General features: G+C 50.4%; 52 protein-coding genes, 1 tRNA gene and 1 other annotated feature (2 of these 54 only partly in view). Of the genes, 36 read left to right on the top strand and 17 right to left on the bottom strand.

Features of this window, described 5'->3' with window-relative positions:
* Window positions 1-1,099, top strand: the 3' portion of a protein-coding gene (locus tag QOS46_RS08570) for a DegT/DnrJ/EryC1/StrS family aminotransferase (RefSeq protein WP_283608896.1). Its footprint begins 80 nt before the window's first position; the window shows 1,099 of its 1,179 coding nt (coding positions 81-1,179); its start codon lies off the left edge, out of view; it ends in the stop codon at window positions 1,097-1,099.
* 121 nt (window positions 1,100-1,220) lie between these two features.
* Here QOS46_RS08570 and QOS46_RS08565 read toward each other — a convergent pair whose 3' ends face one another.
* Genes QOS46_RS08565 through QOS46_RS08550 form a run of 4 tightly spaced genes read right to left on the bottom strand, consistent with a single transcriptional unit; the run spans window position 1,221 to window position 4,363 of the window.
* On the bottom strand, window positions 1,221-2,006 hold the full coding sequence (locus QOS46_RS08565) for a TetR/AcrR family transcriptional regulator (RefSeq protein ID WP_283608894.1): 786 nt from the start codon (window positions 2,004-2,006) through the stop codon (window positions 1,221-1,223).
* A gap of 10 nt (window positions 2,007-2,016) precedes the next feature.
* The gene (locus QOS46_RS08560) at window positions 2,017-3,348 is read right to left on the bottom strand and encodes a glycosyltransferase (protein ID WP_283608892.1); all 1,332 of its coding nucleotides are present in this window, start codon (window positions 3,346-3,348) and stop codon (window positions 2,017-2,019) included.
* A 38-nt stretch (window positions 3,349-3,386) separates the two neighbouring features.
* Window positions 3,387-3,755, bottom strand: a complete 369-nt coding sequence (locus tag QOS46_RS08555; protein WP_283608890.1) for a hypothetical protein — start codon at window positions 3,753-3,755, stop codon at window positions 3,387-3,389.
* A 44-nt stretch (window positions 3,756-3,799) separates the two neighbouring features.
* Window positions 3,800-4,363 carry a ferritin-like domain-containing protein gene (locus QOS46_RS08550; protein WP_283608888.1) on the bottom strand — a complete coding sequence of 188 codons (564 nt, stop codon included), beginning with the start codon at window positions 4,361-4,363 and terminating at the stop codon, window positions 3,800-3,802.
* Between the two features lie 312 nt (window positions 4,364-4,675).
* Here QOS46_RS08550 and QOS46_RS08545 point away from each other — a divergent pair, with 312 nt between their 5' ends.
* Window positions 4,676-4,888 (top strand): cold-shock protein, encoded by a 213-nt coding sequence (locus QOS46_RS08545; protein ID WP_283608886.1) that lies wholly within the window; start codon window positions 4,676-4,678, stop codon window positions 4,886-4,888.
* A gap of 138 nt (window positions 4,889-5,026) precedes the next feature.
* On the opposite strand, the gene QOS46_RS08540 is transcribed toward QOS46_RS08545, so the two are convergent.
* Window positions 5,027-5,941: a sensor domain-containing diguanylate cyclase gene (locus tag QOS46_RS08540; RefSeq protein ID WP_283608885.1), complete on the bottom strand. Its 915-nt coding sequence runs from the start codon at window positions 5,939-5,941 to the stop codon at window positions 5,027-5,029.
* A gap of 412 nt (window positions 5,942-6,353) precedes the next feature.
* Between QOS46_RS08540 and QOS46_RS08535 the strand changes: the two genes are divergently transcribed.
* The 9 genes from QOS46_RS08535 (at window position 6,354) to QOS46_RS08495 (ending at window position 18,497) form a co-directional block, all read left to right on the top strand.
* Window positions 6,354-7,952 (top strand): peptidoglycan D,D-transpeptidase FtsI family protein, encoded by a 1,599-nt coding sequence (locus QOS46_RS08535; RefSeq protein ID WP_283608883.1) that lies wholly within the window; start codon window positions 6,354-6,356, stop codon window positions 7,950-7,952.
* Between the two features lie 435 nt (window positions 7,953-8,387).
* Window positions 8,388-11,018 (top strand): alanine--tRNA ligase, encoded by a 2,631-nt coding sequence (gene alaS / locus QOS46_RS08530; protein ID WP_283608880.1) that lies wholly within the window; start codon window positions 8,388-8,390, stop codon window positions 11,016-11,018.
* A gap of 133 nt (window positions 11,019-11,151) precedes the next feature.
* Window positions 11,152-11,490 (top strand): histidine triad nucleotide-binding protein, encoded by a 339-nt coding sequence (locus QOS46_RS08525; protein ID WP_283608879.1) that lies wholly within the window; start codon window positions 11,152-11,154, stop codon window positions 11,488-11,490.
* Window positions 11,491-11,538: 48 nt separating this feature from the next.
* On the top strand, window positions 11,539-12,078 hold the full coding sequence (locus tag QOS46_RS08520; protein ID WP_283608877.1) for a phosphoribosyltransferase family protein: 540 nt from the start codon (window positions 11,539-11,541) through the stop codon (window positions 12,076-12,078).
* Between the two features lie 27 nt (window positions 12,079-12,105).
* The gene (locus QOS46_RS08515) at window positions 12,106-14,334 is read left to right on the top strand and encodes a ComEC/Rec2 family competence protein (RefSeq protein WP_283608875.1); all 2,229 of its coding nucleotides are present in this window, start codon (window positions 12,106-12,108) and stop codon (window positions 14,332-14,334) included.
* Complete coding sequence (holA, locus tag QOS46_RS08510; RefSeq protein WP_283608873.1) at window positions 14,334-15,386, top strand: DNA polymerase III subunit delta; 1,053 nt, start codon at window positions 14,334-14,336, stop codon at window positions 15,384-15,386. Before QOS46_RS08515 ends, holA begins: the two co-directional genes overlap by 1 nt.
* Window positions 15,383-15,991 (top strand): toprim domain-containing protein, encoded by a 609-nt coding sequence (locus QOS46_RS08505; protein ID WP_283608871.1) that lies wholly within the window; start codon window positions 15,383-15,385, stop codon window positions 15,989-15,991. The genes holA and QOS46_RS08505 overlap by 4 nt, the downstream gene beginning before the upstream one ends.
* 94 nt (window positions 15,992-16,085) lie before the next feature.
* Window positions 16,086-16,170 (top strand) — tRNA-Leu (locus QOS46_RS08500).
* A gap of 251 nt (window positions 16,171-16,421) precedes the next feature.
* On the top strand, window positions 16,422-18,497 hold the full coding sequence (locus QOS46_RS08495) for a methyl-accepting chemotaxis protein (protein ID WP_283608870.1): 2,076 nt from the start codon (window positions 16,422-16,424) through the stop codon (window positions 18,495-18,497).
* A gap of 244 nt (window positions 18,498-18,741) precedes the next feature.
* Here QOS46_RS08495 and QOS46_RS08490 read toward each other — a convergent pair whose 3' ends face one another.
* Window positions 18,742-19,677 (bottom strand): zinc-ribbon domain-containing protein, encoded by a 936-nt coding sequence (locus tag QOS46_RS08490; RefSeq protein WP_283608868.1) that lies wholly within the window; start codon window positions 19,675-19,677, stop codon window positions 18,742-18,744.
* 181 nt (window positions 19,678-19,858) lie between these two features.
* Here QOS46_RS08490 and QOS46_RS08485 point away from each other — a divergent pair, with 181 nt between their 5' ends.
* From QOS46_RS08485 to QOS46_RS08475, 3 genes are all read left to right on the top strand, one after another.
* Window positions 19,859-20,038, top strand: a complete 180-nt coding sequence (locus QOS46_RS08485; protein ID WP_283608867.1) for a CopG family transcriptional regulator — start codon at window positions 19,859-19,861, stop codon at window positions 20,036-20,038.
* A gap of 146 nt (window positions 20,039-20,184) precedes the next feature.
* A complete protein-coding gene (locus tag QOS46_RS08480) occupies window positions 20,185-20,400 on the top strand; it encodes an LbetaH domain-containing protein (protein ID WP_283608866.1) in 216 nt (71 codons plus the stop codon).
* Window positions 20,397-20,663 (top strand): hypothetical protein, encoded by a 267-nt coding sequence (locus QOS46_RS08475; RefSeq protein ID WP_283608864.1) that lies wholly within the window; start codon window positions 20,397-20,399, stop codon window positions 20,661-20,663. The genes QOS46_RS08480 and QOS46_RS08475 overlap by 4 nt, the downstream gene beginning before the upstream one ends.
* 55 nt (window positions 20,664-20,718) lie before the next feature.
* On the opposite strand, the gene QOS46_RS08470 is transcribed toward QOS46_RS08475, so the two are convergent.
* Complete coding sequence (locus QOS46_RS08470) at window positions 20,719-22,032, bottom strand: hypothetical protein (RefSeq protein ID WP_283608863.1); 1,314 nt, start codon at window positions 22,030-22,032, stop codon at window positions 20,719-20,721.
* A gap of 529 nt (window positions 22,033-22,561) precedes the next feature.
* Here QOS46_RS08470 and QOS46_RS08465 point away from each other — a divergent pair.
* From QOS46_RS08465 to QOS46_RS08445, 5 genes are all read left to right on the top strand, one after another.
* On the top strand, window positions 22,562-23,974 hold the full coding sequence (locus tag QOS46_RS08465) for a sodium/glutamate symporter family protein (protein WP_283608862.1): 1,413 nt from the start codon (window positions 22,562-22,564) through the stop codon (window positions 23,972-23,974).
* 37 nt (window positions 23,975-24,011) lie between these two features.
* The gene (locus QOS46_RS08460; protein WP_283608860.1) at window positions 24,012-25,472 is read left to right on the top strand and encodes a M20 family metallopeptidase; all 1,461 of its coding nucleotides are present in this window, start codon (window positions 24,012-24,014) and stop codon (window positions 25,470-25,472) included.
* 393 nt (window positions 25,473-25,865) lie between these two features.
* On the top strand, window positions 25,866-27,701 hold the full coding sequence (locus QOS46_RS08455) for an NAD(P)-binding protein (RefSeq protein WP_283608858.1): 1,836 nt from the start codon (window positions 25,866-25,868) through the stop codon (window positions 27,699-27,701).
* Window positions 27,695-29,461 (top strand): NADH-dependent [FeFe] hydrogenase, group A6, encoded by a 1,767-nt coding sequence (locus QOS46_RS08450; RefSeq protein ID WP_283608856.1) that lies wholly within the window; start codon window positions 27,695-27,697, stop codon window positions 29,459-29,461. Before QOS46_RS08455 ends, QOS46_RS08450 begins: the two co-directional genes overlap by 7 nt.
* 191 nt (window positions 29,462-29,652) lie before the next feature.
* Window positions 29,653-29,908 (top strand) — a binding site (T-box leader).
* A 66-nt stretch (window positions 29,909-29,974) separates the two neighbouring features.
* Window positions 29,975-31,099, top strand: a complete 1,125-nt coding sequence (locus QOS46_RS08445; protein WP_283608854.1) for an iron-containing alcohol dehydrogenase family protein — start codon at window positions 29,975-29,977, stop codon at window positions 31,097-31,099.
* Window positions 31,100-31,238: 139 nt separating this feature from the next.
* Here QOS46_RS08445 and QOS46_RS08440 read toward each other — a convergent pair whose 3' ends face one another.
* Window positions 31,239-32,924 carry a helix-turn-helix domain-containing protein gene (locus QOS46_RS08440; protein WP_283608852.1) on the bottom strand — a complete coding sequence of 562 codons (1,686 nt, stop codon included), beginning with the start codon at window positions 32,922-32,924 and terminating at the stop codon, window positions 31,239-31,241.
* A 233-nt stretch (window positions 32,925-33,157) separates the two neighbouring features.
* Between QOS46_RS08440 and QOS46_RS08435 the strand changes: the two genes are divergently transcribed.
* The 8 genes from QOS46_RS08435 to QOS46_RS08400 all read left to right on the top strand — a co-directional run bounded on the left by QOS46_RS08435 (window position 33,158) and on the right by QOS46_RS08400 (window position 45,607).
* Window positions 33,158-36,259 (top strand): EAL domain-containing protein, encoded by a 3,102-nt coding sequence (locus QOS46_RS08435; RefSeq protein ID WP_283608850.1) that lies wholly within the window; start codon window positions 33,158-33,160, stop codon window positions 36,257-36,259.
* A gap of 57 nt (window positions 36,260-36,316) precedes the next feature.
* A complete protein-coding gene (locus tag QOS46_RS08430) occupies window positions 36,317-39,454 on the top strand; it encodes an EAL domain-containing protein (RefSeq protein WP_283608849.1) in 3,138 nt (1,045 codons plus the stop codon).
* A gap of 75 nt (window positions 39,455-39,529) precedes the next feature.
* The gene (locus QOS46_RS08425) at window positions 39,530-39,931 is read left to right on the top strand and encodes a VOC family protein (protein WP_283608848.1); all 402 of its coding nucleotides are present in this window, start codon (window positions 39,530-39,532) and stop codon (window positions 39,929-39,931) included.
* Between the two features lie 279 nt (window positions 39,932-40,210).
* On the top strand, window positions 40,211-41,002 hold the full coding sequence (locus tag QOS46_RS08420) for an NlpC/P60 family protein (protein WP_283608847.1): 792 nt from the start codon (window positions 40,211-40,213) through the stop codon (window positions 41,000-41,002).
* A 639-nt stretch (window positions 41,003-41,641) separates the two neighbouring features.
* Window positions 41,642-42,775 carry a spermidine/putrescine ABC transporter ATP-binding protein gene (gene potA / locus QOS46_RS08415; protein WP_283608846.1) on the top strand — a complete coding sequence of 378 codons (1,134 nt, stop codon included), beginning with the start codon at window positions 41,642-41,644 and terminating at the stop codon, window positions 42,773-42,775.
* Window positions 42,776-43,600, top strand: coding sequence for an ABC transporter permease (locus QOS46_RS08410; RefSeq protein ID WP_283608844.1), 825 nt, complete (start codon window positions 42,776-42,778; stop codon window positions 43,598-43,600). It abuts the gene before it with no gap.
* Window positions 43,597-44,409: an ABC transporter permease gene (locus QOS46_RS08405; RefSeq protein WP_283608843.1), complete on the top strand. Its 813-nt coding sequence runs from the start codon at window positions 43,597-43,599 to the stop codon at window positions 44,407-44,409. Before QOS46_RS08410 ends, QOS46_RS08405 begins: the two co-directional genes overlap by 4 nt.
* Window positions 44,410-44,413: 4 nt before the next feature.
* Entirely contained in the window at window positions 44,414-45,607 is a 1,194-nt protein-coding gene (locus QOS46_RS08400; protein ID WP_283608842.1) for an ABC transporter substrate-binding protein, read from the top strand.
* 135 nt (window positions 45,608-45,742) lie between these two features.
* Here QOS46_RS08400 and QOS46_RS08395 read toward each other — a convergent pair whose 3' ends face one another.
* The gene (locus QOS46_RS08395; protein WP_283608841.1) at window positions 45,743-45,976 is read right to left on the bottom strand and encodes a hypothetical protein; all 234 of its coding nucleotides are present in this window, start codon (window positions 45,974-45,976) and stop codon (window positions 45,743-45,745) included.
* Between the two features lie 503 nt (window positions 45,977-46,479).
* On the opposite strand from QOS46_RS08395, the gene QOS46_RS08390 reads away from it, so the two are divergent.
* Together QOS46_RS08390 and QOS46_RS08385 are read left to right on the top strand one after the other, a co-directional pair.
* On the top strand, window positions 46,480-47,337 hold the full coding sequence (locus tag QOS46_RS08390) for a YitT family protein (protein ID WP_283608840.1): 858 nt from the start codon (window positions 46,480-46,482) through the stop codon (window positions 47,335-47,337).
* A gap of 368 nt (window positions 47,338-47,705) precedes the next feature.
* Complete coding sequence (locus tag QOS46_RS08385; RefSeq protein ID WP_283608839.1) at window positions 47,706-47,873, top strand: DUF6774 domain-containing protein; 168 nt, start codon at window positions 47,706-47,708, stop codon at window positions 47,871-47,873.
* Between the two features lie 169 nt (window positions 47,874-48,042).
* Here QOS46_RS08385 and QOS46_RS08380 read toward each other — a convergent pair whose 3' ends face one another.
* Window positions 48,043-48,318 (bottom strand): late competence development ComFB family protein, encoded by a 276-nt coding sequence (locus tag QOS46_RS08380; protein WP_283608838.1) that lies wholly within the window; start codon window positions 48,316-48,318, stop codon window positions 48,043-48,045.
* Between the two features lie 259 nt (window positions 48,319-48,577).
* Here QOS46_RS08380 and QOS46_RS08375 point away from each other — a divergent pair, with 259 nt between their 5' ends.
* The gene (locus tag QOS46_RS08375) at window positions 48,578-49,729 is read left to right on the top strand and encodes a cation diffusion facilitator family transporter (RefSeq protein WP_283608837.1); all 1,152 of its coding nucleotides are present in this window, start codon (window positions 48,578-48,580) and stop codon (window positions 49,727-49,729) included.
* Between the two features lie 146 nt (window positions 49,730-49,875).
* Window positions 49,876-50,010: a hypothetical protein gene (locus tag QOS46_RS08370; RefSeq protein ID WP_283608836.1), complete on the top strand. Its 135-nt coding sequence runs from the start codon at window positions 49,876-49,878 to the stop codon at window positions 50,008-50,010.
* Window positions 50,011-50,080: 70 nt separating this feature from the next.
* Here QOS46_RS08370 and QOS46_RS08365 read toward each other — a convergent pair whose 3' ends face one another.
* Window positions 50,081-50,449: an HsmA family protein gene (locus QOS46_RS08365; protein ID WP_283608835.1), complete on the bottom strand. Its 369-nt coding sequence runs from the start codon at window positions 50,447-50,449 to the stop codon at window positions 50,081-50,083.
* 230 nt (window positions 50,450-50,679) lie between these two features.
* On the opposite strand from QOS46_RS08365, the gene QOS46_RS08360 reads away from it, so the two are divergent.
* Window positions 50,680-50,826 (top strand): hypothetical protein, encoded by a 147-nt coding sequence (locus tag QOS46_RS08360; RefSeq protein WP_283608834.1) that lies wholly within the window; start codon window positions 50,680-50,682, stop codon window positions 50,824-50,826.
* A 137-nt stretch (window positions 50,827-50,963) separates the two neighbouring features.
* Here QOS46_RS08360 and QOS46_RS08355 read toward each other — a convergent pair whose 3' ends face one another.
* Window positions 50,964-51,470: a hypothetical protein gene (locus QOS46_RS08355; protein WP_283608833.1), complete on the bottom strand. Its 507-nt coding sequence runs from the start codon at window positions 51,468-51,470 to the stop codon at window positions 50,964-50,966.
* Window positions 51,471-51,971: 501 nt separating this feature from the next.
* Here QOS46_RS08355 and QOS46_RS08350 point away from each other — a divergent pair.
* Window positions 51,972-52,160, top strand: coding sequence for a hypothetical protein (locus QOS46_RS08350; RefSeq protein WP_283608832.1), 189 nt, complete (start codon window positions 51,972-51,974; stop codon window positions 52,158-52,160).
* A 133-nt stretch (window positions 52,161-52,293) separates the two neighbouring features.
* On the opposite strand, the gene QOS46_RS08345 is transcribed toward QOS46_RS08350, so the two are convergent.
* On the bottom strand, window positions 52,294-52,557 hold the full coding sequence (locus QOS46_RS08345) for a hypothetical protein (protein ID WP_283608831.1): 264 nt from the start codon (window positions 52,555-52,557) through the stop codon (window positions 52,294-52,296).
* 128 nt (window positions 52,558-52,685) lie between these two features.
* On the opposite strand from QOS46_RS08345, the gene QOS46_RS08340 reads away from it, so the two are divergent.
* The 3 genes from QOS46_RS08340 to QOS46_RS08330 all read left to right on the top strand — a co-directional run bounded on the left by QOS46_RS08340 (window position 52,686) and on the right by QOS46_RS08330 (window position 55,399).
* Window positions 52,686-53,240, top strand: a complete 555-nt coding sequence (locus tag QOS46_RS08340; protein WP_283608830.1) for an NADPH-dependent FMN reductase — start codon at window positions 52,686-52,688, stop codon at window positions 53,238-53,240.
* 140 nt (window positions 53,241-53,380) lie between these two features.
* A complete protein-coding gene (locus QOS46_RS08335; RefSeq protein WP_283608829.1) occupies window positions 53,381-54,259 on the top strand; it encodes a hypothetical protein in 879 nt (292 codons plus the stop codon).
* Window positions 54,260-54,364: 105 nt separating this feature from the next.
* Window positions 54,365-55,399 (top strand): zinc ribbon domain-containing protein, encoded by a 1,035-nt coding sequence (locus QOS46_RS08330; RefSeq protein ID WP_283608828.1) that lies wholly within the window; start codon window positions 54,365-54,367, stop codon window positions 55,397-55,399.
* Between the two features lie 180 nt (window positions 55,400-55,579).
* On the opposite strand, the gene QOS46_RS08325 is transcribed toward QOS46_RS08330, so the two are convergent.
* The 4 genes in view from QOS46_RS08325 to QOS46_RS08310 are tightly spaced (at most 14 nt apart) and all read right to left on the bottom strand, a layout consistent with a single transcriptional unit that may run on beyond the window.
* The gene (locus QOS46_RS08325; protein WP_283608827.1) at window positions 55,580-55,969 is read right to left on the bottom strand and encodes a hypothetical protein; all 390 of its coding nucleotides are present in this window, start codon (window positions 55,967-55,969) and stop codon (window positions 55,580-55,582) included.
* A gap of 12 nt (window positions 55,970-55,981) precedes the next feature.
* Window positions 55,982-56,422 (bottom strand): phage tail tube protein, encoded by a 441-nt coding sequence (locus QOS46_RS08320; protein WP_283608826.1) that lies wholly within the window; start codon window positions 56,420-56,422, stop codon window positions 55,982-55,984.
* A 14-nt stretch (window positions 56,423-56,436) separates the two neighbouring features.
* A complete protein-coding gene (locus QOS46_RS08315; protein WP_283608825.1) occupies window positions 56,437-56,811 on the bottom strand; it encodes a phage tail sheath C-terminal domain-containing protein in 375 nt (124 codons plus the stop codon).
* On the bottom strand, window positions 56,763-57,671 hold the 3' portion of the coding sequence (locus QOS46_RS08310) for a phage tail sheath subtilisin-like domain-containing protein (protein WP_283608824.1). The gene runs 27 nt beyond the window's last position; the window shows 909 of its 936 coding nt (coding positions 28-936); its start codon lies beyond the right edge, outside the window — the gene reads right to left on this strand; the stop codon is at window positions 56,763-56,765. The genes QOS46_RS08315 and QOS46_RS08310 overlap by 49 nt, the downstream gene beginning before the upstream one ends.

Raw genomic sequence — 57,671 nt, 5'->3', positions numbered from 1 at the left:
TGCCACCCTGAGGTCCGGCTGGCTTGCCAAGGGCCCCCGCACCATGCAGTTTGAAAAGCAGTTCGCCGAATATCTGGGTGCAAAATATGCTGTTGCAATGAACTCCTGCACGGCGGCCCTGCACATGGCGTTAATCTCTCAGGGCATCGGCCCCGGGGATGAAGTCATCACCACCCCGATGACCTATGTGGCCACCGCAAACACGATTGTCCAACTGGGCGCTACCCCGGTTCTGGCAGATATTGACTACCGCACGACCTGCATCGACCCGGATGAAATTGAAAAGAAGATTACGCCGAAAACAAAGGCGATCGTGCCCGTCCATTACAGCGGTCAGGTGTGCGATCTGGATCGAATCTACGACATTGCGGACAAGCATAATCTGTTTGTGTCCGAAGACGCGGCCCACGCGCTTTGGAGCCGATACAAGGGCAGACTGGTCGGCAATTCGCTCAAGGGCGCCGCGTGCTACAGCTTTTACGCGACAAAGAACCTTTGCACCGGCGACGGCGGCATGCTTGTCACCGACGACGAAGAAACCGCGGTCAAGGCCCGCATGTTCTCAAACAGCGGCATGAGCCAGAACGCGTGGAACCGTTACGCTAAGGGCGGCACGTGGAAATACGATATTGCCGAGTTCGGTTACAAATACAATATGTTTGATATTCAGGCCGCTTTGGGTCTTGTTCAGCTCCGCCGACTGGAGGAAATGCAGGAAGCCCGCCTGAAAATTGCCGCCCGCTATCAGGAGGCGTTCGGCGCGATGGATGCCATTGAGGAGCCGTTTGTTCCTGAGTACACCACTCATTGCTGGCACCTATATGTGATCCGCATTGTGCCAGAGGTGCTCACGATTGACCGCGACCAGTTCATCACGGAGCTGAACGAGCGCAACATCGGCACCAGCGTACACTTTATCCCGGTGCATAACATGTCGGCATATACCAAACGTTTCGGTTACCAGCCCGGGGACTTCCCGAAAACGCAGAAGCATTTTGAGCGCTGCCTTTCTCTGCCGCTGTACCCCGGCCTTTCCGACGAGAAGGTACAGTATATCATCGATGCGGTAGCGGATATTGCGAAAAAGTACCACAAATAAGCTCTGGTTTATTTTACGTAAAATACTGCATTTCAAGAAAACCGCCCGTTATGCTCTTTTAAAGAGGATAACGGGCGGTTTTGAAGGTAATCCTTTTTAATATGTCTGCCATGTCTGGCGATTATTTTGTCAGCCCTTTTTCAAACAGTTCAGCGGCAAATGCAACAATTTGTTCTTTTGTAAACTGGTTTGCCGACGGACACAGAATTTTATCGGTGAAAACAAAGGAATAAAGCATACCAAGATAAGAACGAGCCGCCAGCTTGTAGTCCGCTTCTATCATATTCTGTGATTCGGCAAAGCCTGCCAGTTGCCGGGCCGCTTCGTTTGCTGCCCGGTCAACGGTGCTCCGGTACATAATTTCACCAATTTGCGGGAAAGTGTGAGTTTCGCTCATAACGATCCGCATCAGATTAAGCCGATCCGGGTCGTCAAAGAGCTTCAGAAAATACAGGCCGGTAATTTCCAGAAAACGGCGCAGGGTAAATTGCTGTGATTCCCACAGGGGTTCTGTCTGTACCTGAAATAAATCTATTTTTGAATAGAATATAGCGGCAAAAAGCTCTTCCTTGCTGTTGAAATATTGGTAAAGGACGGTCTTACTGTAAGAGGACAAAGCGGCAATCTCATCCATTGTCGTCGCGGTGTATCCTTTACGCGAGAAGAGGGACAAAGCCGATTTTAAAATTTGATTTTTTCGGGTGTCGTCTTCCGGATGAAACTTTTTTAATTCCGGGCGTCCGATTTTTTCAAACAACTGCTCTTTGCTTTGAAAGAAGCTGTACAGGGTTCGAATCGAAATGCCGGCTTCTTTTGCAATCTCTACCATAGTAGCGCCCTGATAACCCTTGTTCTGAAACACCGTTTTGGCAGCGTTTAAAATCTCTTCCGATGTTTTTTTTGCCATCGCTGTCTCCTTAGTCTTTCGCGTGATTTGCTGCGATGAATTTCCATATGGCTTGGGCGGCACACGATTTACCGTTTGCCTGTCTCATGGTTTTCCCCAACCGCGCCGCATTTTTTCGAACAGAGCTGTCTGCCACAATACTCTCCAGCGCTGAAATGATATTCTTTTTGTTCCAGCGCGTGATCGGGATTCGGATGCCTGCACCCTGAGACACAATGTGGTCAAGGTTGATCTGCTGTTCCGGCTGCATGGCTACTCCTATAATAGGCGATTCGCTTACCATGGCGGTTTGTATCGTTCCCTGACCGCCGTGGCAGAGCGTAACGTCCGCCGTTGCATTGACGCAGGCTGCGGGGACAAATTGGTCTGTGACATAGATGTTTGCGTGATCTTTTACGATGGGGAGGATGTCATCCAGGGGGCAGATTGCGTTTGGCACTAAAATTACAGCGTGGTATTTTTGTTCCGGCAAAGCTGCGATGGCCTTTGCGGCCTCGATCAAAAGCCCCTTTTTGGCAGAGCTTCCCATGCTGCAGAAAATGTTAATCTGCTGCTCGTTGCTTTTTTCAAATACGCTTTTAGTTTGAAAATCCTGCTTCTGGGCGATAATAGATTGCGCATACACCGGCCCTGTGATTTCATAGTTTGCGGGGATTGACACGTCAGTGTAAAATTCCGCTAGATCATTCACGATTGTGAAATCCGCCCGCAGCAAATCAAACAGATTGGTGAGCGGTGCGCCGTTCCACCCGCACTGGCTGGCTGCGTGCAAAAGATTTGGCTGCTTTAGAATCGGGAGCTTCAGAATCAGAGATTTTGGAATGGCGGCCATGATTTTTCTTCGAGCTTTCAAAGGGAGAAAGGTCAGCGGTTTGATCTGGTCCGGAATATCCTTCATCAGAAATGCGTAGGTGGGGGAAGCCAGCGGTAGAGGAACAAAGCAAATCCCCGGGATGGCGGGAGAAACCATTCTGCGTGCCAGAGCGGCGATCGGCCAGAACCCATGCAGAACGAAATCGGGTCTGCACGCTTGCAATGCGCTGACTTCTCCCCGCAGCAGTTCAGCGGCAAGCTGAGAATCGCCAATAAAATTTGTTGCGGTGGGCTTTAAATCGTTTAGGTACCCTTGCCCCTCCATTGCTGGAGCAACGTGATACAGCTCAAATCCGTTCTCTTCTACGACTGGGTCAAATTTGCTTCCATGTGTAAAAAAGATACCTCGCACGGTATAACCAGTGGGGGTCATTGCACGCACTTCTTTCATCAACTCCAAAGAGCGTGTGGCTTCCCCCGCATCCTGCAAAAGAACAGAAACCGCAATGGTAATCAGGCGATCAGACATTTTCGCTCACCAACCTTTTGAGTATAATATAATAAAACTTAATAGTTTAAATTAATTATACTCACTTCTGATCTGAAATCAATACCAAAGGCTACGATTTCAGATTTGGGTGGAAATTGCATATGTGTGTGCCTTTGAAGGTTGTGGGACTGATTGCGCTGATAAGAAACGCCCGACAGCCTCCTTGAACAGGAGATGCCGGGCGAAAAAGAACCCTTCTCAGACGCATCAGCGAAAGAGGAAGGCTCTGAAAATTCACTTACCAGCACGCGCGACGGCAGAGTGTCCATGTTCTGTTTGGCCTGTGCGTGCAGCTGGTAGGCGGCAAAAAAACACAGCAGGGAAATCACGGCCAGCACAGCCGCCAGCACACCGAGCAGCGTGTCCGTTCGTTTCTTTTGCGGCATGACACCATTCCTTCCTGCGGAACAAGCCCCGCAATGGATATGGATCAAGTTTTACCGGAATCCGTAAAATCATACGGCAGCGGAGCGGGTTTGCCCAGGTCTGACAAAAAGCTGGTCAGAATCTGAATGTGCCGCTGCTCGTCGAGTATGATGCGGGCAAACAGCTGCTGAATCTGGTCATCGGTAATTTGGCAGATCAGGAGCTTGTAATGGGAGATTGCGTCAAGCTCGCCCTGAATATCCGACTGCAATATGACCTCTGGCGTACACTGGTAATTGGGGAACATTCCGCTCCAATAGTGGTTTGTCACACAGGACTGCAAAAACGGCCGGCTCCCCAGATCGTAAATCAGCTTGCCCAAAATCTGAAGATGAATTTGCTCTACCTGAACAATTTTTTCATATGCAAGGTATATTGGCGGATATTTTTCCAAATAATAGCGATGTACCCAGTACTGGTTCACGGCGGTCATTTCAGACCCCCGGCCGGCGTAGCCGTCTGAAATCAGCGTGGCATACCGTCGGTTTGGCTCCTGAACTTCTACCTGCGGATACGGCAGGTTCACCTGGTAAGGAAAAAGCGTTGCCTGAAGCACATTGTATGGCATGGTGATCCCCTTCCTGCTTTGGTGGTTCCTTGTTGTTACATGGTATGAGGAGAGGGAAGATTCTAGAGCAGTCTGAACAAGTTTTTCGGGAGAAGAAATCAACCCGGAAGCCGTGTCCGAAGAAAAGCAAACATGGGAAACTGTTTGACAAAACAAGAATTTCGTGATATACTGATCTTGCATTCTAAATGATGTACGAAAATGAGCTCACATCTTGATGTAAGTCATTGTCCGTTAATGATTTATGCAAGATGCGGGCTTTTTCTTTTTACAGTTTTGGATACAACATTTTTAAAAGGAGGTGCTTTTCTTATGGAGAAAGGTACAGTCAAATGGTTCAACGCAGAAAAGGGTTATGGTTTTATCGCTAACGACAACGGCGGGGACGACGTGTTCGTTCATTTTTCCGCTATTGCTGGTCAAGGATATAAATCACTGACTGAAGGCCAGAAGGTCAATTTTGAAGTCGAAACCGACGCTCGCAACGGCAAGCTGAAGGCTGCCAATGTTGAGATCGCTGAGTAATTTTTCTGATACGAACGAAAAGAGCCGCCCTGTTTGGGGCGGCTTTTTGTTTTGCCCGGAAAAGCGTGCGCAAGAGCCGGCTTTTGGGCGGAATGTGAGAATATGGCCGCGTGGTGCGGTGGCCTTTTCAGAACCGGATCATTCAGGTTCCTCCGAATCTTCGCTGCACACACAGTTCCGTTTCAGCTTGGCCTGGTACAGGTAGTCGTCTGCCTTAGCCAGGTAGCGGTCTGTATCTACCCCAAACTCCCTGCGGTACACCACTACCCCAAAGCTTGCTGTCAGTTCGATTTGGAGTGAGTTATGGTAAACCTCCAACTGCTCTACCTGCCGGCGAAGATGCTCCGAATGAGTCAGGGCATCAGTAAGGTTTGTATTGGGGAAGCAGATGACAAATTCGTCACCGCCAAACCGTCCCAAAAAATCATGGGCGTGCAGATTCGACGAGATACACTCCGTAAACTTTTTTAGAACAAGGTCGCCGCCGATGTGGCCATAGGTATCGTTAATGTTTTTAAAATAGTCAATGTCTGCGATCAAAAGCGTCAGTGGCTGGTTTTCCCATCGGGCCCTGTTCATTTCGGCACTCAGCAGTTCCATAAAGCTTCTGCGGTTGAGCGACCCGGTCAGGTAATCGTGCATCGCGAGGAATTCGCTTTCTTCCTGGCTTCTGCGCAGGCTTGCCTCATTCTGCTTGTACGTTGTCATATCGTGAATTGAAATGAGGGCAAGCTGCACACCGTCTTTATCGAGAAACAGTGTGGAGCTGTAATCGGCAATGAATTTACTGCCGTCATTTTTGATAAAGGTCAGTTCATTTCTGGTTTCCCCCACCCGTTCGCGATCCTGAATCTCCAGCGCCAGCTTGGGGTCGCCCAGGTCCACAATACCGGCTCGTCCCGAGCTGCACAGTTCTTCCTCTGTTTTTTGAAACAGGCGACAGGCTGCCGGATTCGCCCGGTATGTTTTGCCTTTTGGGTTCATAATTAGAATTGCATCCTGACTGTTTTCAAAAATTAATCGATAATGCTCCTCGTTGATTTGAAATCCCATCTTGTATCTCTCCTTCGAATCTCTGAAGGCGGGCTGGGTCTGCATCAGAATTCCTAAAACTGGCTTCGCTGTGGCCGGGTTTGAAATTCGATTGGCATATAGGGTGGGGACGTTCCACGCTTTATGCGAAGTTTTGAAACTGCCATTCAGTTCTAATAGTAATAATATATCTTATTTAATCAATGGTGTAAAGCTATGTGTTTACATAATAAATCTGGTGAAAAGAATTCTTTTCACTTTCTGGCGTTGCGGTTTTTCGGAGCGCTTTTTTTGCTTTTCTCACAGGTCTGCATTGATGAAAAGAAGAACCCGAAAAATGGCTTTTTAAGCGGGATGCGGCCTTTTTTGTGCCTCCGCGCGCTGATTAAAGCTTCCTGTTTCTGGATATGCTATGAAGCGGGAGTGATTTGAAATGAGCAAGCGCGTGGCCGCGTTTTTTTCTGTTTTTATGATCTGCATGTTTTTGCTGCTGATGAACCTGTACCGCATTGCTACGGGCAGTCAGCTGGCCGAAACCGCCGACCGCCAAAGCAGCTACCGGCTGACGGTGGCCTCGGGCCGCGGCACCATATACGACACAAAGCTGAACCCGCTCACGGGGACAGAGAAAGGATACACGGCTGTGGTCAACCCCACGCCGGAGTCGGCCTCCGCACTGGCCGATGTTTTGACCCGTGAGCGGATGGAAGAGGTCTATTCGCTTTTGACCAAAGGAAAACCGTTTCTGCTGGGGCTGCCAAAGGCTGTTTCAGCGGAGGGGATCGATACCTTTGAAACGAACCGCCGCTATGCCGCAAATGGGCAAACGGCCGTCAACGTGATTGGCTATCTGGATGGGAGCGGCGCGGGTGTGGCGGGAATCGAAAAGGCGTATCAAGAATTTCTGTCTGGTGATCCGGGAGAGATTACGGTCAGCTACCGGGTGGACGCGGTCAACCGGATTCTGCCGGGAGAAAACAAAGAAGTGACCGATACCTCAAATAAAAATAAAAAAGGCGTCGTGCTGACGTTGGATGCTGAGATACAGGCTCTGGCGGAGCGGTCGGCGAAGAAATACCTTAAAAAAGGAGCCGTGGTCGTCACGGAGGTTCCGAGTGGGAAAATCCGCGCGATGGTGAGCCTGCCGGATTTTTCGCCGAATGATTTGCAGACGGCGCTGGATAACCCGGATTCCCCTCTGCTGAACCGTGCGATTTCCGCTTACAGCGTTGGCTCGGTGTTTAAGGTGGTTTCCGCGGCGGCGGCGCTCGAGAGCGGCGTTTCACCAACCACCACCTTTACCTGTACGGGCGGAATCGAGGTAGGCGGGGGCGTGTTCCATTGCTATAACGGCAAGTCGCACGGTACACTGGATATGCAGGGCGCGATTGCGCAGTCGTGCAACACGTATTTTGTGCGGCTGATGCAGCAGGTGCTGAATGAAACCTTTCTCAATATGGCAAAGTCGCTTGGCTTTGGTCAGAGCCTGACCTTAGCACCGGGGTATGTGTCCGCGGCGGGAAGCCTGCCAGAGAAGGAAGAGCTTCTGACGCCGCGTGCGCTGGCGAATTTTTCGTTTGGTCAAGGCGTTCTGACCGCAACGCCGGTGCAGATCGCAGGGTTGATGAACGCGGTGGCCTCGGGTGGGCTGTATACGCCGCCCAGCCTGGTGCAGGGGTTGGTGGATGAAAATTTGCAGTATGTAGAGGCGGCGAAACAGGCAGAATCCGTACGGGTGATGTCGCAGGATACAGCGGCGCAGCTGCGCCAGTTTATGGGAACGGCGGTAGAGGACGGCACAGCGAAAAAGGGCAAGCCGGTGCTCGGCGGGGCCGGAGTGAAAACGGGAACAGCCCAGACCGGGCAGTTTGAGGGCCAAAAAGAGATTGTACAGGGCTGGTACACGGGCTTCTTTCCGCTCGAAAGTCCGCGATACAGTATTGTAGTGCTTTCAGAGAACGCGCAGGGCGCCAGCGACGGAGCCCCCGTTTTTCAAGAAATTGCGAATGCACTGCTCTCAAAAACCAATTGACAACGATTGGAATCCGGGAGTATAATAAAAACGATTTTGATAGAAAAAAGGCGTATATGGGAAAGAAGCTGTTTTGTATTTCGCAGCAGAGAGAGGGTTCCGCCGGCGGATTGCCGGTTTGGCTGAAAGACCCTTGCGAGCAGCGGCAGCAGGCCCCTCCCGCAGCTGCCGGGTGAAGAATCCGGACGTTCCCCCGCGTTAAGGGGCTTGAGTGGCGCGGTTTGCGCAATTTGGGTGGTACCACGGGCTTTCTCCGTCCCATTTCGGGCGGTGGGGGTCTGTTTTTTTGTGCTTCCGCAGTTTGCCGGGCGTCGATTCATCCATACACTTGAAAAGTGATTTTATGGAACACAGTGATTTTTTTCCGCCGCAGGCGGAAAAGAAATCAACAGCTTATTAAAGTTGCATTACTATCAGACAGGAGAGTTAAGAATCATGCAGTGGACAGGATTAAACGAGATTCGCGAAAAGTATCTGTCTTTTTTTGAATCAAAGGGACATTTGCGGCTAAAAAGCTTTTCTTTGGTTCCGAGCGGCGACAACAGCCTTTTGCTGATCAACTCCGGCATGGCGCCGATGAAAAAGTATTTTACGGGTGAGGTTACACCCCCCAGAAAGCGCGTGACAACCTGCCAGAAGTGCATCCGCACGCCGGACATCGAGCGCGTGGGCATCACCGCGCGCCACGGCACGTATTTTGAGATGCTCGGCAATTTCTCATTCGGCGATTACTTTAAGCACGAGGCCACGGCCTGGGCGTGGGAGTTTTGCACCAAGGTGATGGCTCTGCCGGAGGACCGTGTATGGATCACGATTTACCAGGATGACGACGAAGCGTTCGACATCTGGACGAAAGAGATCGGCGTTTCTCCCGACCGCATTGTGCGCCTCGGCAAGGAGGATAACTTTTGGGAGCATGGCTCCGGCCCCTGCGGCCCTTGCTCAGAGCTGCATTTTGACCGCGGAGAGCAGTACGGCTGTGGTTCGCCCACCTGCGGCCCCGGCTGCGACTGCGACCGCTACGTCGAGTTTTGGAACCTTGTGTTCACTCAGTTTGACAGCGACGGAAAGGGTACTTATACGCCTCTCGATCACCCCAACATCGATACCGGCATGGGGTTAGAGCGCCTGGCCTGCATCATGCAGGGCGTAGATAACCTGTTCCTAGTTGATACGGTACAGAATATTATGAAACACATCAGCCGCATTGCGGACATCCACTACGGAGACGACACGAAGAATGATGTTTCCCTGCGCGTAATCACCGACCACATCCGCAGCACCACGTTCATGATCGGCGACGGTGTGATGCCCTCGAACGAAGGCCGTGGTTATGTGCTGCGCCGCCTGCTGCGCCGCGCCGCGCGCCACGGCAAGCTAATCGGCATCAACCGCCCGTTCCTGTTTGAAGTGGCGGAAACCGTGATTGCCGAAAACAAGAACGCTTATCCCGAGCTGGCGGAAAAGCGTGACATGATTGTGAAATTAATCCACGTGGAGGAAGAGAGCTTTGCCCGCACGATCGATCAGGGCTTGCAGCTTTTGAACAACCTGATGCAGGGGATGGACGGCAAGGTGTTCTCCGGCGAGGAGGCGTTCCGCCTGAACGATACCTATGGCTTCCCGCTCGATTTGACGAAAGAGATTGTCGCGGAGCAGGGCAAGACCGTGGATGAAGAGGCCTTTCACCGCCTGATGACCGAGCAGAAGCAGCGCGCCCGCGCGGCTCGCAAAAATGCCGGGGCGGATGCCTGGGCCGGCGGCGCGAACGGCACCGAAGAGCTGCCCGCCACCGCGTTTCTGGGCTATGAAACTCCGCTGAGCGAGGCCGAGGTGCTGGCCGTGATCAAGGACGGCGAGCGTGTGGAGGCCGCCGAGGTCGGCGACGAGGTCACTTTGGTACTGAATCAAACCCCCTTCTATGCCGAAAGCGGCGGACAGGTGGGTGATACCGGTGTGATTACCGCAGAGGATACCGAATTTGCGGTGGCCGACACCACGAAGAATCACAGCGGCATTTTCCTGCATCGCGGTAAAATCACCGCCGGGCGCATCTCCGAGGGCAATTCCGTTACCGCAAAGGTAGACGGCGAGCGCCGCGCGGCGATCAAACGCAACCATACGGCGGCTCACCTGCTGCAGGCGGCGCTGCGCCGTGTGCTGGGCGCTCATGTAGAGCAGGCCGGCCAGCTCGTCAGCGACGCGCACGTGCGTTTTGACTTTACGCATTTCTCCGCAATGACGCCGGAGGAGTTGCAGCAGACCGAAGCGCTGGTCAATCAGGCAATCCTTGAGGGAATGCCCGTAGAGTGCCGTGAAATGCCGATTGAGGAAGCGAAGAAGCTCGGCGCGATGGCGCTGTTTGGCGAAAAATACGGCGATGTTGTCCGCGTGGTCAGCGCCGGGGAGTTCTCCCGCGAGCTGTGCGGCGGCACGCACATTGACAATACCGCAAAGCTAGGCTTGTTCCGCATTGTGTCCGAAAGCTCGGTTGCGGCGGGCGTTCGCCGGATTGAGGGCGTTACCGGCACCGGCGTTCTGGCACTGCTTTCCCGTCAGGCCGAGCTGATGCAGGAGACTGCCGCAGCCCTCAAGCTGAACAATGTATCTGATCTGGTGCAGCGCGCAAAGCAGGTTGCGGCTGAGCTGAAAGAGAAGGATCGCGAGATTGAAAGCCTGACCGGGAAGCTCGCCTCTGTTCGCATCAGCGGCATGCTGGCAAACGCGCAGCCGGTTGGAGGAGTACGCGTGATGACCGCGGTGCTGCCCGGCACGGGAGCGGACGCCCTGCGCACCATGTGCGACCAGATCAAGAGCCAGCAGGCGGATGTTGTCGCGATTTTGGCGGGCGTAACCGACGGCAAGGCGACAATCGCCGCGACGGCGGGAGCAGAGGCGCAGAAGCTCGGCGTGCATGCCGGTAAGCTGGTGGGTCAGGTGGCGAAGCTGGCCGGCGGCAACGGCGGCGGCAAGCCCGATTTGGCGATGGCCGGCGCGAAAGACCCCGCGAAGCTGGAAGAAGCGCTCTCTGCGGCAAACGAGTTCATCGCCGAGATGCTCCACTAATTCATCTGTTTTGATGATTTCTCCCGCCGGAGGGGCGGGAGGAATCATCGCCCAATCTATCAGTTTTTGATTCCCGCCCCGGCGGGAAAAGCAATTGATTTGCACGGATTTAGAATGTTAGGAGGAATTTTCGGTGGATTGTGTATTCTGTAAAATCGCAAATGGCGAAATTCCCAGTAAAAAAGTGTATGAGGATGATAAAATCCTTGTCTTCCACGATCTGGACCCCCAGGCTCCGGTGCATCTTCTCATCATCCCCAAGCAGCATATTGCTTCCACATGGGAGGTTACGGGGGAAAACAGCGGAATCATCGCTTATATTTTTGAAAAAGCCCCGCAGCTCGCAAAGCAGCTTGGGCTGGAGGGTGGCTTCCGCCTGGTGAACAACTGCGGCAACGACGGCGGCCAGACGGTGCAGCACCTGCATTTTCATCTGCTGGGTGGCCGGTTTATGGCGTGGCCTCCGGGCTGATGGCGCACCCCTTTGAATTTATCAGAAGAAAGGTCTGTATCTAGAATTATGGCAAAAACATATCAAATGACAATCGCCGGGTGCGAGAGAGAGCTCCCCATTTGCCCGATCGATGAGCACCTCGACATCGCCGGCTTTGTAATGTTCGGCGATGTGGAAATTACCGAGCGCGCGGCGGAAGAACTGTTGGCCCGCTGCCCCGAGCACGATGTCGTCATCACGGCGGAAACAAAGGGAATCCCCCTGTGTTATGAAATGGCGCGCAGAGGCTGCCGCCGCTATGTGGTGGCGCGCAAAAGCGTAAAGGCGTATATGCGCAACTGCATCCATGTGGAGGTCAAGTCCATCACAACAGATCACGTGCAGGACTTGTATCTTTCTGAGGATGATTACAAGGGTCTTGCCGGCAAGCGTGTCCTGATCGTCGACGACGTGATCAGCACGGGAGAATCCCTGGCTGCAATTGAGAAGCTCGTTCACGAATTCGGGGGCAACGTGGTGGGCCGTGCCTGCGTTCTGGCAGAGGGCGACGCTTCGAAGCGCGACGATATTATTTTCCTTGAGCCGCTTCCCCTGTTCTTGAAATAATCACAGCATTTATCGGGAGGGTTTTTTATGCGCCCCTTCGCACTTATTGGCTTTAGCTACCTGCTGGCCCAAACGGCGGCGGTGTATTTCGGTGCGGCGGGCGCCCTTACCATGGGCTGCGCGTGTGCGCTGGCCTTCTGTGTACTGGTGTATGTTCCAAAAACCCGTTCCCTTCGTACCGTTCAGATGGCGCTGCTCTCGGCAGCGGCGGCGTTCGGCTTGTTTTACACGTATGCTCAGGCAGTGGTTCTGCCCGCTCAGCTGATGAACGGGCGCGACGCTGTGCTGACGGGTACGGTCTGCGAGCTGCCCGTCGGCGCCTATGGACGGTATTATTATGTCATTCAGGTACAGAGCATTTCCGCAGACGGCGCGCCGTATGTGGAGCGGGTTCGCCTTTCCTCCCAGAACGCGCTGAACGTGGAGGCCTACGATACTATTGCGGCCAAAGCGCACTTTTACACGCCGCGGGGCGGGGAGGGCTTTGATTCTCCGTCGTATTACGCCTCAAAAGGCATCACGCTGTTTGCGTATCTGTACGAGTACGAGCCGATAAATATTGTTTCCGCGCAGAACAGGCCGCCCTACTTTGCGGCGCTTTCTCTTCGTCGCGGCATGACCGATGCGCTGTACCGTCTGCTGCCCGCGCGGCAGGCCGGGCTTTCGGCCGGGGTGCTGCTGGGTGACACCTCCGGTATCGACGAGCAGGTAAAGTCGGATTTTCAGACAACCGGGGTAACGCATATCCTGTCTGTGTCGGGCCTCCACATGACGACCATGGCACAGTTTTTTCTGCTGCTGCTCGGGCTGCTGCGTTTCCCGCGCCGGGCCGGTGCCGCAGTTGCCATAGCGGGGGTGTTCGGCTTTATGGCGGTAACGGGCTTTGTGCCCTCGGTGCTGCGAAGCGGCATCATGAGCCTTATTTACCTGTTCGGCATCGTGGTGGGCCGCCAGGCAGATTCCCTGAATTCGCTGGGGATCGCCGCGCTCCTGATCTGTACGGGAAACCCTTACGCCGCGGCGGATCTTGGTCTTTTGCTGTCCTTTTCCGCTACCCTCGGCATGATCCTCTGCGCCGGGCCGATTAGCTCCCGCCTGCGCGCTTTGTATCAAACGGTGCCCGTCGGTCGCGCTCTGCTCGATGGTGTGAATTCCGCTGTGTGTACTACTGTCACAGCCACGGTGTTTACGCTGCCAATTTTGATTCTGTCGTTCGGCACGGTGTCACTGATTTCGCCTGTGTCGAACGTGCTGCAGATTCTGCCGTCCACGCTGCTGATGGTGTGCGCGGCGGTGGGAGCGGGGCTGTATGTAGCGAACCTGCCCTTTCTGGCGATGCCCTTCGCGTTTGGAACAGGGCTGCTTTCGAACGATATGATGGGCTGCGCGCGCTTACTCGCGCAGGTTCCCTGGGCGAGCATTTCATCTTCCTATGGCTTTGTGCACCTGTGGCTCGCGGGCTCGCTGCTGCTTACAGCGCTGCTGATCGTTCGGCCGCCGTCGTGTGCGGCGCGGCAGTCGGCGGCGCTGCTCAGTGTGATCCTGCTTCTGTGCGGCGTGTTTTCCTACCAGCTTTCTATGCGGCAGGTCACTAGAGTGGCGGTGCTGCAGGAGGGTGATGGGATTTGCGTCGTGCTCACCTACCGTGGGCATGGAGCGGTAATCGGCTGCGGCGGATTCACTTCGTCTGTCACGCGAAATTATCTGCGCGGGCAGGGCGTGCGACAGCTTGATTATTTGCAGCTGGCGGGGGATTCGAAGGAAGAAGCGCAGCTTGCGTCGGAGCTGGTTTCGTATTTTCAACCAAAGCAGGTTCTGCTGTGGAAAAACGGGCAGGACAACGAGTTTTTGCAAAAGGCGCTGCCGAACGCGGGGCAGGTGGATTCTTATTCCAGCAGTGCCGAAGCCATGCTGTGGAATACGACCCGGGTGGAGCAATATAATGACGGACTGCAGAGCTATACAGGTGTTTCGGTGAATGGAGTCACATTTTTACTGGCATCCTCGGGGTGCCGGGCCAATGCCCTGCCTGAACAGTGGCGGCAGGCCGATTTTCTGATCGCTGACGATCTGCCCCGCCGTATGGAAGCACTGTCGCCGTTTGTCACAGTGCTGTCGATGTCGGAGGAGACCGCGCAGGCCAATTTAAAGCAGCTTGGCGATGTTGGCCTTGTGTCGGCGTCCACCGGGGATGCGGGCCCGATATTGATTGATACGCACCCGGGAGGAAAAATTGTATTGAGGAGGAACGTCTGATGCCGGAGCTTACGGAAGCCCAGTGGAAAAAAGCCGCCGATCGTCTGGAGCTGGACGGTCTGTACTTTGTATACGGAGAAGAAAAGTACCTGATTTCGGCCTACCTGAAACGCCTGCTGAGCAGGCTGCAGGAGCGGCCGTTCGCAGATTTTAACGTGCAGCGCTTTTCCGGCGACGGCCTTTTGGCCGACCGGGTGGCCGACGCGGCGGAGGCCCTGCCGATGATGGCGGAGAAAAAGTACGTCCTAATCAACGATCTGGACGTGGAAAAGCTGCCCGCGCGCGAACTGAATAAGCTGTACGAGCTGGTGGAAAACCTGTCGGAAAGCACGGTGCTGCTCGTCTGCCAGCCGACGCTTGAGATGGATGTAAAAAAATCCGCGGCGTGGAAAAAGTGGATTACCGCGGTGAAAAAGCAGGGCACGGTGGTAGAGGTTCGCCCGCGCGAGGGAGCGGAGCTTGAGCGCGTTCTGTGCACCTATGCGGAAAAACGCGGCTGCGAGCTTTCACGGCAGGACGCGGCCTTTCTGATCACCCAGTGCGGCAAGCAGCTGCAAACGCTGCTGCACGAGCTTGATAAGCTCTGCGCCTACATTGGCAAGGGAACAGTCACCCGGGCGGTGATCGACCGCGTTGCGGTGAAAAATCTTGAGACGACGGTGTTTTTGCTCTCGAAAGCGCTGGTGTCCGCACAGTACGATAAGGCGTATTCCCTGCTTGACCTGCTGTACCAGCAGCGGGAGGAGCCGGTGGCGGTGCTGGCGGTGCTGTCGTCGGCCTATGTGGATATGTACCGTGTGCGTGCGTGCGTACAGGGCGGCCACAGCCCGGCGGAGCTTGTGAACTATTTTCCCTATAAAGGGAAGGAATTCCGTCTGAAAAACGCGGAGCGCGACATGAAAGGCCTTTCTCTGGAAAAACTGAGAGAGAGCCTTACCGTGCTGCTCGAAACCGACATCGGGCTGAAAAGCTCGCGCACCGGAGACCGAATTTTAATGGAAAAGTTAATTGCACGGTTGTTGATGATTGCCGAAAAGGAGCGGATGACTTGATCAAAATCAAAGAGGCTGTGATTGTTGAGGGGAAGTACGATAAAATCAAACTGTCCTCGATCATCGACGGCCTGATTATCGAAACGCGCGGCTTTCATATTTTTAAGGATGAGCAGCAGATGGCGCTCATTCGCCGCATGGCGGAAACGCGAGGCCTTTTAATCCTGACCGATAGTGACTCCGCCGGTTTTTTAATCCGCCACCACCTGATGAGCGCAATCCCTGAGAAATATATCAAGCATGCTTATATTCCCGATGTTCTGGGCAAGGAGCGCCGCAAGGAAAAAGGCTCGAAGGAAGGCAAGCTTGGGGTGGAGGGTGTTTCTAAGCAGCAGATTTTAGAGGCGCTCGACCGCGCAGGCGTACTTTGTGAGGAAGAAAACGCCCCAGTGCGGGAAGCTTCTTCGGCGGTGCGAAAGATTGAAAAAGCCGATCTGTTCCGCGATGGTCTGACCGGCGGGGAGAACAGCGCGCAAAACCGCAGGCTCCTGCTTCTGCACCTGAAGCTGCCGGAGCATCTTGCGACAAACGCGCTACTGAAAGTGCTTAACAGCATGATGACTTATGAGGAATACAGTATTCTTGTCGAAAAACTTTTGAAATAAAGTGATTTTTAGTTGACAAGTCTTTCTCCGGAATGATATAATACTCTTCGTCGAGTCGGCTCGGTGTCTGCTCGGTATATCATTTTGCAGAAATGCGGCTGTGCTGGAACTGGCAGACAGGCACGTTTGAGGGGCGTGTGAGTTATCTCGTATGGGTTCAAGTCCCATTAGCCGCACCAATTGCTTTGCACTCGTGTGTTTACTGGGTTATCCTGGTAAACACACGAGTTTTTTTGTTGTGTTGCAGTTGGATTTTGTGCGATGGAGTAGTTACATTATGTGGGAGGCTTTTTGTTGCTCAATTTGAGATAAACACCGAAAGACCGCTCTTGTATCAGTTTGACACAATAGGGTTTGGACATTTTCATCGGTGAAGGTGTCCACCTGACAAAACGAAGAAGAACACGATCTTTGAAGGGGAAGAAACTACATGATCAAATCAAAAACAGCAAAGCACATCCCGCAACCCGCTGCTCACTCTGGAAAGCTGCCGCTGATTCGCAGGCTTGGGTTTCAGTTGGCTTTGTTCGCGGCCTGTGCTATTTTCATCGTAGGCATTGTATCAGTGGCCTATATGTCTGTCAGTAACCGCAGCTTAATTAAACAGATTAACACAGAAAGAAGCCAAATGGCGCTTGCTACCATGAATTCTATTCTGGAAGATGAAAAAACAAAGTCTGCCACAGCCGCTCAAAATTTGGCGGCGGATGATGCGGTGATCCGCGCAGTACAATTGCGCGATGCCGCTGCTGTTAAAACAGCGGTCAATCAGTCTGTCAAGGCGAAGGCAATGGATGTAAACTTTGTGACGATCGTTGATAGCAAGGGGAACGTGATTGCGCGTACCCACAGTGATAAAAAAGGTGATTCAGTGATCAATCAGAGCAATATTGCGATGGCTCTGAAAGGAGAAACTTCAACACATACCGATATTGGCAGTGAAATTAAGCTGAGTATTCGTACCGGTTCGCCAATCAAAGATGCATCGGGCAAAATTATCGGGGCAATCTCAACCGGGTATTCCCTGGTAGATACCAAGTTTGTAGACAAGATGAAAAGCATGACTGGGAATGAGTTTACCGTTTTTGTGGGAGACGAGCGAGTCAATACCACAATTATCAGCAATGGTAAGCGTGCCATCGGCACAAAGCTGAACCAAAAAATTGCTAAAATTATTTTAGAAGAAAAAACGCAGTATTTTGATTCGGCAGATATCTTGGGTGTTCCTTACGCCACTGCTTACCAACCGATTCTGAATTCCGATAATCAGGCGATCGGTATTTATTTTGCCGGCCTTTCTCTGGAGGCCTCGAATGCGAAAATAAATGCCACCACTATGATTTCTATAGTATTAGAGGTGATGCTGGTACTTCTGACGATTGTAATTTTGCTGATATTCGTCAGGCGCGTCATTTCGCGGCCTTTGGTTGAAATGGCAGAGGTAGCAACACAGTTATCGAGAGGCAATTTGAATATTGCACTGGAATATAAATCTCAGAATGAGATGGGCGTTCTGGCCGATGCCTTGAGATCAACCGTTTCGTCTTTGCAAAGCTACATACAAAATATTTCTGAAAAGCTTTACCAAATGTCCCAGGGAGATATGCGTGTGCAGATGGACCTGGAATATATTGGTGATTTTGCACCGATTCAAACCGCGCTGGTGCAGATTTCAAGCTCGCTGAATCAAACGCTTTCTTTAATTGATACCGCTGCCCGGCAGGTGAATTCCGGGGCGGAGCAAGTATCCTCCGCAGCGCAGGCTCTGGCCGCGGGAGCCTCCGAGCAGGCGGCCACCGTGCAGGAATTGACAGCCTCTATTGCTGCCGTAGAGCAGCAGGCAGAGGACAACGTTCAAAATGTGCGGCAGGCTACCGAATACGTGGCACAGGCCGGTAACGGGATAGCACAGAGCAATAAAGAGATGCAAAAGCTAACCAGCGCCATGGATGAAATCCGCGACTCTTCGGAGCAAATTTCAAGTATTGCAAAGGTGATTGAAGAGATCGCCTTCCAGACCAATATTCTTGCTTTAAACGCTGCGGTTGAGGCCGCACGGGTCGGCACTGCAGGAAAAGGTTTTGCGGTGGTAGCGGATGAAGTGCGCAATCTGGCGGCAAAATCGGCAGACGCAGCCAAGCAGACGACTGCTTTAATTCTGAAGTCCAAAAATGTAGTTCAAAAAGGCGGCGACATGGCGGAAAACACCTCGCGCATTCTGTTAGAGGTGGGCGAACGGGCAGAAAGGGCAAATGATTCTATTCGCAAAGTAGAGCGTGCGTCTGTGGAGCAGGCCAGCGCGATGGAACAGATTACGCTGGGGCTGTCGCAGGTTTCCGCTGTGGTTCAGAATAATGCGGCCACGGCAGAAGAAAGCTCAGCCTCCAGTGAAGAGCTGGCGGCACAGGCTCAAACCTTGCAGCAGGAGGTTGCAAAGTTTATTCTGGAAAGGCCATCGCAATCTGGCGCATATGCCCCGAATCAAATGGAGGAACGCTTTTTCTAAATGAGGAAAATCCCCGAGCAACGTCTGGCTGCTTCGCAAAAATAAGCGCAAGGTAGAACACGGGTCGCAGAATGTTCTGGTTTTACACCGGCTGACAGCATTTTTTGACTCTATGTCAATAGTTGGGGTAACCCCAAATGGGAAGAAGAAGGAGTGGCGTCGAGCTGCTCCTTTTTATGTGTTAACGCCAACATTTTTTATAGAGCCAAAAGAAATAGCGGCAGGTTAACCTGCCGCGTGTATATTATCTTAAACCGCATTGACCTTTCGCATAAACTCGACCGACGCTAAAAGTGACATTTGCGTTAGCTCCCAAATCACCGATGCCTTCCCAGCCAATAATTAATGTTTGGTAGCCCGCAAATTCCGAATGGGCCATTTCTACACCGTAGGAACCGACTATTTCGGTAACTTCCTCGTACCTCATTCCGGTTTCAATTCGGTTATACTCGTCTAAAGTGATTTTCACTGAATTTTCATCATAGACTACAACAAGATCACCATCTTCATCTTGAAAGAGCGGATTTGACTGTTTTGCATTAAAAATGGATGCACCGGTTTTTGTGACGATCCCCAAGCTGTTTACTCCTTTTCGATCGTCAAGCGAGACCGTTTTGTTTAATTCTACGTACAGAGGATAATAGTATTTGTCAGTCATGATTACGCTTACGGTAAAGGGCTCTGAAACGCTCTGACCTTTGGAATTTTTATAAGCAACTGTTCCACTGCCGGTTAAAATCGCATTGTGTGCTGTCCAGCTCGACTTATCGTGTGTAAACACAGCAGTATCAGGATTCTTTAAAAGTTTTTTAATGCTGCTTTCAATGTTCCCTTGTGTCCCCATCTCAAAAGCCTTTCTAGTGAGAATTTGCTCCTGGGATAACACCTCAGGCAGCGATGATTCTATCGTTGGGGTGGAAGAGGTCGACGCTGGAACATCAGGACTTTTGTAATTGAGAGATATAATTGAAATAAGAGAGAACAAGAATATGGAAATCATGACTGCACAGAATATTGTTCTGCAGCCCTTGTTTTCATCTAAATCCTTCGATTTAGTTACATCCTCTGGTGCTGTTGATTCACTTATCGGGTCGGTTTCACATGCGTTGATGACAGCTCCACAATGTGAACAGAAATTACTGTTTTCAGGAATTTGTTCTCCGCAGTTTTTGCAATACATGGCATCTCCTCCTTTTTCTCATATTACCATATTTTGGATTAATTTCAAATAAAAAAAAGGATACCCAGCATCTTATCAGATGCTGGGTATCCTTTTTAGGCTGCAATACGATTTTTAAAATAACATTGACTTCCCGTAGCTACGAGAATATAATTGTTGTAGCTACGGGAAGGAGGTGCGTATGTCGCTAAAGAAAATCGGGCGTCCGGTATCGCCCGATTCCAAGCATACAATGTTTCGTGTTCGTCTTGACGATACATCAATGTCTAAACTTGATGAATGCGCAAAAGAGTTGAAAATAACACGGTCAGATGTTGTACGCAAAGGAATTGATCAGATACATGACGACCTCAAAAAATGAAAGGAAGCGGCGCTGCTCCCCGTGACGATCGGCAATAACGTGATGCTTGGGCCGTAGGTTGGAATTTATCCCCCTGCGCACCCCATTGACCCCGGGGTGAGGGCAAGCCTGCTGAAGTTTGCAGTCGGGTTACCATTGGGGACGATGTGTGGATCGGAAGGCACGCGGTTGTCAACGGCGGTGTGGATATTGGCAGCGGCAGCATTATTGGCTCCGGATCAGTGGTCATAAAATCGATTCCGTCCGGGGTGATCGCCGCCGGAAATCCCTGCAAAGTGATTAGAGAAGTCACACCGGAAAATACAGCCTATTGGGAGAAACGCAAATTGGAATTCGAACAAGAGACAGCTCTGCTGCATTGAACAAAATACAAGGTAAAATCCCCGCATGGTATGGACAGAGAGAGGCGCTTCGGGATGAAGAGGGTGTACAGACCATCCGGAAAAATGCCCGATGTATGGTCTGGCTGCTCAAGATCATTGAAGCGGGCAAGGAGCGGATGCCTTTCCCGGAGGGGAAAGATCACTTTATGGCGGAAGCCAGATGCGAGCTTACCGCTTTTCAGATCGGGCTGTTTTGTCCGGTTTTGGGATCTATAATAATCAAAAATTGCTTTCTGAATTAAAAGGCTGCCGAGAAAAAGCTCCGATCGACATTGTTTCGATCGGAGCTTTTTCTATTTACCGGAATGTTTTTAAACAGTTTTCGATGTGAAAGCGGTACTGCCGGATTGGTCTGCCGCGTTCGTTGCTTTTCAGAACAGGCAACTCTTCGATCAGCCCGGAATCGAGCAGCTGAGATAAAATGCGATTGCAGCTGCGAACCGTGATGTTCAGCCAGTCCGCCAGGCTTTTGGAGGTGATGATCGACTCGTTGTCCATTTCAAACAAGCCGATAATCCGTAGAAGATTTCGCTCATCAATATTGTTCTGGCTGGAATACTGCTGCGCTTTGTAGTTGGAGTAACTATAACTCAGGGTGGTCGGCGAAGAGAGAGGGCCGGTCAGCATAGAATCCTCGCTGTCGTCCATTAAAAAGCCGTCGTTTTTACCGAACGTCACTGCTTCGTGCAGGGCAGTTTCGGCGCAGTATCTTGCGGAATCCATTGTTGCCCCTATGCCAACGCCCACCCGGAACTTAAGGCTGGTTCGGTTGGCCAGATAAGAAACCAACTCCTTGGAAAGCAGCGTCCGCTGTTTTTCCGAAATGGTCTGCGGTGTCAGCTCAAAGCGGTATTCCCCTAGCGAAATGCGGAAATCAAAATGGTTTTCGTGCCGGAAATCCACGAGCGCCTTATATAGAGTAACACGGTCGTATTCCATCTCCGTATTACTGGCGTTTTCGGCAAAAACAGGCTGAATCAGTATGGTCATCTGCCGTTGGCTGCCCGCTAAAGAGAGTCTCAACTTATCAAGCGCGCCGCGAATGGCATCGGCGATCATCTCCTCTGTTGGCAGAATGTGCTGAAACGGAATGCCCGCTTTGCGGATTGCCTCCAGATTATTTGTGCAGCGTGTGATTAAAAAGTCGATTTTTCCCTGCTGGTACAGCTCTACTGGCCGTTGCAGAATTGTTTCGTAAGTGTAGTCCGCACTGTTATGGCAGTAAGGCATGTGCTCCGGTGGCAGATAATGGGGCAGGTTCATGTATTCGTTGATCGGGGTAAGAAAATCCACATAGATGCGGTTCAGCGGGATAGTGGGGTGTTCTGCAAGAAAATTCAGAAGAATCGAGAGTACGTGAATTTCATTGTAGTAAACAAAGGTGTAGGGAACAACGGAGTTTGGAATATTGTTTCGCATAAAGTGAAGCCCCATCTCACCGCTGAAACAGATCACGTCGCATTTATCTTTGCACTGGCGGTAAATATCAAAAATATCCTCCTGTCGGTCATAGGTATATTTCAAAAAAATACAGCCAAAATCCTGGTGGTCAATCACATGATTAATGGCTTTCATAGAAACTTTGGGGCTGATAATGCTGACGGTAATCAATGCAAACCCACTCCTCTACAATATTAAGACACAGATTAAAAACGGAAATCAAAATCTTTAAATAAATCCAAAAAATAAATCCGGTAATTATGCTACCACATTGAATTGACAAAGTCAAACGGAATTGTTATATTCATATAAAATAAAGATCCTAAAAAATAAAGTCTTTAATTTAGGACATAAATGCACTAAATATCACAGGAATCCGATAAGAGATTTGAGGAAATTTGTGAGATTTTATATTGTCCTGTGTTGGCGGAAAGCCCCTAAATCCGCCACAAAACATTCAGAAAGGAGAGATGTACAGTGACGCATCTTTTTGGAGCAGGGATTCCCTGAAACGGCCTGTCCGTAAGGAGGATTACTTTGCTTGAGGTTACGCAGGGTCTGTCTGGATGTATCTGATAGAATTTCCCGCCAAGGAGCTTTTCAAAAGAGGCTTTCCGGAGTTGTTTGAAATTTTCTTCGGCAGATGAAATGATCAGAACCTTGCCAGACAACAATCACATGATGAAAGGAAGAAATTATTTTGAATTCGGCAACACTAACTCAACTCCTGTACAGCTTTTGCGCTTTGAGCGTATTGCTGCTCATCGGCACTTTTTTGCGCGGCGTAGTGCCGGCTTTCCGTAAACTATTTTTGCCCGCCTCGGTTATCGGCGGTGTGATCGGTCGTTTGGTAGGCCCGATTGTCTGGCAGGGCGGTGGAATTCCATTCCCGGAAACGTGGCTTACCACATGGTCGACACTCCCGGGCATTCTGATCGTTCCGGTGGTTGCGAGCGTTCCCCTGGGAATGGCGATCGGCACGAAAGAAGGAAAGGCGACTAAGGCCACTACAAACGTGATCAAGGTATTCGGATTGATCACCCTGGTGGGTGCGGCTCAGACAATGCTGGGCATTGGTGTAAAGAAGCTGTTTGATGTGATTCAGCCCGCATTAAACCTGTACCCCACCTTCGGCTTTGAACTGTTCGCCGGCTTTAACGGAGGCCCCGGCACAGCCGGCGTCATCGGCAGTATGTACCGCGATTATAATCTGGATTACTGGAAGATTGCGCAGGGACTTACCTCCACGACGGCAACCTTTGGTATTGTAGGCGGCATGATCATTGGCATTATCTCCATCAACATCGCGGCTCGGCGTGGGGACACCGCGATTCTGACAAAACCGGGCGATCTTCCTCCTGATATGGCCAGAGGCTACGAGAGAGATCCCGCGAAGCAGAAATCGGCCGGTAAAGATACCACGCTCAACTCTTCGATCGAATCACTGACCTTCCATTTGTCTATTATTCTGGGTGGTTGTGGCTTGGCATACATAGTGATGAATCTGGTCAAGGCCTACAAGGTGCCGGGTTTCAGTCAGGTTCCGATCTGGGCTTATGCAATTATTGTGATGTTCGGGGTGAACTTTGTCATTCAGAAAATCGGGCTTGGCAGCATGATCGACGACAAAACCAAATCCAAAATTGCCGGGACCTGTTCTGATTACGCGATCGTGGCTTCCATTGCTAGCCTGCCCATTCAAGCTGTGTTGAAGTATATCGCGCCGCTGGTGGTCCTCCTGATCGGCGGGTACGTCGTCACCTATTTTCTTATTATGGCTTTGAGCAAGGCGTTTTTCCCCGAGTACTGGTTTGAGCATGCGATGACCATTTGGGGAACCTGCTGTGGGGTGTTCCTGACCGGCCTGATGCTGCTGAAAATCTGTGATCCGGATTTCAAATCCAGTGTTCTGAACAACTATTCTGTGGGCTTTTCGTTCTCGTCTGTACTTGGGTACGTCATTATGCCCGCCTCAGTATTAATGATGCTGCACTACAGCTTTGGAGCTAATATGCTCTTCCAGTTCGGAATTCTGGTGGCCAGTTTGGTAGTTATTTTCTTCTCGGACCGTATTTACAAAGTCTCCGTAAAGAAGGGAGCAGAGAACGCATAATCGGGCAAATTGTCTTAATGAAAGGAACCTTGGGAAAATGAATAAACAGCAAATGTACGAATACTTGGATCAGAAAAAGCCGGTCATCACCAAGCTTTCCGACTGCATTTGGGAGTACGCGGAAACTGCGTTCGAAGAATTTCAGTCTGCGGATCTTCTGAAAAAAGCACTGCAAGAAAATGGTTTTTCCGTGCAGGAGAAGGTTGGCAACATCGAAACCGCCTTTTGCGGAACCTATGGCAGCGGCGGTCCTGTGATTGGAATACTGGCGGAATACGACGCTCTGTCGGGCCTGAGCCAGAAGGCTCACTGCGCAGAACAGCAGGCGCTGACCCCTGGCGGAAACGGCCATGGCTGCGGACATAATCTGTTTGCGGGCGGTTCAGTCGGCGCCGCGCTGGCGGTGAAAACGTATCTGGAGGAAAACCGGCTGGCAGGTACGGTTAAGCTGTTCGGCTGCCCGGCGGAAGAAGGCGGCTCAGGCAAAGCGTTTATGGCAAGAGAGGGCGTTTTTGACGGCCTCGACGCGGCGCTGGCCTGGCACCCCATGGGAGTCAACGGAATTTTCGATATGTCCAGCCTTGCCAATTATCAGGTGATGTATCGCTTCAAGGGGAAGTCCGCTCATGCAGCGGCGTCACCGTATTTGGGCAGAAGCGCTCTTGATGCGGTGGAGCTGATGAATGTCGGCGCTAATTTCCTGCGGGAGCACATTGTTCCGCAGGCCCGGGTACACTACGCGATTCATGATGCCGGCGGATTTTCCCCGAACGTGGTTCAGTCAACCGCCTCGGTTCTGTACCTAATCCGTGCACCCAAAATACCGCAGGTGGAGGAAATCTACCAGAGGGTCAACCAGATTGCGCAGGGCGCTGCGCTGATGACCGGAACCGAAGTGGAGATCGAATTTGTAAAGGCGTGTGCCGACCTGGTGCCCAACAAATCGCTTGCCGCCGTTTTGTACCGGAACTTTGAAGAGCAGAAGCTGCCGGAATATACCGAAGAGGAACTCGCCTTTGCCGGAAAGATTGCAAAAACAGCTCCGCTGTCCGAAGCGCGGGCTCAGGATCTGCTGGATTTGTATGCTGCTCACTTGCTGCAGCGTGAGAGCAGAGAGCTTCTGCAGAAGCTGCAGGAGAGAGATATTTGCGATATTCTGCTTCCTTTCAGCGAGGATGGCCCGAATGTTGTGCTTCCCGGCTCCTCCGATGTAGGTGATGTAAGCTGGAATGTGCCGACCTCTCAGATTGTAACAGCCTGCTATGCCATCGGTACTCCGGAGCATTCCTGGCAGCTGGTTTCTCAGGATAAGACCTCGATCGGCCATAAGGGCATGATGCTGGCTGCAAAGGTCCTGGCCGGCGCGGCAGTCGATCTTCTGGAGCAGCCGGAACTGGTAGAGAAAGCCCGGCGCGAATTCAAGGAGCGTATGAACGGCCAGAAGTATGTTTGCGCAATCCCGAAAGAAGTGCTTCCCAAAGCAATCAGCAAGCTGTAAGGCATTGAATTTTCGGCGAAGATGGAAAAATTCGCATTACTGCCTTACATCTGGAAAAGCATTTTTGACGGATTTATTTTGTGTGGTTTAATAGGCGTGGATTGATTGTGTGGAAAAACCGGCGGGAAGGCCATTTGCTTCCCCGCTGGTTTTTTGTCTGTATCTGCCAGCGCCGTTTGCTGATGGGATGGATTGCTCTTGATTGCGTTTTGAGGCAAGGTGTAAATGCCTCTTAAAGCAATTTTAGAATATTAATTTACTACAATTATAACAAAATTGATGTATATTTTAAAGTTGTTTGATAAATATTTACCGAAAAATCATTTACACTCTATCGAAATTATATTATAATTATTATAGTTTCGTATTTTCCTGATTGGGAGTGGTGAAATAATGAGCAGACTTGAAATTATAACGCCGAACAAAGCACAAACCACTGTCGAAAAGCTTTACCGTGATCTGGAACGCCGGATCATTGCCAGCCCTCCAAACCTGTGTCCTGTTGATCTTGCGGCATCCTTTCTGAAAATATGCAGAGCGCAGACGTGCGGAAAATGCGTGCCGTGCCGCATTGGCCTTGCGCAGCTGGAAAATTTGCTCGAAGATGTGCTGAATCAGAAGGCCACGATGGAAACCATAGATTTAATTGAAAGAACTGCCAACATTATAGTGCAGTCAGCAGACTGCGCCATAGGTTATGAGGCGGCCGACATGGTGCTCAAAGGGGTTCGGGGCTTCCGCGAGGATTACGTGGAACACGTTGCAACAGGCCGATGTACCTGTAATTTGAACCAGCCGGTGCCCTGCGTGGCGTTGTGTCCCGCCGGGGTAGATATCCCCGGGTATATTGCCCTGGTGCACGCGGGCAGGTATGCCGACGCGGTGCAGCTGATCCGAAAGGACAATCCGTTCCCGACGGCCTGCGCGTTTGTCTGCGAGCATCCCTGCGAGGCGCGCTGCAGAAGGAACATGATCGACGCTTCCATCAATATCCGCGGGATTAAGCGCTTTGCCGTCGACCATGCGGGCAAGGTGCCCGCGCCCGACTGCGCGCCCTCTACGGGTAAGCGGGTGGCGGTTATCGGCGCGGGACCGGGCGGGCTGAGCACCGCCTATTACCTCTCGCTGATGGGTCACAGCGTTACCGTTTACGAGAAGCAGCCGCATCTGGGCGGAATGCTGCGGTACGGAATCCCGAGCTACCGCTTGCCGCGCGAGCGGCTTTGGGATGATATCGAGGCCATCCTCTCTACCGGGGTTCAGGTGAAAACCGGAGTCAACGTTGGCAAGGATCTCGAAATTTCTGATCTAACGGGAACATACGACGCGGTTTATATCGCAATTGGTGCGCATTCAGACAGAAAACTGGGCATCCCGGGGGAAAACAGCCGCGGGATGATCTCTGCGGTCGATCTGCTGCGCAGTATCGGCAACAATGCAAAATTGGGCTTTGCCGGAAAAACCGTGGTGGTGATCGGCGGCGGAAACGTTGCAATGGACGCGGCCCGCTCCGCTGTTCGTCTTGGTGCAGAGAAGGTCGCGATTGTCTATCGCCGCCGCGAGGAGGACATGACCGCCCTGCCGGAAGAGGTGCAGGGAGCGGCGAATGAGGGCTGCCGGATTTTGTGTCTGCAAGCGCCCTCCAGGATTGAAGCGACCGAAGACGGCGATGTTGCCGCGCTGTGGGTGAAGCCACAGATTATCGGGAACATGGATTCCGCCGGGCGTCCGAAGCCGGTGGATGCGGATATACAGGAAAGGCGGATCCCTTGCGACTTGATCGTGTCGGCGATCGGCCAGAGCGTGGAATACGGGCCGTTTGCGGAATACGGCGTTCCGGTCAGCCGGGGTAGTATCATTGCGCAGAGCTGCGCCCGGGTAGACAATATCCCGAACCTGTTCGCCGGCGGCGACTGCGTCAGCGGCCCTGCCACGGTGATCAAGGCGGTGGCAGCCGGTAAAGTGGCTGCCGCCAATATCGATAATTTTCTGGGGTATCATCATGAAATCACGACGTATGTGGTCATTCCCTCCGCCAATATGGATGACAGGCCGCCCTGCGGCAGGGTGAACCTGACCGAACGCGAATCAGAGGAGAGAAAGAACGATTTTGATCTGATGGAAAGCGGCATGACCGATCAGGAAGCCGTTCAGGAATCCTCGCGGTGTTTGCGCTGCGATCATTTTGGTTATGGCGTATTCAAAGGGGGGAGGGCTTACAGATGGTAAAGGTAACGATCAATCACAAGGCGTACGAGGTAGAGGAAGGCTCTACCATTCTGGATGCGGCGGCCTCGGTTGGTATCCACATTCCCACCCTCTGCTACCTGAAGGGAATCAACGAAATCGGAGCCTGCCGGGTCTGCGTGGTGGAACTGCAGGGCAAGGATAAGCTCGTGGCTTCGTGCAATAACCGGGTGGAAGAGGGGATGGTAGTTTACACCAACAGCCCGCGCGTCCGCGAGGCCCGCCGGGGCATTGTTGAGCTGATCCTTTCGCAGCACGACTGCTACTGCTCCACCTGCGTTCGGAGCGGGAACTGCGGCCTGCAAAAAATCGCGAACGATCTGGGCATTCTGGACTTACCATATCAGCGGGAGCTTCCGGTTTCGGAATGGAATAAACGCTTTCCGCTGATCCGCGATTTTTCCAAGTGTATCAAGTGTATGCGTTGCATCCAGGTGTGCGATGAGATTCAGGGCATGCACATTTGGGATGTGGCGAATACCGGCTCCCGCACTACCGTAGACGTCACCTGGAATCGGAAGATCGAAGATTCAGACTGCGCGCTCTGCGGCCAGTGCATCACACATTGCCCGGTTGGGGCGCTGCGCGAGCGCGACGACACCGAAAAAGCCTTTGCCGCACTGGCGGACCCGGATAAAATCACAGTGGTGCAGATCGCGCCGTCCGTGCGCGCGGCGTGGGGAGAGCCGTTCGGTCTCTCCCGCGAAGAAGCAACCGTAAAACGCCTTGTTGCCGCACTGAGGAAGATGGGATTCCGCTATATCTTCGATACGAATTTTGCCGCCGACCTCACCATCATGGAGGAGGGCAGCGAGCTGCTGGAAAAGCTGAGCCGGCCCGATACGGCCAAATTCCCAATGTTTACCTCGTGCTGTCCCGGGTGGGTGCGGTTTTTAAAATCGCAATATCCCGATATGGTCGGCCATCTTTCCAGCGCCAAATCACCTCAGCAGATGTTTGGTGCCGTGGCCAAGAGCTATTACGCAAAGCTGCTCAATGCGGACCCCAAACGGATTTATTCCATTTCGATTATGCCGTGTCTGGCCAAAAAGGACGAATGCGCGCAGAAGGTATTGAACGACGCTGGGGCGGGGCAGGACGTTGACCTGGTTCTGACTACCCGCGAGATCGACCGCATGATTCGCGCGGAACATATTCAGGTGTCTGAGCTGGAGGAAGAGGAGTTTGATATGCCGCTCGGTGTCGGCACCGGTGCAGCTGTGATTTTCGGAGCAACGGGTGGCGTAATGCAGGCGGCCCTGCGTTCGGCATATTATTTGGCGACGGGTGAGAATCCTGACCCCGATGCATTTCTTGAGGTTGGCGGGATGGAGGGCTGGAAGGAAGCAAGCTTCCGGATAGCTGACCGGACTCTGCGGGTGGCTGTTGTCAACGGGCTTGGGAACGCAAGGAGACTCATGGAGTCCATCCGCGGTGGTCGGGCTTCGTATGATTTTGTGGAGGTAATGGCCTGCCCGGGTGGCTGCGCCGGCGGCGGCGGCCAGCCGATTACGGAAGGAATGGAATTTGCGCAGGTTCGCGGAGCGCAGCTTTATGAGCTGGATAAGGAAAACACGCTGCGCTTCTCCCATGAAAATCCTGCGGTGCTCGAGGCGTACCGCGATTATTTTGAAAAGCCTCTGTCGGAGCGTTCCCACAAGCTGCTTCATACCAACCAAAAGCTATGGGAGTGTCCGCTTTCCCCGTATCTCCAGCAGAATCGTCCGAATGACGTTTATTGATGCCTGACTTATTTTATCAAACGAAGTGGGCCGGGAGCTTTGCTCCCGGCCCACTTCGTTTCAACTTTCTTCCGGTGGCAGAATCACTAGATTTTCTGCCTGGGCAGGTGTTATATTTTGATCAAGCGGCTTGACAAGCACTTCCTGCCGTGGTATATATCTAGTTGTACAGTTTTTGATACAAGTGAATAAAAAAAGCTGTGAAAAGAACAAGTAGGCTCATCTCAACCGAGCAAAGAGAGAAGCGGATGATGAGAACGCTTCCCCGGCGGTGAGTTCGAAATCCTCTTGGAGCTGCAGGCTGAAAGGGAACGGTTCCCCAGTAGGTTCTGACGGAAGCCCGCCGTAAAATGGGAAACGGCACAGGTCTTTTCTGTGTTGTGATAAGGCGTGAAAGCAACACTTTCATGTAAAATTAGGTGGTACCACGATCGATTCGTCCTAATATGGGCGGGTCGTTTTTTTATGCCCGAAAACAAAGAGAATTGCCGGAAGAAAAGAGGAGCTGCAAAGATGAAAAACCAGAATATTTATCTGCCGAATTATAGTGTGGGAGAAGACTGTTATCAGGAAATCCCGTTTCTAACAAGAAACTACGGGAACAAGGCGGTCGTGATTGGCGGAAAAACCGCAATGGAAAAAGCAAAGGATGCCCTCATCAAGGGGGTGGAGGGTTCCCGCGTGGAGCTTCTCGGCTTTCTGTGGTACGGCGGCGACTCCACGATGGAAAACGTGGAAAAGCTCCGCCAGGAGCCGCTGGTTCAGCAGGCCGATCTGCTGTTTGCGGTAGGCGGCGGCCGCGCCTGCGACACGGTAAAAACCCTTGGCGATCTGCTGGACAAGCCCGTGTTCACGTTCCCAACTCTGGCCTCCAACTGCGCGGCCTGTACGAACCTGAGCGTGATTTATAATCCGGATGGTTCCTTCCAGCAGTATTACTATCAAAAGCAGCCTGCGTGCCATACATTTATCAATACAAGAATCATCGCTGAGGCCCCGTACGAAATGTTCTGGGCCGGTATTGGGGATGCGCTTTCCAAGGAATACGAGGTGGCATTCGCCTGCCGCGGCAAAAAAATGCACCATCTTCCGCTGCTGGGTCTGGGAATTTCGAAAACCTGCACCTCTCCGCTGCTTACGTTTGGTAGCCGAGCGCTGGAGGACTGCAAAAACAAGCGGGTTTCGTTCGAGCTGGAGCAGGTCGCACTGGATATTATTATTTTGACCGGAATTGTATCGAACTGCACTGTTCATCAGAATCAGCCGGATTCCAAAGATAATTACTATTACAATAGCTCGCTTGCCCACTGTGTGTATTATGGTAGCTCCTTGATTCCCGCCTGTGAAAAGCATCTGCACGGTGAAATCGTTTCATTTGGCGTGCTCTGTCTTTTAACGTATGACAACCAGATGGAAGAAAGGGACAGAATCTTGGCGTTTAACCGCAGCATCGGGCTTCCCGTTACCATGGGGCAGATTGGCCTGACTGAAGCGGATCTGCCGGTGGTCGCTAAAAAAGCAGCCTCTGTGGTAGAGTGGGAATATGCTCCCGGAAACCCCACGGAAGAAAAGCTGATTCAGGCCATTCTCGGTGTCGATCAGGCCGGAAAGAAAGCACTCACCCGCGGTGGGATTTGAACAAGAGTATCCACAGGAAAAAAACAGTTGTCAGGAAAAGTTCCTGACAACTGTTTTTTTATATCTGCCCTATCCATCGCGAGGGTGCGGCTTGTAAAGGCACCCGAGGGTCCAAGTGGCTGAATAAAAGCTTGCGTTCTTACCTGGGCAGGGCGGGCAAACGAGAATTCTCCCAATGTCCGTCGCGTGCGGGAGCTGTGCAGTCGTAAAAGTCTTCCGAAATGTTTTTCAGCAGCTCCAGAACATATTTCCTTCGGCCAATATTCACCGGGGCCGCAATAACAAAAAAGGAGCTGTCCGGTTTCTGATCGATTTTCATAAACGATTTATTCTGAGAAAAGGCCATTTGAGAAATACACTTGTCACACGATTTGTTCCTGCTCCAAAATTCATAGCATGTGCCTTGTACGGTTTCTCCGTGGTGCGGGCGAACCCATGAAAGGTGCGAAACTGGGTCTACGATCCGAATCACGTCAATCATTCCTGGGTACATTGTTAGGGTGTGAGCGAACTGCTCAAGAATTTGGTGGATCAACTCCTGCGTTTCTCGCTCTTCTTTCGATTCCGCGGCGGTGGACTTTTTAAATTCCGATGGTGTCATGCCGGTGAACTGTTTGAAAATTCTGGCAAAATGATTGCTGTACGAATAGCCAACCATAGAAGAAAGCTCTGAAACACTGACTCTCGACCGCAGTAGGATTTTTTTGCTTTCCGCAATGCGTACCTTATTGATATTGTCGGCCATATCCAGACCGGTTTGCTTTTTGATTAAGTTCGAAAGATAAGACTTGCTCAGGTTGACTCGCTGTGCCAAAATGCCAAGTGTGATTTTCTCTTTATAATGCGTTTCTATATATTCCATTGAAAGCTTCACCGGTTTTGAATAGCCGGTAATCCGTGTCACGGCCACTAGTCTGGTAAAGGCCAGTAAAGCGGATTTCATCAGCTCATAAATATCGTTAATGTTTTCAGTATTCTCCATTTGATCAATATATTCTTCCGTTATATCTGCCGTTTTAAGGTAAGGCGCTCCGGCGTCAATGGCGAAAAAGCGGCACATGGCGCACACCTCGATAAAGCTGTTTTTCAGGGAACGGACATAGCTTTTGGAGGAAAGGTGATCCATCGGTACGCTCCCGGCGCTGATGCCGCTAATCGCTTTTAAAAGTGCGCTGGCGTCGCCCTTTGAAACGGAGTCCTTGAGCTTCCTGTACATCAGGTAGCCGCCGTGCCTGTCTACCATAACAGAGTTGTGGATTCGGTTCGCGGGCAGGGTGGGCAAAATCATCTGGGACGAAGCCGGGTCAAGATCGCCGCCGCACAATATCTGGTGAAATTCCATCTCGTCAAATACCGAGCGTGACAGGGAGCTGAGCGTCTGCCCGAGGGGCATGATTCTGTCGTACGAAATAACAGGCGCCCTCTGCAGGGCCTGCTTGTACCGGTCCCGCTTCTCGGAGTCGAGAGAGAGGCCGGCCAGTATCATATCGATTTCAGAGCTTTTCAGTGCGCTCAGCAAAGCCGGCTGAGTCACAAATGCACCGCAAGCTTCCGTGTTGCCGAACGGGGCGAAAATGTTGCAGACAAGGTTATTGTTCAGAAAAAAGGTATAGAAATTTTGATGGGAAACGGTGTCGTTTTCAAAGAGACCGTGAACAAAAACTTCTATTTTACCTGCGCTGAGCTCCAGCAAATCTTCGTACGCATGCCTGTTCAACTGGCAGGAAACAGCGTTCAGATCGCGGTCGAAAAACAGGGCTTCCATTTGTGTCACTTTATAAAAGGTATCCAGCAAGCGCTTGATTTTTTCTTCCCTTTTCTCCATATCACACCTCGTCCAGATCCAAATTCATTGGTCTCTGTATTTCCACTATAAACGAAAGTTGAATTTTTTGCAATTGAGTATCTGTTTTCATAAACCAATATCCATTATGAAATTTTGCTCTCTTCATTCCTGAAAAGTGGAACCGATAAAATAATATAACAAGTTTTTTTATCATTTTAATAACTATTTTGTTAACCGTACGACAGAAGGATTTGTTGTTTGGAGGAAAAAAGGTGAGACTCTCTTTGCTGTTACCGGTGCTGCTGACGGCGAGCGGCGGCGCTTCGGTTGCGTGCGTGTTGTATACGGTTCAGGGAAACTACAGGCCTTCCATCAACAAAATATTTACAGCCATGGGAGTTTCCTTTTTCCTCTGGACGCTTGGTCTGGCCATTCAGGCCGCCGGCTCCTTACCAATGATCCGATTTGCTGGGAGCGTCCTTGCACCCGTCGGCTATGTAACCATGTTTGGGTTCCTGCTGCATTATATCCTGTATTTGACCGGGCATTCCTCATTTGCGAAAAAGCCATGGGTTTCCCTGCTGATCTACGCGCCGGGCGCGGTGCTCATCTATGGCCTGACGGTGCAGCCGCTGCTTGGGTCTGTGAAGGGCGGTATACTCCCAACGGCGCTTGGCTGTGCAAACATGATCTCAAACGCCTGGTATCACGCATTTTACTGCTATTACATTGTCTGCCTTCTTTTCATTGTGCTGATTCTGAAAAACTGGAGCTCAAAGACGGAACCCGCAAAAGTGCAAAAGCAGGCCGGTCTGTTGCTGAATTCACTGTGGGTTTGCATTGCGCTCAGCACGGCCGTAGAGCTGGTTCTGCCTTTGCGGGAGATTGAGAAGCCGAGTATTGCGCCACTCTTTTTTATGCTGCCTATTCTGGCGATCAGCCATTGCGTCAGACGATCTGGCTTTATGCAGCCGGATGCAGCAAATCCCAACGAAACCATATTAGACCGGGCAAACCGCACCATGGTGTATCGGATTTTAGGCTTTTTCTTCCTGATCGGGAGCATGATGAATCTGTTCAACCAGCACTTCTTTTATCGGGAAACCGCGCAGCCATCCACCTTTTTGTTGAGTGGACTGCTGGTGCTGATCGGCGGTGTCACTTTACTTCTCAGCAGGCTTGCGCTTGACGAGCTGTTCAAGGAGCTTGTTTTTGCAGTACTGTTTTCTCTGCTGATCCCTTTTGTCACGCTGCGGTTTATTGTTTATGGCAGCATTACCATCTGGTCGTTTTTTTTCCCGCTTCTGATGGTCAGCCTGCTGTTTAATAAACGGATTCTGCTCATTACCGTTCTGCTTTCTGCCGGCCAGACTCAGCTGCTGGTCTATTGTGTTACACCGTTTGCGGTGGTAACGCTCGATTCCGCGGATTATATGATCCGGTTGGGCCTGATCGCGCTGACCGGAATGATGAGCTTTTATATCAGCAAGGTGTACCGGAGCAGGCTCAAGGAAAATGCCGGGTACGCATACCGGCAGACGCTGATTGCCGAAATTGCGTACAGTATGGTTTCAGTGGATGAACACAGCTTCGATGAGAAGATGGAAAGCGTCCTTTTGAGGTGTGGCTCGTTCCTCCAGTGCGAGTGGGCCTATTTGGCTCTTTGGAACATGGAAACTGGCGTCATTCATTATTGCCGCGAATGGCGGGCAGATGAAGTGACTTCCATCCACTCCATCTGCAAAAGCGGCTCGCCTTTTTTGTGTAAGGAGCTTTCCGAGAGGATCCCCGAAAGCCGGGTGCTTGCGGTGCCGGATGTGGAGCAGCTTGTGCTGAAGGATAAAATAATCAAGGAACAGCTTGAGCAGATGGGAATCCGCGGATTTGTCCTCACGCCCCTCGTCAGGCACGGGGAAGAGTTTGGTCTTATGAGCTTTGCCACATCGTCTGCGGACAAAAACTGGGCGGAGGAGCCGCCGCTTTTTTTATCAATTGTGGCCGATACGGTCACCGATGCGGCCGCTAAGGTAGATGATCGCAAAAAGATCAAATGGGCCGCGTATCACGATCCGCTCACGGGGCTGCCAAACCGCTTGTCATTCAAGCATCAGTTAAATCTGGAAATCGAGCGTGCCAAGAGGAGCAATGCAAAAATCGGGGTCGCTTTTATCGATCTCGACGCCTTTAAATCCATTAACGATACCACGGGGCATGATATGGGCGACCTGATTCTCCAGCGGGTATCGAAGGCGATTGCCGGCAGCATTGGGCCGGGCGACGTGGTGGCGCGGATCGGCGGGGATGAATTTGTACTGATGCTGAGTCAGGCATCAGATGAGGACAAGCTTATTCAGACGGTCCGTGGGATTTTGGAGGCCATTCAAAGACCGATCATTCTGCACGGTCAGAATTTTTATATGACTGGCAGCATCGGCGTGTCCCGGTATCCATGCGACGGAACAGATGCGGAAACACTGATGAAACATGCCGATATTGCAATGTACGAAGCGAAAGGAATGGGTAAGAACCAGTTCGCTCTGTGTTTGCAGGCCTATAAAGAGAAAGCCATGGAAAACGCTAGGCTGAGCAATCTGCTTTACCGGGCCATGGAAAAAAAGCAGCTCAGCGTCCACTATCAGCCGCAGATCGACCTGAAAACCGGTGAGATCATGGGGATTGAGGCTCTTCTGCGGTGGGAGCTGCCCGATCGCGGATTTGTCAGCCCAGCCGTTTTTATCCCCCTGGCCGAACAGACGGGCCTAATTCAGCCCATCGGAGCATGGGTACTCGAAACTGCCTGCGCACAGTGTAAATCATGGCAGAATATGGGACTCCCTCCGGTTCGCATCTCGGTTAATATTTCTGTACAGCAGCTGGAAAACAGGGGCTTTGTGCAGCAGGTGGCGGATGTGCTGCACAAAACGGAGCTGCCCCCGGAATATCTGGAACTAGAGGTAACCGAGAGCGTAGCTAACGGCAGGGTTGGCGACATGGTTGTTTTAATGAACCGGCTGAAACGGTTGGGTGTTTCTATATCGATTGGTGATTTTGGAACAGAGTATTCGTTGTTGGAACGATTAAAGCTGCTGCCGATCGACCGGATCAAGATGGATATACAATTTGTATGGGGCATTGAGCATAGCGATAAAGACCGTGCAATCGCGCAGGTCATCATTCATCTGGCGAAAAGCCTTGAGATGAAGGTGATTGCAGAAGGTGTGGAAACCGAAGAGCAGCTGCGTTTTTTAAGCCAGAAGATGTGTGATGAGGTTCAGGGCTATTATTATTTCAGGCCCATGCCCCCCGGGGAGTTGGAGGAGATTTTTCGCCGTTGTCCTGACTTTGGCCGCAACGGGATGCGGCAGGAATCATAAGGGAATGCGGGTTGCGAAAGGGCGAAGTGCCCGCAATGGCAAATGGAGAGTGATTATTTGATCAAAGAAACGTACAGCGTACTGCTTTTAATGACCTGCGGTGCGTCTGTGGCCTGCGGGCTTTACGCCGTTGGCGGCAGCTTGACGCGCCTGAATCGGCTGTTTTTGGCAATCTGCGCGGCGCTGGCCGTGTGGGCGTTTGGCCTTGCACTGACCGGCGCGGCCCGAACGGAGGAAATCTGCGCGATCGGCCGTCGCGTTGCGCCGCTGGGCTGGGGAATGATCGGCAGCCTGACGATGCACGCTGTTCTGCTGCTGACGGGACGAGAGGCGCTGCTGAAGAAACGGTGGCTGTTTTTACTGATCTATCTGCCCGCCGCTTTAGCGATTTGTGCCTTTACCGTTTTTCCCCTTTTCGGACTAAATCCCGATACGCTGGTTCGCACACAATACGGCTGGGTGAATACTTCAAAAACGGACGGATGGGATTGGTGTTACTATATTTATATCGTCCTTTATGTCACCTTGGCCGCAGTGCTGTTGCTGCGGTGGGGGAAACGTTCCTCCTCGAGCAATGAGAAGAAGCAGGCGAAAATCATCACCTTCTCTTTTTTAATAGCCTCAGTGCTGGGGTATGCAACAGACGTTCTGCCCGCATTTCTTCCCGTTCGTTTTCCGCAGGTGTCTGCTGTCTTTGCGCTCGTAATGATTTTTGCGGTCGGCTACTGCATCAACCGGTATCATTTTCTGCAGCCGGCCGCCATCAGCCAGAATGAGATGATCCTTTCTAAATCAACCCGTACGAATGTTTACCTGTATTTGGGGCTGGTGTTATTTGTTGGTGCGGCTCTTCTGTTTGCCGGCCGGTCTTTTTATGACGAGCATGAGAATGCAATTCCCGTGGAAGCGGTGAGCGGACTGCTGGTGATTTTCGCGATCTTTTTAGCTTCCGTTGAACATTTGCAGCTTAAGGACATTGCTAAGGAGATGCTGGTGTCCTTGTCTTTTGCGTTGATGATTCCATTTTATACGCTTTGGTTTTCCGACAGGGGAATCGATGTTTCCTGGTCATTTGCATTTGTGCTGATGATTATTTGCCTGCTGTTTAACCGGCTGATTATCCTATCGACCGTGATCGTCTCCGCGTTTTTAACACAACTATTTGCGTGGGGGTACACACCGCCCGAGGTGCTTATCGTGTCGGAGAAAAATTATCTGGGCCGAATCGGAGTGATTCTCTTTGCCGCAGCCTTTGCGCTGTATGTGAATAAAATCTATACAAGCAGGCTCAGGGAAAACAGTAATCATCTTACCATGCAGTCCATCGCGTCAGATATTTCTCACAGCTTCGTGTCCTCCCGCGAGCTGAACATTGATACAAAGCTGTATGCGGCGCTGGAGCGGTGTGGAAGCTTCATCGAATGCGACCGGGCCTATCTGGTGCTGCTGAATACGAAAACGGCCACCGTGCGTTATGCGGTGGAGTGGGTATCCCAAGCAACTGATCGGCCCCCAAATACTTTAGACGACGCAACGCAAAGCATCTGTCCGGAAATCTTCCGGCAGTTGAAAGACAAAGAGGCTCTTGTACTGAAGGATACCCGCTTCCTGCCCCGTGCGGCCGCAAAGCTGCGGGCCCTGCTGCTTGCGCACAGCATTCGTGCGCTTGTCGCCGTACCGATCCGGAGCAAGGGTGGGATTATGGGGTTCCTCGGGTTTCACGCAAGCCGCCCTCTTTCTATGTGGAATCTGGATTCGATCGCGTTTATCGAGATTGTTGGGCTGATCCTTTCCGACGCTGTGATTAAGGCGGATGACGAGAAGAAGCTGAATTATCTTGCATTTCACGATCAGCTGACCGGTCTGCTCAACCGCACCCAATTCAAGAAAAAGCTCGCGGAACAGATTTGCAGCGCGGAAAAGGCCCATAAAATGATCGGCGTTGTGTTTCTGGATCTCGACGCGTTCAAGTCGGTAAACGATACCTTGGGGCATGATCAGGGAGACCGACTTTTGATGGAGGTTTCTAAGGCGCTGAAAAAGTCGATTCGGACTGGGGACGAAGTGGCCCGCTTTGGCGGGGATGAATTTATCCTGATGCTCAACCAGATTTCCTCCGGGGAGGAGCTGATTAGGGTGATGGACCGGCTGATGGAGGTGGTGCAGAGGCCGATTCAGTTGGCGGAGCAGGAATTTTTTGTTACGGTGAGTGCCGGTGTGGCTCTTTACCCGCAGGATGGGGATGCTCCGGAACTCCTCCTCAAAAATGCGGATACAGCCATGTACCGCGCGAAAAGTGAGGGAAAAGGCCGTTATGTGATTTGCTCCCAGGAGATGAAGGATGAAATACAGGAAAAAACGCAGATGGTTAACCGGCTCTACCATGCGCTGGAAAAGAATCAGCTTGTGCTGTACTACCAGCCACAGATCGACGTGGCCACGCGCCAGATTGTTGGGATGGAGGCCCTGGTCCGCTGGAATCTGCCGGAGCGAGGGATCGTCGGCCCAGCGGAATTTATCCCGCTGGCGGAGCAGACCGGGCTGATTTACGCAATTGGTGAATGGGTGATGCGTGAGGCCTGCCTGCAGAATAAGCGCTGGCTGGAGATGGGCTGTGAAAATCTGCGTATGGCGGTCAACGTTTCCGTGCAGCAGCTCCGGAATCCGAAGTTTCACCAGCTGGTAGAGGAAATATTGCAAACAACAAATCTGCCGCCGCACTGCCTGGAACTGGAGATTACTGAGAGTGTGGCTAATGGCAATACAGACAACATTGTTTCCATGCTCCATCAGTTAAAGGCGCTGGGAGTGTCCATTTCCATAGATGATTTTGGAACAGAGTATTCCTCCCTCAGCCGGCTAAAGCTTCTGCCCATAGACCGAATTAAAATGGACACGCAATTTGTTCACGGGATTGAGAAGGACAGTAAAGACCGGGCAATCTCAAAAATCATTATCAATCTTGCCAAGAATTTAAGGATGAAAGTAATTGCCGAGGGCGTAGAAACAGAGCCGCAGCTTGCATTTCTCAGCCAGAAAATGTGCGACGAGGTGCAGGGCTTTTACTATTACCGGCCGATGCCCGCAAATAAGGCGGAGACTTTGCTGCGAGAAAATTTGTGTACTCAAAAGGAGAACACACTTTCCTCTGAAATGACAGGAGCGGATCAGGAGTTTCAGCCTCAGTTACCGTAATGCTTTGATTTTGGTAGCGTCTAGCAATATCCGCTCTCGAAATCATGGTGTGATCAGAAAAAAAGAGGTGCTGTTATGAATACGAAAGGGTTACTGCCGATTGCGCTTGACGCTGTTGTGTTGGAGTGCAAAGATATGGCCGCTTTATCAGATTTTTACATCCGACTTTTGGGCTGGAAGAAAAATTATGGTGAAGAGGGTGAGTGGACGGATATTATTTCTCCGTCCGGCGGTGTGAAAATTGCCTTTCAGCAAAACGAAGACTACATTACGCCTGTGTGGCCGGACGAACCGGGCGCTCAGCAGCAAATGACCCATTTGGATTTTACGGTACACAACCAGGAACAGCTGGAGCTTGCCGTACAGCATGCTGTTTCCTGCGGGGCGGTAAAGGCCAGCGTGCAGTATGACGCTGAAAAATGGATTACCATGATTGATCCCGCGGGGCATCCCTTTTGCTTTGTGATTTGGCTGTAGCTGTTGGTTAACCACGAAAGAGCAGTGTGAATCTTTAGGTGACATAATTCAGAGAGGGACAACCCCCGAAAATTTGCACCACAGGACGGTTTTTGTTGATTATGATAAAATATTCCTGTTATTTTCTACAAATCGTTTTTCAATAAAAACAAAATAATTGAATTTTAACTTGAAATCTTCCAATGATTATGTTAAACTGTAACCAATTTGTTACAGTTGTAATATTTTGTAATGCGGATGCTTTTCGCAAATGATTTGAAAACAGGGAGGATTTCAGGGATGCAGAAATTATTGGCGGCAGTCGCTGCGTTTGCTTTTTGTCTGTTAACCGTTACCGGTCTGTGCGTGCCCGCACAGGCGGCAGAAGTGAAGACCAGCGTCGGCTTGTCCGAGCATGTCTTGAAAGCCTATACCGAAAAATGGAAATATAATTACGGCTCCTACGGTCAGATAAGAAACGGAGCACGCTATACGGACTGCTCCGGCCTGATCAAATCCTATTTGTGGTGGACGGGAGAAAAGACGAATCCCAATCCCAGTCTGTCAGCTGTTTCCGGTACCGGCAGCGGGATGCTGAAGGCGGCCAAGTCTAAAGGAACCATCAATTACAGTGACTCGTCCTCTTTGCCCAGAACGCATGGCCTGATTCTGTACCAGCCGGGCCACGTTGGCGTTTACGTTGGCAATAACACTGCCATCGATAACCGCGATGTCGGGTACGACGTAAAAAAAGAAGCCGTTTTCGGGCGTGCCAGAAATAAATGGACGACATGGTTCAAGCTGACCCAGCTGAGCTACCCCTCTACGGGATTTGTTACATATGATGGAAACGAATATTACTATGAGAACGGCGAATATGCTATTAAGACGACCCGCACCATCGGGGATAAGATTTACACCATCGGGGACGATGGTATTATTGACGGGAGTGCTTTAACACCTGAGGCGCAGGCATGTCAGGCTGCGGCGCTGGCGGAGGAACAAGCCGCTGTGCAGCAAACAGCGGTAAGTGACCCGGTGCCTTCTGATGTGATGCAGGCTGCCGAGGAGCTTCTGGCCCCGGCTTCCTGATTGCGCGCGCCGTTTTGCAGTGTGCCGCATTGGCGCTGGCTTTACATCGGTGGTATACTGGTAATAGTAAATGCCGATCAAATCCTTTTGAACCATACTGGATATTTCTTTTTTCCGGCAGGGCGGGCTTTCCTCCCTGCCGCTCTTTTATTTTCAGGGAGTGGTATCGCAATGTCATTTAAAAAAGGGGATTGCGTTGTTCCCCTCCCGCCGTGGGAAGGGGTAGAAACCCACAGTCTTTCATCCGACTGTTTAAAGGGAATTGCCGATAATAAAAAGTGTGAAAATCAAAGGATATGGAAGAAAAATCGATAAAAACCCGTATGATGCGCGTAATATATTCACTAAATATCAAAATTCGGTAAAAAATCAAATCATATCTTGACAAATCGCGTTTTTCACTTTATTATCTTAAAGAGTGTTCTGAAAGGATGATATTTGTATCTTTCTGAGAAACACGCTTTCTTTTACTCGTTGCGTTTGCATCTGAGAAACATCGGCTTCGCTCTGTTGCCGCAGTCAGCAGTGATTGTGAAAAATCCTTTGCGGGGGGGCAATGAATACGGCGAGGCTGGGCTTGCGTTAGAGCCGGAATTTGGTTTAGCGCAACTTAACTATTACCGCAAAGGGGATGCACAAATGGAGAATAACACAATTATTTCATTGCAAAACATTGATGTGTCGTTTGGCAAAGAGAATGTGCTGAAAAGCTTCAATCTCAATATCCGCGACGGTGAGTTCGTTACGCTGCTGGGGCCTTCGGGCTGTGGCAAAACCACGACTCTGCGTATTATCGGCGGATTTGTCACGCCCGACACAGGCGATGTTTTTTTTAATGGGAAAAAGATCAATGACCTTCCGCCACATAAACGGGAGGTTAATACCATTTTTCAGAAATACGCCTTGTTCCCGCACCTGAACGTGTTTGAAAACGTTGCGTTTGGTATGCGGGTACACAAAAAGCCGGAGACGCAGATCCGCGAAACAGTTGGCCGTATGCTCGAGATGGTGAATCTGAATGGCTTTGCTCACCGCAGCGTCAATTCGCTTTCAGGCGGGCAGCAGCAGCGCGTTGCCATTGCGCGGGCGCTGGCGAACGAGCCCAAGGTGCTTTTGCTGGATGAGCCGCTCGGCGCGCTCGATTTGAAGCTGCGCAAAGACATGCAGGCCGAGCTGAAAAAGATTCAGCAGCAGCTGGGCATTACCTTTGTATTTGTCACGCACGATCAGGAAGAGGCCCTTTCCATGTCCGACACCGTTGTCGTTATGGATAAAGGCCGCATCCAGCAGATCGGCACGCCTCAAGATATTTACAACGAGCCGCAGAATGCCTTTATCGCCGATTTTATCGGCGAGAGTAATATCATCGACGGCGTCATGCACCGCGATTTCCTCGTGGAGTTTGCCGGGCGCAAATTCGACTGCCTCGACAAGGGCTTTCGTCTCATGGAGCCGGTGGATGTCGTCATCCGCCCAGAGGATATTGAGGTTGTTTCTCCCGTGGAGGGCCATATCTCCGGTGTGGTGACGTCAGTTAATTTCAAGGGCGTCCATTACGAGATTATTGTAGATGTGCAGGATTTCAAGTGGATGATCCAGTCCACGGAATACCAGGAGGTCGGCAACGAGATTGGCCTGATTTTGCAGCCCGACGACATTCATATCATGAAAAAATCGGAATATTCCGGCACGTTCGGCGATTACAGCACCTTCAGCGATGAGATGGAGGAGGATTCTCAGCCCCCGGAAGAGGAAGAGGAGGCGGAGAACTGAATGATCAAATCGAAAACGGTGTCCGCACCTTATCTTACCTGGATGGGTATTTTTATCATTGTCCCGATGATACTGGTGGGCTATTTTGCCTTTACCGACCAGCACGGTGCCTTTACTCTGCGCAATCTTGCCGAGGTGGGCCAGTATTCCAATGTGTTCCTGCGCTCCATCTGGCTCGGCCTGATCGCAACCGTGATCTCGCTCTTGATGGGTTACCCTCTGGCATATCTGATTTCGCGTACCAGCTCACATCGGCAGGCCATCTTGATCATGCTGGTGATGCTCCCCATGTGGATGAACTTTCTGCTGCGCACCTATGCATGGATGACCCTGCTGGAGGACAGCGGAATTATCAATACGTTCCTTGTCAGTCTGGGCCTTGGCCGGCTGCACCTGATTAACACGGCCGGTGCAGTTGTGCTGGGCATGGTGTATAACTATATTCCGTATATGATTCTGCCAATTTACTCGGTGCTGACCAAAATCGACCAGAGTGTGATTGAAGCGGCGCAGGATCTTGGTGCGGGGCGGCGCAAGGTGTTCCTGAAAGTGATTCTGCCCATGAGCATGCCCGGGGTGATTTCAGGTGTGACAATGGTCTTTGTACCGTCAGTCAGCACGTTTATTATTTCCAAAATGCTGGGCGGCGGCGGGAACCTCTTGATCGGCGACCTGATCGATATGCAGTTTCTCGGCAGCGCCTATAACCCAAACCTTGGCTCCGCCATTTCTCTGGTTCTGATGCTGCTGATCCTGATCTGTATGGGCATTATGAACCAGTTTGACGAGGGCGGCAGCGAAGACGGGGAGGGGATGCTACTATGACAAAGACCGTATCCCGCCTGTATATGGCGTTGGTGTACCTGTTTTTGTACGCCCCGATTTTTATTTTGATTCTCTTTTCCTTTAACGATTCCTCCACGATGAGCCGCTCGGTTTGGTCTGGCTTTTCCCTGCGGTGGTACCGCCAGCTGGTTCAGGACCGCCTGATTCTGGAGGCGCTGCAGAACACGCTGATTATTGCGCTGATCTCCTCCTTGGGGGCCACGGCGATTGGTACGGCGGCTGCCATCGGCATCAACGGCATGAAGCGCTGGACGCGTAAGGCGGTTATGAACATCACCAATTTCCCGATGGTGAACCCCGAAATTGTCACCGGCGTATCGCTGATGCTGCTGTTTGTCTTCTTTGCCCGTGCAATGGGCGGTGTTTCACTCGGCATGCTGTCGCTGATTCTGGCGCACATCACGTTTTCTTTGCCGTACGTGATTTTGTCGGTGCTTCCGAAGCTTCGGCAGATGGACCCCTACCTGTACGAAGCGGCGCAGGATCTGGGCTGCCCGCCGGCCAAATCCTTTTTGAAGGTGGTTCTGCCCGAGATTATCCCCGGCGTGGTAACCGGCATGATCATGGCATTTACGCTGTCGATCGATGATTTTGTCATCAGCTATTTTACCAGCGGCACAACGCAAACGCTGCCCATTTATATTTATTCCATGACCAGAAAACGCATCAGCCCCGAAATCAACGCGCTGTCTACGCTGCTGTTCGGTACGATTCTGGTGCTGCTGCTGATCGTCAATATCCGCCGCTCGAAGGACAGACGGCTGGAGGCGGAGAGGGAGGAGGCATAGGCTCTTGAAAAAAAAATTGGCGGCTTTCGCGCTTTCACTTCTCTTCTTATGGCCTGCGGCGCTCCCTGTTTCGGCTCAGACCGGGGGAGAAGCGGCGCCCAAAACGGGCGTGACCATCAATGTGTATAACTGGGGAGAATACATCTCCAACGGGGTCGACGACAGTATCGACGTCAATAAGGAATTTACCCGCAGAACGGGAATTGAGGTAAACTACACCACCTTTGAGAGCAACGAGAATCTGTATGCGAAGCTCGTCAGCGGCGGTGCGAATTACGACGTGATTATCCCGTCGGATTACATGATTTCGAAGCTGATCAAAGAAAAACTGGTGCAGAAGCTCGATTTTCAAAACATTCCGAATGCAAGCAATATTGACAAGGGATTTTTAAAGCCTGTTTATGATCCAACCAATGAATATTCCGTGCCCTACACCTGGGGCGTTGTCGGCATCTTTTACAACAAAAAACACGTGAAAGAAACGATAGACAGTTGGGACATCCTGTGGGATGAAAAGTATGCCGGAAAAATCCTGATGTTTGATAATCCCCGCGACGCGTTCGGTATTGCGCAGAAGCGGCTGGGGTTTTCCTTTAACAGCACCGACGCCGGCGAATGGGAGGAAGCGGCTATGCTGCTGAAAAAGCAGAAGCCGCTGGTGCAGGCATATGTAATGGATCAGATTTTCGATAAAATGGCCAGCGGCGAAGCTTGGCTCGCGCCCTATTACGCCGGCGACGCGGCCACTCTGGTGGATTCGAACCCTGACATCGGCTTTGCGATTCCGACCAAGCAGGGCACGAACTTCTTTGTCGACGCCATGTGTATTCCGACCAGTGCGCAGAATAAGGCGGGGGCGGAAGCATATATCAACTTTTTGTGTGATCCCGAAATTGCCGCGGCCAACGTAGACTATATCGGCTATTCCACGCCGGAAAGCGCCGCCAAGGCCCTTTTGCCGGAGGAGGTTCGGAATAACCCGATCTATTACCCGCCGAAAGCAATTTTGGAGAAAGCCGAAACCTTCGCTACACTGCCGGATGACACGAACCTTCTGCTCGATACCTTGTGGGCGGAGGTAAAGATGGGCGGCCCGGGGCAGACGGCAACGCTGATTGCCATTCTTGCCGGATTTTTGCTGCTGTATATTGTGGTGGTGCTGTATAAGCGCCGAAAACGCAGGTGGGATTTAAAATAATAGGGCAGAACCGCTCAGCTCTGCCCTCATAACAGATTGGAATGCGCTTTGAAGAGCTGTAACGGGCTCTATCAAGGCGCATTTATTTTTTGTCAGGCTCTTGTCAGCATTTTACAGGGTAGGCCAAATTAAAAATCAAATTTCTCTTCCATAGTTGATGAGGCTGCATATTATGGAAAAAGGAGTGATTTGAGATGCCGATACCCTTCTGGTGGATTTTCCCGCCAAGAAGACCGTGTCCAAGGCCGCCGCGTCCACCCGGACCACCGTGGCCGCCATGGCTACCGCCCGGAAGACCGTGTCCAAGGCCGCCGCGTCCACCCGGACCGCCGCACCCGCCGGGACCGCCACCGGGACCACCGCATCCACCCGGGCCGCCTCCCGGACCGCCGTGGCCGCCGCGCCCGCCAAGATAGTCAATTTAAAAGCGAGGCATTTTTGCCTCGCTTTTCTGTATTATTTGGCATGGAAAGTCTTGAACAGATGCCGGAATTCCATTCTGCCAGATTCCGGACCTGCAAACACCGGGAGTAAGCGTCTTGGCGGGGCAGAAGTAAATGCACTTCATGCGCATGTGGCATTTGCCGTCGAAGCGAAGCCTGCCGTTTACCTTCGCAATTTGCGGACAAGCATCGAAGCCAGCGGCTTTTTTGTGGTTACTACCCAATGGGAGGGCATGACGAATTATGATACTGTAAACTAAAAAAACGTCCACTGTGTAAAAGGCCGGGCGGATCAAATCTCACCAACATTTCATCAAAATCATATCATTTTGCCTAATAATACACGAATTTCTCAAAAAATTTTTTTCTCAACAACATTCTGTTTTATGCTACAATTATAATATTAACTATGTGGAGCGAGGAGCGTATATGACGAATAAAACCAGTCGATTGCGAACACTGCTGATCAAAATGGCGCTGATCATCCTCGGCGCGACCCTTTCCTCCATCGGGCTAGAGATCTTTTTGATCCCGAATAATATCATTGACGGCGGCATTGTCGGGATTTCTATCATGAGCAGCTATATTACACATCTTCCGCTGGGAATGTTTACATTTTTGCTGAACTTACCTTTTTTAATCATGGGGTACCGGCAAATCGGAAAAACCTTTGTTATTTCCACTTTGTTTGCCATTATCTGTCTTTCGATTGGGGTTTCGCTGCTTCAACCTATTTCGGGACTGACGCATGATGTTTTTCTCGCGGCGATTTTCGGCGGCATTATCAACGGCACGGGCGTAGGTCTCATTATCCGGGCTGGTGGTTCGTTGGACGGAACGGAAATGGTGGCAATCATTTTTGACAAGAAGATCAGTTTTTCCATTGGCGAGATTGTGATGTTTTTCAACATTTTTATTCTCGGCTTCGCAGGCTTGCTGTACGGCTGGGATCGCGCGATGTATTCGCTTGTGACCTATTTTATCGCATTCAAGGTGATTGATATTGTCATAGAGGGCTTTGATAATTCCAAGGCAGTCATGATTGTTTCCGACTGTTATTCGGATATTGCGGATGCACTGACCGCCAGACTTGGCAGAGGTGTAACGCTGCTCGAAGGGCAGGGCGGTTATTCTAAAATTGAAACAACGGTAATTTATGTTGTAGTGTCGCGCCTTGAGCTGACGAAGCTGAAATCTATTGTTCTCGGGTTTGACCACGACGCCCTGATCACCATCGGGAACGTTGAGGTTGCGGGCAAAAAGTACCGTAAGAGAGCGATCCACTAAACACAATCTTCTAAACAGAAAGAACTCTTTGTGCCGGATTTTTTTTCGGTCCATGGAGTCCTTTTCGCTGTAATGCCGTTTTAGGAGGCACATGTTCAAATTTTCTTCATTTTGAATTTAAGATATTCTAACTAAATTGAAATAGTCTGGACACATCGGTAAGGTATATTAGTACCAATGAAACAAAAACACTGCATCACAGCCCGACGGAGTGGACGGAATACCGTGCCGGCGGGCAGCAGACAAACAACAAGAGCCTGTAAAACAGGAGTCAATGATAGATCCTTTTTCATCTTCCTTCCTTGCAAACCGCCCGCTTACCGGGCGGTTTTTTTCTTTTTGCATATAATGTTTTGAGGTGATGAGAAATGTGCAATCCGGGGGATGATCTTGTGTTGGCTGCGGCAACCATTGCCATTTCCATTTCGAAGGGGAAAAGTGCCACAGAGGTAAATATTCTTGCAGTGCTTTTCAGCGCAATCGCCGATAATCTGGCGATTATTGCTGCAAAACAACAAGAATGTGAAACACAGTAATCTTTTCCCAATAGTCTAAGTGCAGGTTTTCGCAATTAGGTGCCGCATTTCCTGAAGGAAGACCATGCATTCTCAGTACAGCTGTGCATTTTTAAAAACGAAAGCAAAAAAAGTCCGCCACCGAAAGGTCTCGGGGCGGAAAGGCAAATATAAACCTCAAGCAGCGATATTATGGATTTTTGTGGCGGGGATTTTGGGTTACCACCTGCGCCGCTTGGTACAGTGCGTTTAACAGATCTGTTTCGCACTGAAGAGTAAAAGCATCGAGCTTTGAATACACTTCTCCCTCATAGGTGGCCACGTATTTAGGAGGAAGACGGTTTAAGGCATAAGAAGCAATATCCATTCTGCATTTGTCACATTGGCAGCACCCTAGCTTATCGATCGTTTCATCCAATTTTTGAAGAACCATCGATTCCATGAGATTTTTTAAAATGACCTCCATAATAAAATCACCTGCTTCTTTCCATAAATACAGGAAACTTACGCTATCTGACAAGTGCATTGTAACATAACCATCTATCGAAGTAAATCGAATTATGTACATAAATTACATATGCGTTTGAAATGGAAAGAACAGGCAAAATCAGGGATTTCAACCAGCACCTGTTTTTCTTAATCGCGGACGTTTTAGTGACTTGCGAAAATGCAAAAAAGGACTATAATCTTCTATAACACATCCCATAAAGAATCGAGGGGAGAGGATGTTTGAAAATTGGGGCAAAACCCTTCTTACCAACGAGAAAAAATCTCCGGAAAAGCGTTCTAAGCTAATCCGCTTGGCAAGCGCCTCCGGAATAATTGCAAATATCATTTTTGCAGGCGTAAAGCTGGTGGTTGGTACCATTGCAAATTCCGTTTCCATTTTATCCGATGCGGTCAATAATTTATCGGATGCACTGTCTTCTGTTATAACGCTGGCTGGTTTAAAGCTGTCTGAGAGGCCGCCGGATCGAAAGCACCCGCTTGGCTACGGCCGGATTGAATATGTTTCGGGGTTGATTGTTTCCGTTATCGTGCTGATGACCGGCATCGAATTTCTGAAAACGAGCGCACAGCGTATTTTACAGCCGCAGGACGTTTATTTCACCGCCGCCCAACTGATTGTTTTATCGATCACGATTTTGGGAAAATGGCTCTTGTCCCGCTTTCATATTGCCGCCGGTAAGGCAGCGGATTCCGACTCCCTGATTGCTTCGGGAACGGATGCAAAGATGGATGTCATCGCGTCTGTCGTCACTGTAGTTGCCGCCGTAGTGGCCAAGCTGACCGGCTGGCATGTAGACGGCTATGTTGGTGCGCTGCTGTCGTTGTTCATTCTGTATACCGGTATCGGACTGATACGGGATACCTTGAGCAGTATCATCGGCGAAAGGCCAGAAAAAGAGCTGGCGGAAAATATAAAGGCAGAGGTTCTGAAATACGAGCCGATCATGGGCGCCTATGATTTGATTCTGCATAACTACGGCCCGGTGAATAGCCTTGGCTCTCTAAATGTGGAAATACCGGATACGGTAACCGTGGAAAAGGCATATGAAACCATGACGGCAGCTCAAAAGGACGTTCTGCACAAGTTTGGGATCTATTTTACCTTCGGCTTGTACTCGGTCAATACGTACGACCAAGAGATTGTTGCGATGCGTGAACATGTTCGGCAGATTATTTTATCGGTTCCGGGTGCGATCAGTCTTCACGCTTTTAATTATGACAAAGACAACCATATGATCCGCTTTGATATTGTAGTGGATTTCAGTGTTCACAATTTTTCGGAATTCCGTAAGCAGGTAACCAAAGAATTGCTGCGCCATGATCCGAGTGCGCAAATCCAGATGAATATTGATTTGGATTATGCTTGAGAATGCGCAAGCACGTAAGAGCCGAAACGCTCTCCGGCCTGATTTTGGGCTAGGGTTTTAGTACACCTGTTATGACCCCAACTTGTAATTCGGTTAGATGAATGGATGATAGTTCCTCTGGGAAAACTGAGCCTGAGGTGATAAAGATGCCAAAAGACAGTCAGCCCGATCCCAAGGGAGTCCGTGAGAAAAAATGCAACGGACAAACTCCGATCACAGAAGAAAATCAAAACCAGAGTAATAATACGAAAAAGCAGTCTGCAAAACCGAATGATGTGTAATCGAAAGCCGCCCGTTTTCACAGGGCGGCTTTCTTGGCGGGGTAGCTTATGCGGACCTTTCTGCTATGCCTTATCTGTTTGTCATTCCTACAATCATTCCTGAAAAGTACGGAATAAGCCAAATTACCCAGACAAGAATGCTGAATTTATGAAAATTCTGCTTTTGTATTTCATTTCCTTTCAGGAGGGTATACGTAGCCCAAACCGCATGAAATAACATTAACGCAATCGCAAGAATACCTGTTATACTGTGAAAATTAAATGTCCATAACATATGTGAAAGTCCTCGCATTAACATTGTTCCAATCGTATCGAAAGCAAATCCGATCCAAAAAACGATGACATGCCAGTTTTTTAAAGAGCCGTGATATTTTTCTGCCCAGACTCCGATCGTATAAAAAAGGAACGCAAGCGTAATGGTAACAATTGCACCTGCCATTTGAAGCGCCTTCTCTTATAAAAACTAAAGCAAAATAGATGATAAATTCCCCATTTTTGCAATACGCCGTTAGCAATCTTAAAACATATGTTATCCCATTCCAATCCGACAATTCAGAACTGCTTTGGTTGGGTCGCTTCATCAGAAAGGATTGGTAGGGGACCCTTTATCAATCTTTCTTCTTTGGATAAACTTTGCTGATTCGTACAAGCTACTCCTGAGGTGATAGTATGGACAATCAAAATAAAACGTTAACCACCGACGACCGAGCAAGCAATCAAGGAATCAGTGCAGATGTTTCTAAAGGCAAGCCTGAAAACCAGAATCAAAGTCATAACACCAAAAAGGAGGCGCTAGGGCCGAATACCAAAAGATAGGCAAAAGAAAAACCGCACTAAACAGATCGAAAAGAGCTGTCTGATGCGGTTTTTCCGTTTTTGTTCTGGCCCCAGCGGAATTTTAGGCAGAGGTATTCTTAAGGAGGTTCCGCCAGCAAAGCACCTTTTCCATCTTACTATTCGTGGTGATGGTGATTGTGGTCGCAGTGCGCGGCAGAAATCTGCTCCCCATCTTCAGTCAGGGCTATGCTGCCCAGTTCCAGCACCGGGGTATTGCCCAAAAAGTTGGGCCTGGAGGCCGCCTCTGCCACCGTTGCGCAGAAATACTCGTAAAGTGCGCTTGATTTGTACTCCTCATAACCGTACCCGTGCAAGGGGATGTCGTAGTCTAAGGTGATTAGGCCTAAGTCTTCCAGTCTTTGCAGGAAGATGCCTGCCTCTTTGACCGTCTTCATGTCGTCGGTTGCCGAGCAAAGGAAAACTGGTGCCAGGGCGGTGGAGACATACTCCTCCTCCCGGCTATCCTTTATAGTAAACCGGGCCACGGGTAGATAATGGCTGTGACCGAGATGATGGAGAAAGTCCTTTTGGTTTTCCGTCACCTCAATCGGCGCGGTATTGGAACTGGCCTGATGGGGGTATTCATGGTCGCAGTTGCAGCCGCAATGTTCATCGTGTGTCATTGTTATACTCCTGTTCTTTGGGCTCGATAGAACTATCATACACAAATGGAGGAAGAAAGTCCACAGCAATGTACGGGTATGCGGGTTCTATTTATTTATAGCACTTATTCGCTAGATAAACTTAACCATAAGCGAGCAAATCGAAGAAAGCAGCAAAAAATCAGAGCTGTCAGATTTGACAATTTCGATGCTGGTCGGAGCGGTAAAACGAAAGACTTCTTTAATAAAAAAGATTGAGCAGCATATGGCAGACAAGTCTGTAAGTAGGCAAGCTGCCATAAAAGATTTACTTTCAGCGGCAAAATAAAACGGCCCCGCTGACTTTTGCCGGCGGGGATTTTATTGTATGCCCTTAGTCCTCTTAAAAGTGTAAAATCTTGATTAAGTTCAAGCTTAAATAAAGAAAAACCGCATGAACACTGATTTTTTTCAGTATTCATGCGGTTTAAAAGCTGGATCTATTTTCCAATTGTGTTAATATGAAAAAAAGGAGTGAAGAGAATGATAAAAATCGCAAAGTTTTGTCTCAACCCCAAATGGTCTTTAGGAAGAAATAAACAAATAGAAGAGTTTGAGAATTTTTTAAACAAGATAGGAGAAGAAAATATTATTAACATAGTTGCCTGCCCTGAAGGATATTCAGCGGGGGATCAACTCCAAACCTTATATACTGTATTTTATAAAGAATAGGAGAAAGGCCGGGGAATAAACCCGGCCTTTGTTGTTAAGACATTCCTGATGAACGTGCTTCTGTTTGTCGGTCAGGCTGTCACTTCCTAAAAATGGGTATCAAAAAGGACGCCTCATAGGGCGCCCAACGTCATTAACGGAGATTCATAAACAATGGACTTTTGTAATAGTTCATGCTCTCATCATGTAATACTTTGCCTGGTCCGCCAGCGCCATTGTTGGCCGTGCGGTCCCTTGGCACGCCTTTGCCGCCCGGCAGCCCTGAGAGGTTGACGGACGGCAGATTTATTGTGCTTTTCATTTCTTCGCAGTGCCGGATGGTGGCGAACTCCTCATCAATCATCTGGGGAATGTCGTAGTAAATCTTTAGCAGTTCTTTCACTTCGTTGACCGTCAAGTACCATCATACTTTCGCATTCGATCGTGATTGGGTTATAAATGGAGTGTTTTGTTGAAATCACTTCTTTCCAAATGAAAAATAATGGGATATAATGTAAATAATTAATTTTGAAAGGGTGATTCAATATGAGTGAAAAAACAATTGGTGTGTTCGTAGGAAGTCTTAGAAAAGACTCTTTCAGCAAGAAGATAGCTCAAAACGTTATCGATCTTTTTCCAGAGGGATTTACTGCACAAATTATCGATATTGGAAACCTCGAACTATATAACCAAGACTTTGACGACAATTCCACGCCGCCCGCCTCTTGGGAGAAATTCAGACATGAAGTCGGTAAGTTAGACGCTTTCCTATTTGTAACGCCAGAGTATAACCGTTCTGTACCTGCGGCATTGAAAAACGCGCTTGATGTTGGCTCTCGCCCTTATGGGAAAAGCGTTTGGGATGCAAAACCCGGTGCGGTTATTAGCGTATCCCCAGGAAATATAAGCGCTTTCGGAGCAAATCACCACTTACGTCAATCTTTAGTGTTTTTAAATATCTACACCATGCAGCAGCCAGAAGCGTATATAGGAAACGTAACGAACGTTTTAGGGGCAGATGGTAAAATTACTTCTGAAAACACTAAATCGTTTCTGAAAAGCTATGTTGATGCTTTCGTAACTTGGATAAACCACTTTTAAATTGCGCGACAGAGAAAAATGGCATAAAAAAGCCCTTTACACCACTGCAAATAGTGTAAAGGGCAGATCAGCAAAGTTGAGAAGCACTCTCCTTATTCATTACAAGATTGGTAAATGTTGTCAAGGAAGGGAGATGTTGTATGAAAAAAAGAAATTCTAAATTAATCGCATCTTTTTTGCCCGCCCTGATTCTTGCAGTCTCATGGTCAATGAGCGCCTTTGCTCAAACGACCGAAAGAACCTTGACTCTGGATACCAAGAGCTACTCAATGGCCCCCGGAAACATTTATGACTTCAAGGCGGTCGTTGCCGGCCCCGGCCTCTCTCAATCCGACGTGAAAGTTTCAGATTCCCGCAATGGGAGCGTTGTAACACTAACCTCCATGGGGAACGGTAAATATCGGATCACCGCTCTGAAAGAGGGTACAACATATGTTGTTGCCGATATAAACGGTACACATGCCTCTATTCAGGTCAATGTGAAAAAAGGTGTGAAGCAAGGGGGCGTTGCTGGCCGCTCCGTCGCTGTGATATCCTCTGACACAAGCTATGCAAGTGGGGTGTATAAGGTCGGAACAGACATTCCGGCGGGTGAATACGCTCTGATTCAGACAGATTCTATTTCCGCATATTTTCAAGTGAGCAGCAGTTCAGACGGAAAATTTGAGTCTATTATTTCTAACGATAATTTCAATGGCCGCTCCATCGTGACGGTTTCTGACGAGCAATACCTGAATGTTTCCCGTGCAAAGATTTACAGCATTGATAAAGCTCCGGCGCTGGATAAATCCTCGGGCTATTTGACAGACGGCATGTACCGGGTCGGTATTGATATTCCGGCGGGCGAGTATAAGATTTTCCCGACCGATACCATTTCAGGGTATTATGAGTTGGCGAATAGCAGTTCTCACCAATTCGCAAGCATCATCGGCAATGGCACGGTAAGCAACGAGCAGTATTTAACGATCGAGAACGGTCAATATCTGAAGCTATCCCGGGCGAAAATCGCTCTGAAATAAAAAACTACCCGAACCTGTTTGTGCAGGAACAAGGTGCATTACAAGCAAGGTTTTCCCATACCATTATAATTTCTTAATGATAAAACAATCATTGGAGGGGTATAGTTGTATTGCAAAAACTGCGGGGAACAAATCCCAGAGAATAGCAAATTCTGCTCGAATTGTGGCGACGAGGTTATAACTGACAATGCTGGTCGTAATCAAAATCGTGCTTCACCTCAACCTGGCGAATTTTATACACCTGAATATCAAGGAGGCAAAGAGGTACAAGCGGTAACTGAAGCTGAAAGCGAAAAAATAAAAAATCGATCATTCAAATTTGCTGCAGGTTTTTTTATTTCCGCTATCGTATTGTGCATTTGGGCCGTTTCAGCATCTTCGCCAGAAGATGCTGGCAGCATTTCAACTGCAACAGCTGCAGTCAGCGTCGCTCAAACAGCCGTTTCTTCTGAACCGGCATTATCTCCGAGACAGCAGCAAATAGAAGATGTGTTTGAAAATCAAGCGCAATGGCAATTTGAAGGTACAATTAAAAGGCTTTTGAAAAACCCTGATACTGCAAATTTCACTCATGATAAATCAAGTTGGGTTGCAGATAACGCAATACTAACAGGCGGCGGGACTGTCTCATACAAAAATGCCAAAGGTCAAACAGTCTCAGAGCCTTTCACTGTTAGTATCATAATGAACAACGAGTCCTATTTTCCTTTGTACGTGGAATTGAATAAAATTGTATCATCCAATATATTAGATGAAGTAGACAGTGCTGGATGTGCTACCAGATTAGGGGTTCAAGAATTCGGGGTAGCGGAGGGGAATTCAATATTCCAGCAGAATTCGGACAAGGTCGTAACCATAATGTATGAAGAGGGAAAGCAATCTACCCCCAGTAAGCCTTCCGCCTCAGCGACGCCTTCGCAAGCTCAACCCTCAAAAGGGCAAAGTGGTAACAATCAGGATTATTCAGGGTGGATAAAATACAGCACAGATGACTTAGAAACGCTATTGACGTATATAGCACAAGGCGATGTCGTGTGTATCGATGGACAGTATTATTGTTCCCCCAGGCTAGCAAATCAAAAGGAGGTAATTGTTTATACCTATGACGCTGCAAGTGATCCGAATTATCCAAGAAATTAATCAAGCGGCAGGTTAACCCCTGCCGCTATTTCTTTTTCATTTCATCACTGACGATCGAGTCACTCGCCACAATCAGTGCGCGCTCGTGCACTGGCAGCGCCATAAACTCATGCGGCAAAAGGTTATGATTTTGCAGGGCGAGGTGAGCCCAAAAATAAAACCCGTCCCCGCCCTGCCTAATCAGTTTTTTGCTTCTTTTACCTTTTCCTCAAAATTGATTGTAACGTCAGCGTGGTCATTATAAATGCCGATAAGCGCGGCGACTTCGTCCCCGGTGAAGATCGCTTTCAGAGCATCCACCGGGGACAAAATTTTGCGGCCCTCGCGCTCAGACAGTGCGTCCAGCAGATCCGCGCTGCGCAGGTTGGGTGTAACCAAACTGGCAGCGACTGCCGGGTACAGCGCCTCGACGCCTTTCAGACCCTTGGTTTGCACCTCCGCTGAGATACTCGCCATTTCGTCTGCGCCCAATACGCGCATTTCAAATTCTGCATCACCAAACGGGTCAAGCTTGAACTTTGCGTCCGGTTTGCGTTCCGGGTGTAAAAACTGCATTAAAGTCTTATCCATGAAATATCCTCCTTATGCCAGGTCGAAATCGTTGAAAGTGAACGATGTGTCGATAGTCTGCGCATCGTCGCTGCTGTCGTCCAGCGCTCCAAAGCCTACGTTTGCAAGAATCACGCCAGACAGCGTGACCCCAATACGGTCGTACTCGGAACTGTCAGAGTCCGAGTGGAACTGCAAAGAAATATCCGGAACGGCACCACCGTTCTTATAGTTGCGCATCGCACGAATAAAGGCCGGTGTGGTATTGTAATACGTCATATCCCCGGCGCCTTTGAGACCACGCAGAGCGTTTTGTTCCATCACTTCGTTCAGGAACCGCCGATTCTCAACGATCGCTTCTATGTGTGCATTGATTTTAGAAATCTTAAACGCCGAAACAATGGAGCCGTTCAGCCGAATGTACGCCTCTCCATCATGACCGGAGAACATGTCCTGCAGTTTTGTTTTTGCCAAGGCTTATCCCCTCCTTACAGCGCTGTCACGGTGACATAGATTTTGTCTACCGTGTCCGCTACCAAAATACCGACACCCACGTTCACAGCATCACGTTCCGTACCGGCCGTCACGGTAATGTCATCCGCAGAAAAATCTTCAATGTACCCCAGCGCAAGATAGCTCTGCGCGGTCATCTCAAATACCATCGCCTTGATCTGAGCACGGCCCTCGGTGCTATTGCGGATTTTACCGACACAGCGAGTATCAAGCAGCTTTTGCAGGTCGCCCTGGTATTTCATCAGCGTGCGCATCACCAGACCCTTACCGAAATCCTTCGGCGCCTCATCGGTGAAAGTCGTCAGGCTGTTAATATCGTACTGCACTGCAGGAGAGCCATACAGCAGCACGAACAGTGCCTCGCCTGTGTCTTGCCTATCTGCTGCTCACGGGTCAGCTTCGGTGTGACGTCTGTCCAGCCGGTAATGCCGCGATGATAGGTCAGGCTGTTTTCTACCCCTGCCTGCGCGATTAGGCCGGCCAATGTGGCACCAGCTTCCGCGGCTGTCAGCTCATAGTCAGCAGTCACGCCGCCGGTGGAGCTGCACACATAGACATTTTCATAGTTGGGGTGGATTCCTGTAACGACGCCCTGTACATACCTCTTGCTGGCGTTCTGCTCCCGCACAAAGGCAACGACTTCCGTCGCGCGAGTCGCGTCTGTGCTGCAGACTACGTTGTATTCGTGCTTTTCCAGTTCTGCAAAAAAGCCGGTATAATCGGCCTCTGCCGTGCCGTTTGTGCCGCCGGTCAGGTTAACCGTAGCAGCTGCCAGTGTGCCGGTTCCAGCCAGCGCCACATAATACGACGTAAAATCTGCGATGGTGGCAATCAGCTGGGAATCGACTTCCACGGCGTCAAGGTAGGTTGTAACCAGCCATTTTTCGCCGCTGGCCGCCACAGTTATCGACAGAGCGTTTCCGCGCACACCGGGGAATACCGCCTCTGCTGTTACGTTTTCCGCTACCGTGCCGGTCGCTTTGACACCCGCTGTATTGAGCCGGTACAGAATCAGCTGCTCTGCGCCATTCATAACCTCATTCACGAGTTTCAGCGCGGCGTTGCTTATCCGATAGCCCAACGAGTAAAGGGTGCTGTCGCCCTTATTGATAACCGTAACCTGATCGCCCCAGTCAAGGGGCAGGGCCATTGCAACAACGCCGGTCACGCTCAATTCAGCGTCACGGTCCCCGGCTTTGAGTTCAACGGT

Source organism: Faecalispora anaeroviscerum (assembly GCF_947568225.1).
Classification (GTDB): domain Bacteria; phylum Bacillota; class Clostridia; order Oscillospirales; family Acutalibacteraceae; genus Faecalispora; species Faecalispora anaeroviscerum.
This window is presented reverse-complemented; position numbering and strand designations above follow the sequence as displayed.

Coding starts and splice junctions, on each gene's coding strand:
- QOS46_RS08565 (WP_283608894.1), bottom strand. CDS start 2,006: ATGGCAAAAAAAACATCGGAAGAGATTTTAAACGCTGCCAAAACGGTG.
- QOS46_RS08560 (WP_283608892.1), bottom strand. CDS start 3,348: ATGTCTGATCGCCTGATTACCATTGCGGTTTCTGTTCTTTTGCAGGAT.
- QOS46_RS08555 (WP_283608890.1), bottom strand. CDS start 3,755: ATGCCGCAAAAGAAACGAACGGACACGCTGCTCGGTGTGCTGGCGGCT.
- QOS46_RS08550 (WP_283608888.1), bottom strand. CDS start 4,363: ATGCCATACAATGTGCTTCAGGCAACGCTTTTTCCTTACCAGGTGAAC.
- QOS46_RS08545 (WP_283608886.1), top strand. CDS start 4,676: ATGGAGAAAGGTACAGTCAAATGGTTCAACGCAGAAAAGGGTTATGGT.
- QOS46_RS08540 (WP_283608885.1), bottom strand. CDS start 5,941: ATGGGATTTCAAATCAACGAGGAGCATTATCGATTAATTTTTGAAAAC.
- QOS46_RS08535 (WP_283608883.1), top strand. CDS start 6,354: ATGAGCAAGCGCGTGGCCGCGTTTTTTTCTGTTTTTATGATCTGCATG.
- alaS (WP_283608880.1), top strand. CDS start 8,388: ATGCAGTGGACAGGATTAAACGAGATTCGCGAAAAGTATCTGTCTTTT.
- QOS46_RS08520 (WP_283608877.1), top strand. CDS start 11,539: ATGGCAAAAACATATCAAATGACAATCGCCGGGTGCGAGAGAGAGCTC.
- QOS46_RS08515 (WP_283608875.1), top strand. CDS start 12,106: ATGCGCCCCTTCGCACTTATTGGCTTTAGCTACCTGCTGGCCCAAACG.
- holA (WP_283608873.1), top strand. CDS start 14,334: ATGCCGGAGCTTACGGAAGCCCAGTGGAAAAAAGCCGCCGATCGTCTG.
- QOS46_RS08495 (WP_283608870.1), top strand. CDS start 16,422: ATGATCAAATCAAAAACAGCAAAGCACATCCCGCAACCCGCTGCTCAC.
- QOS46_RS08490 (WP_283608868.1), bottom strand. CDS start 19,677: ATGTATTGCAAAAACTGCGGAGAACAAATTCCTGAAAACAGTAATTTC.
- QOS46_RS08485 (WP_283608867.1), top strand. CDS start 19,859: ATGTCGCTAAAGAAAATCGGGCGTCCGGTATCGCCCGATTCCAAGCAT.
- QOS46_RS08460 (WP_283608860.1), top strand. CDS start 24,012: ATGAATAAACAGCAAATGTACGAATACTTGGATCAGAAAAAGCCGGTC.
- QOS46_RS08455 (WP_283608858.1), top strand. CDS start 25,866: ATGAGCAGACTTGAAATTATAACGCCGAACAAAGCACAAACCACTGTC.
- QOS46_RS08450 (WP_283608856.1), top strand. CDS start 27,695: ATGGTAAAGGTAACGATCAATCACAAGGCGTACGAGGTAGAGGAAGGC.
- QOS46_RS08445 (WP_283608854.1), top strand. CDS start 29,975: ATGAAAAACCAGAATATTTATCTGCCGAATTATAGTGTGGGAGAAGAC.
- QOS46_RS08440 (WP_283608852.1), bottom strand. CDS start 32,924: ATGGAGAAAAGGGAAGAAAAAATCAAGCGCTTGCTGGATACCTTTTAT.
- QOS46_RS08425 (WP_283608848.1), top strand. CDS start 39,530: ATGAATACGAAAGGGTTACTGCCGATTGCGCTTGACGCTGTTGTGTTG.
- QOS46_RS08420 (WP_283608847.1), top strand. CDS start 40,211: ATGCAGAAATTATTGGCGGCAGTCGCTGCGTTTGCTTTTTGTCTGTTA.
- potA (WP_283608846.1), top strand. CDS start 41,642: ATGGAGAATAACACAATTATTTCATTGCAAAACATTGATGTGTCGTTT.
- QOS46_RS08410 (WP_283608844.1), top strand. CDS start 42,776: ATGATCAAATCGAAAACGGTGTCCGCACCTTATCTTACCTGGATGGGT.
- QOS46_RS08405 (WP_283608843.1), top strand. CDS start 43,597: ATGACAAAGACCGTATCCCGCCTGTATATGGCGTTGGTGTACCTGTTT.
- QOS46_RS08390 (WP_283608840.1), top strand. CDS start 46,480: ATGACGAATAAAACCAGTCGATTGCGAACACTGCTGATCAAAATGGCG.
- QOS46_RS08385 (WP_283608839.1), top strand. CDS start 47,706: ATGTGCAATCCGGGGGATGATCTTGTGTTGGCTGCGGCAACCATTGCC.
- QOS46_RS08380 (WP_283608838.1), bottom strand. CDS start 48,318: ATGGAGGTCATTTTAAAAAATCTCATGGAATCGATGGTTCTTCAAAAA.
- QOS46_RS08375 (WP_283608837.1), top strand. CDS start 48,578: ATGTTTGAAAATTGGGGCAAAACCCTTCTTACCAACGAGAAAAAATCT.
- QOS46_RS08370 (WP_283608836.1), top strand. CDS start 49,876: ATGCCAAAAGACAGTCAGCCCGATCCCAAGGGAGTCCGTGAGAAAAAA.
- QOS46_RS08365 (WP_283608835.1), bottom strand. CDS start 50,449: ATGGCAGGTGCAATTGTTACCATTACGCTTGCGTTCCTTTTTTATACG.
- QOS46_RS08360 (WP_283608834.1), top strand. CDS start 50,680: ATGGACAATCAAAATAAAACGTTAACCACCGACGACCGAGCAAGCAAT.
- QOS46_RS08355 (WP_283608833.1), bottom strand. CDS start 51,470: ATGACACACGATGAACATTGCGGCTGCAACTGCGACCATGAATACCCC.
- QOS46_RS08350 (WP_283608832.1), top strand. CDS start 51,972: ATGATAAAAATCGCAAAGTTTTGTCTCAACCCCAAATGGTCTTTAGGA.
- QOS46_RS08340 (WP_283608830.1), top strand. CDS start 52,686: ATGAGTGAAAAAACAATTGGTGTGTTCGTAGGAAGTCTTAGAAAAGAC.
- QOS46_RS08335 (WP_283608829.1), top strand. CDS start 53,381: ATGAAAAAAAGAAATTCTAAATTAATCGCATCTTTTTTGCCCGCCCTG.
- QOS46_RS08325 (WP_283608827.1), bottom strand. CDS start 55,969: ATGGATAAGACTTTAATGCAGTTTTTACACCCGGAACGCAAACCGGAC.